Source organism: Paenibacillus helianthi, from assembly GCF_001909055.1.
Classification (GTDB): domain Bacteria; phylum Bacillota; class Bacilli; order Paenibacillales; family Paenibacillaceae; genus Paenibacillus_AQ; species Paenibacillus_AQ helianthi.
Map to the genome: position 1 here is coordinate 57,672 of NZ_LVWI01000033.1, position 55,906 is coordinate 113,577.

At 51.7% G+C, this 55,906-nt stretch carries 60 protein-coding genes, 1 pseudogene and 1 riboswitch (1 of these 62 running past the window's edge); of the genes and pseudogenes, 16 read left to right on the forward strand and 45 right to left on the reverse strand.

Annotation, left to right across the window (positions count from 1 at the left end; all coding sequences use genetic code 11):
* Nucleotides 1–39: 39 nt before the first annotated feature.
* From A3844_RS09345 to A3844_RS09355, 3 genes are read right to left on the reverse strand one after another with little or no spacing between them, the layout of a single operon-like run.
* Nucleotides 40–2,472, reverse strand: a complete 2,433-nt coding sequence (locus tag A3844_RS09345; RefSeq protein WP_074086806.1) for a glycogen/starch/alpha-glucan phosphorylase — start codon at nt 2,470–2,472, stop codon at nt 40–42.
* A 49-nt stretch (nt 2,473–2,521) separates the two neighbouring features.
* The gene (glgD, locus tag A3844_RS09350) at nt 2,522–3,625 is read right to left on the reverse strand and encodes a glucose-1-phosphate adenylyltransferase subunit GlgD (protein WP_074086805.1); all 1,104 of its coding nucleotides are present in this window, start codon (nt 3,623–3,625) and stop codon (nt 2,522–2,524) included.
* 24 nt (nt 3,626–3,649) lie between these two features.
* Nucleotides 3,650–4,813, reverse strand: a complete 1,164-nt coding sequence (locus A3844_RS09355; RefSeq protein WP_074086804.1) for a glucose-1-phosphate adenylyltransferase — start codon at nt 4,811–4,813, stop codon at nt 3,650–3,652.
* A gap of 470 nt (nt 4,814–5,283) precedes the next feature.
* Here A3844_RS09355 and A3844_RS09360 point away from each other — a divergent pair, with 470 nt between their 5' ends.
* From A3844_RS09360 to A3844_RS09370, 3 genes are all read left to right on the forward strand, one after another.
* The gene (locus A3844_RS09360; protein ID WP_074086803.1) at nt 5,284–5,970 is read left to right on the forward strand and encodes a response regulator transcription factor; all 687 of its coding nucleotides are present in this window, start codon (nt 5,284–5,286) and stop codon (nt 5,968–5,970) included.
* Nucleotides 5,967–7,598: a sensor histidine kinase gene (locus A3844_RS09365; protein WP_074107263.1), complete on the forward strand. Its 1,632-nt coding sequence runs from the start codon at nt 5,967–5,969 to the stop codon at nt 7,596–7,598. Before A3844_RS09360 ends, A3844_RS09365 begins: the two co-directional genes overlap by 4 nt.
* A 201-nt stretch (nt 7,599–7,799) precedes the next feature.
* Nucleotides 7,800–8,366, forward strand: a complete 567-nt coding sequence (locus A3844_RS09370; protein ID WP_074107264.1) for an FAD-dependent oxidoreductase — start codon at nt 7,800–7,802, stop codon at nt 8,364–8,366.
* A gap of 180 nt (nt 8,367–8,546) precedes the next feature.
* Here the strand turns inward: A3844_RS09370 and A3844_RS09375 are convergent, their stop codons facing one another.
* Nucleotides 8,547–9,530 carry a glycosyltransferase family 2 protein gene (locus tag A3844_RS09375; RefSeq protein ID WP_074107265.1) on the reverse strand — a complete coding sequence of 328 codons (984 nt, stop codon included), beginning with the start codon at nt 9,528–9,530 and terminating at the stop codon, nt 8,547–8,549.
* Between the two features lie 97 nt (nt 9,531–9,627).
* A complete protein-coding gene (locus A3844_RS09380; RefSeq protein WP_074107266.1) occupies nt 9,628–11,760 on the reverse strand; it encodes a glycosyltransferase family 39 protein in 2,133 nt (710 codons plus the stop codon).
* Nucleotides 11,761–12,286: 526 nt separating this feature from the next.
* On the opposite strand from A3844_RS09380, the gene A3844_RS09385 reads away from it, so the two are divergent.
* A complete protein-coding gene (locus tag A3844_RS09385; RefSeq protein ID WP_244169739.1) occupies nt 12,287–13,003 on the forward strand; it encodes an AAA family ATPase in 717 nt (238 codons plus the stop codon).
* Nucleotides 13,004–13,038: 35 nt separating this feature from the next.
* Here the strand turns inward: A3844_RS09385 and A3844_RS09390 are convergent, their stop codons facing one another.
* The 8 genes from A3844_RS09390 to A3844_RS09425 all read right to left on the reverse strand — a co-directional run bounded on the left by A3844_RS09390 (nt 13,039) and on the right by A3844_RS09425 (nt 19,555).
* Nucleotides 13,039–13,584, reverse strand: coding sequence for a DUF1697 domain-containing protein (locus A3844_RS09390; RefSeq protein ID WP_074107268.1), 546 nt, complete (start codon nt 13,582–13,584; stop codon nt 13,039–13,041).
* A 15-nt stretch (nt 13,585–13,599) separates the two neighbouring features.
* The gene (locus tag A3844_RS09395) at nt 13,600–14,421 is read right to left on the reverse strand and encodes a phosphotransferase family protein (RefSeq protein WP_074107269.1); all 822 of its coding nucleotides are present in this window, start codon (nt 14,419–14,421) and stop codon (nt 13,600–13,602) included.
* 15 nt (nt 14,422–14,436) lie between these two features.
* Nucleotides 14,437–14,733, reverse strand: coding sequence for an antibiotic biosynthesis monooxygenase family protein (locus tag A3844_RS09400; protein ID WP_074107270.1), 297 nt, complete (start codon nt 14,731–14,733; stop codon nt 14,437–14,439).
* A gap of 29 nt (nt 14,734–14,762) precedes the next feature.
* Nucleotides 14,763–15,389: a hypothetical protein gene (locus A3844_RS09405; protein ID WP_074086794.1), complete on the reverse strand. Its 627-nt coding sequence runs from the start codon at nt 15,387–15,389 to the stop codon at nt 14,763–14,765.
* Between the two features lie 120 nt (nt 15,390–15,509).
* The gene (locus tag A3844_RS09410) at nt 15,510–16,616 is read right to left on the reverse strand and encodes a GerAB/ArcD/ProY family transporter (protein ID WP_074107271.1); all 1,107 of its coding nucleotides are present in this window, start codon (nt 16,614–16,616) and stop codon (nt 15,510–15,512) included.
* Nucleotides 16,617–16,644: 28 nt separating this feature from the next.
* Nucleotides 16,645–16,848 carry a hypothetical protein gene (locus tag A3844_RS32755; protein ID WP_074086792.1) on the reverse strand — a complete coding sequence of 68 codons (204 nt, stop codon included), beginning with the start codon at nt 16,846–16,848 and terminating at the stop codon, nt 16,645–16,647.
* A gap of 5 nt (nt 16,849–16,853) precedes the next feature.
* Nucleotides 16,854–18,008 (reverse strand): Ger(x)C family spore germination protein, encoded by a 1,155-nt coding sequence (locus A3844_RS09420; RefSeq protein WP_074107272.1) that lies wholly within the window; start codon nt 18,006–18,008, stop codon nt 16,854–16,856.
* Entirely contained in the window at nt 18,005–19,555 is a 1,551-nt protein-coding gene (locus A3844_RS09425; RefSeq protein ID WP_074107273.1) for a spore germination protein, read from the reverse strand. The genes A3844_RS09420 and A3844_RS09425 overlap by 4 nt, the downstream gene beginning before the upstream one ends.
* 200 nt (nt 19,556–19,755) lie before the next feature.
* On the opposite strand from A3844_RS09425, the gene A3844_RS09430 reads away from it, so the two are divergent.
* On the forward strand, nt 19,756–20,088 hold the full coding sequence (locus tag A3844_RS09430) for an MGMT family protein (protein ID WP_074107274.1): 333 nt from the start codon (nt 19,756–19,758) through the stop codon (nt 20,086–20,088).
* On the opposite strand, the gene A3844_RS09435 is transcribed toward A3844_RS09430, so the two are convergent.
* The 8 genes from A3844_RS09435 to A3844_RS09470 form a co-directional block, all read right to left on the reverse strand.
* Nucleotides 20,076–20,765, reverse strand: a complete 690-nt coding sequence (locus A3844_RS09435) for a DUF1361 domain-containing protein (protein ID WP_074086789.1) — start codon at nt 20,763–20,765, stop codon at nt 20,076–20,078. The two genes, A3844_RS09430 and A3844_RS09435, sit on opposite strands and share 13 nt — an antisense overlap.
* A gap of 354 nt (nt 20,766–21,119) precedes the next feature.
* Entirely contained in the window at nt 21,120–22,895 is a 1,776-nt protein-coding gene (locus tag A3844_RS09440; protein ID WP_074102736.1) for a SulP family inorganic anion transporter, read from the reverse strand.
* Between the two features lie 106 nt (nt 22,896–23,001).
* Complete coding sequence (locus tag A3844_RS09445; protein WP_062522366.1) at nt 23,002–23,328, reverse strand: ArsR/SmtB family transcription factor; 327 nt, start codon at nt 23,326–23,328, stop codon at nt 23,002–23,004.
* A gap of 105 nt (nt 23,329–23,433) precedes the next feature.
* Nucleotides 23,434–23,811, reverse strand: coding sequence for a hypothetical protein (locus tag A3844_RS09450; protein WP_074107275.1), 378 nt, complete (start codon nt 23,809–23,811; stop codon nt 23,434–23,436).
* A 63-nt stretch (nt 23,812–23,874) separates the two neighbouring features.
* Complete coding sequence (locus tag A3844_RS09455; RefSeq protein ID WP_074107276.1) at nt 23,875–25,491, reverse strand: phospholipase D-like domain-containing protein; 1,617 nt, start codon at nt 25,489–25,491, stop codon at nt 23,875–23,877.
* A gap of 358 nt (nt 25,492–25,849) precedes the next feature.
* Complete coding sequence (locus A3844_RS09460; protein ID WP_074086785.1) at nt 25,850–26,155, reverse strand: putative quinol monooxygenase; 306 nt, start codon at nt 26,153–26,155, stop codon at nt 25,850–25,852.
* A 100-nt stretch (nt 26,156–26,255) separates the two neighbouring features.
* Nucleotides 26,256–26,891 (reverse strand): nitroreductase family protein, encoded by a 636-nt coding sequence (locus tag A3844_RS09465; RefSeq protein ID WP_074107277.1) that lies wholly within the window; start codon nt 26,889–26,891, stop codon nt 26,256–26,258.
* A gap of 40 nt (nt 26,892–26,931) precedes the next feature.
* On the reverse strand, nt 26,932–27,360 hold the full coding sequence (locus A3844_RS09470) for a MarR family winged helix-turn-helix transcriptional regulator (protein WP_074086783.1): 429 nt from the start codon (nt 27,358–27,360) through the stop codon (nt 26,932–26,934).
* 173 nt (nt 27,361–27,533) lie between these two features.
* On the opposite strand from A3844_RS09470, the gene A3844_RS09475 reads away from it, so the two are divergent.
* On the forward strand, nt 27,534–28,313 hold the full coding sequence (locus tag A3844_RS09475; RefSeq protein WP_074107278.1) for a carbon-nitrogen family hydrolase: 780 nt from the start codon (nt 27,534–27,536) through the stop codon (nt 28,311–28,313).
* 166 nt (nt 28,314–28,479) lie between these two features.
* Here A3844_RS09475 and A3844_RS09480 read toward each other — a convergent pair whose 3' ends face one another.
* Nucleotides 28,480–29,550, reverse strand: a complete 1,071-nt coding sequence (locus A3844_RS09480) for a lipoate--protein ligase family protein (protein ID WP_083606778.1) — start codon at nt 29,548–29,550, stop codon at nt 28,480–28,482.
* A 281-nt stretch (nt 29,551–29,831) separates the two neighbouring features.
* Between A3844_RS09480 and A3844_RS09485 the strand changes: the two genes are divergently transcribed.
* Nucleotides 29,832–30,725, forward strand: a complete 894-nt coding sequence (locus A3844_RS09485; protein WP_074107279.1) for a CHAD domain-containing protein — start codon at nt 29,832–29,834, stop codon at nt 30,723–30,725.
* A gap of 182 nt (nt 30,726–30,907) precedes the next feature.
* Here A3844_RS09485 and A3844_RS09490 read toward each other — a convergent pair whose 3' ends face one another.
* The 4 genes from A3844_RS09490 to A3844_RS09505 form a co-directional block, all read right to left on the reverse strand.
* Nucleotides 30,908–31,243, reverse strand: a complete 336-nt coding sequence (locus tag A3844_RS09490) for a thioredoxin family protein (protein WP_074086780.1) — start codon at nt 31,241–31,243, stop codon at nt 30,908–30,910.
* 38 nt (nt 31,244–31,281) lie between these two features.
* Nucleotides 31,282–31,644 carry a MerR family transcriptional regulator gene (locus A3844_RS09495; RefSeq protein ID WP_074086779.1) on the reverse strand — a complete coding sequence of 121 codons (363 nt, stop codon included), beginning with the start codon at nt 31,642–31,644 and terminating at the stop codon, nt 31,282–31,284.
* A 183-nt stretch (nt 31,645–31,827) separates the two neighbouring features.
* Nucleotides 31,828–32,463, reverse strand: a complete 636-nt coding sequence (locus A3844_RS09500; RefSeq protein ID WP_074107280.1) for a ThuA domain-containing protein — start codon at nt 32,461–32,463, stop codon at nt 31,828–31,830.
* A gap of 36 nt (nt 32,464–32,499) precedes the next feature.
* Nucleotides 32,500–33,222 carry an SDR family NAD(P)-dependent oxidoreductase gene (locus A3844_RS09505; RefSeq protein ID WP_074107281.1) on the reverse strand — a complete coding sequence of 241 codons (723 nt, stop codon included), beginning with the start codon at nt 33,220–33,222 and terminating at the stop codon, nt 32,500–32,502.
* A gap of 229 nt (nt 33,223–33,451) precedes the next feature.
* Between A3844_RS09505 and ytxJ the strand changes: the two genes are divergently transcribed.
* From ytxJ to A3844_RS09520, 3 genes are all read left to right on the forward strand, one after another.
* Entirely contained in the window at nt 33,452–33,778 is a 327-nt protein-coding gene (gene ytxJ / locus A3844_RS09510; RefSeq protein WP_074107282.1) for a bacillithiol system redox-active protein YtxJ, read from the forward strand.
* Nucleotides 33,775–34,014, forward strand: a complete 240-nt coding sequence (locus tag A3844_RS09515) for a glutaredoxin family protein (protein WP_074086774.1) — start codon at nt 33,775–33,777, stop codon at nt 34,012–34,014. The genes ytxJ and A3844_RS09515 overlap by 4 nt, the downstream gene beginning before the upstream one ends.
* Nucleotides 34,015–34,331: 317 nt before the next feature.
* Nucleotides 34,332–34,502: riboswitch (cyclic di-AMP (ydaO/yuaA leader) on the forward strand.
* A 171-nt stretch (nt 34,503–34,673) separates the two neighbouring features.
* The gene (locus A3844_RS09520) at nt 34,674–35,117 is read left to right on the forward strand and encodes a hypothetical protein (RefSeq protein WP_074107283.1); all 444 of its coding nucleotides are present in this window, start codon (nt 34,674–34,676) and stop codon (nt 35,115–35,117) included.
* A 688-nt stretch (nt 35,118–35,805) separates the two neighbouring features.
* Here the strand turns inward: A3844_RS09520 and A3844_RS09525 are convergent.
* The gene (locus A3844_RS09525; RefSeq protein WP_074086772.1) at nt 35,806–36,018 is read right to left on the reverse strand and encodes a hypothetical protein; all 213 of its coding nucleotides are present in this window, start codon (nt 36,016–36,018) and stop codon (nt 35,806–35,808) included.
* Nucleotides 36,019–36,468: 450 nt separating this feature from the next.
* Here A3844_RS09525 and A3844_RS33995 point away from each other — a divergent pair.
* Nucleotides 36,469–36,612, forward strand: a pseudogene (locus tag A3844_RS33995) (hypothetical protein); the annotation flags it as partial.
* Between the two features lie 185 nt (nt 36,613–36,797).
* Here the strand turns inward: A3844_RS33995 and A3844_RS09535 are convergent.
* Nucleotides 36,798–37,151, reverse strand: coding sequence for a hypothetical protein (locus tag A3844_RS09535; protein WP_074107284.1), 354 nt, complete (start codon nt 37,149–37,151; stop codon nt 36,798–36,800).
* On the opposite strand from A3844_RS09535, the gene A3844_RS32760 reads away from it, so the two are divergent.
* Nucleotides 37,138–37,296 carry a hypothetical protein gene (locus A3844_RS32760; protein WP_167374660.1) on the forward strand — a complete coding sequence of 53 codons (159 nt, stop codon included), beginning with the start codon at nt 37,138–37,140 and terminating at the stop codon, nt 37,294–37,296. The two genes, A3844_RS09535 and A3844_RS32760, sit on opposite strands and share 14 nt — an antisense overlap.
* A gap of 84 nt (nt 37,297–37,380) precedes the next feature.
* On the opposite strand, the gene A3844_RS09540 is transcribed toward A3844_RS32760, so the two are convergent.
* The 12 genes from A3844_RS09540 to A3844_RS09595 form a co-directional block, all read right to left on the reverse strand.
* Nucleotides 37,381–38,685 carry an ABC transporter permease gene (locus A3844_RS09540; protein WP_074107285.1) on the reverse strand — a complete coding sequence of 435 codons (1,305 nt, stop codon included), beginning with the start codon at nt 38,683–38,685 and terminating at the stop codon, nt 37,381–37,383.
* Complete coding sequence (locus A3844_RS09545) at nt 38,678–39,580, reverse strand: ABC transporter ATP-binding protein (protein ID WP_074107286.1); 903 nt, start codon at nt 39,578–39,580, stop codon at nt 38,678–38,680. The genes A3844_RS09540 and A3844_RS09545 overlap by 8 nt, the downstream gene beginning before the upstream one ends.
* A 4-nt stretch (nt 39,581–39,584) precedes the next feature.
* Nucleotides 39,585–40,517 (reverse strand): ABC transporter ATP-binding protein, encoded by a 933-nt coding sequence (locus A3844_RS09550; RefSeq protein WP_074102750.1) that lies wholly within the window; start codon nt 40,515–40,517, stop codon nt 39,585–39,587.
* Nucleotides 40,518–40,533: 16 nt separating this feature from the next.
* A complete protein-coding gene (locus A3844_RS09555; protein ID WP_074102751.1) occupies nt 40,534–40,929 on the reverse strand; it encodes a GntR family transcriptional regulator in 396 nt (131 codons plus the stop codon).
* 60 nt (nt 40,930–40,989) lie between these two features.
* A complete protein-coding gene (locus A3844_RS09560) occupies nt 40,990–41,718 on the reverse strand; it encodes a hypothetical protein (RefSeq protein ID WP_143192055.1) in 729 nt (242 codons plus the stop codon).
* Nucleotides 41,719–41,990: 272 nt separating this feature from the next.
* On the reverse strand, nt 41,991–42,458 hold the full coding sequence (locus A3844_RS09565; protein WP_074086762.1) for a DUF420 domain-containing protein: 468 nt from the start codon (nt 42,456–42,458) through the stop codon (nt 41,991–41,993).
* Nucleotides 42,459–42,484: 26 nt separating this feature from the next.
* Nucleotides 42,485–43,411: a cytochrome c oxidase assembly factor CtaG gene (gene ctaG / locus A3844_RS09570; RefSeq protein ID WP_074107288.1), complete on the reverse strand. Its 927-nt coding sequence runs from the start codon at nt 43,409–43,411 to the stop codon at nt 42,485–42,487.
* Nucleotides 43,412–44,155: 744 nt separating this feature from the next.
* The gene (locus A3844_RS09575; RefSeq protein WP_074086760.1) at nt 44,156–44,482 is read right to left on the reverse strand and encodes a cytochrome C oxidase subunit IV family protein; all 327 of its coding nucleotides are present in this window, start codon (nt 44,480–44,482) and stop codon (nt 44,156–44,158) included.
* 2 nt (nt 44,483–44,484) lie between these two features.
* Nucleotides 44,485–45,108 carry a cytochrome (ubi)quinol oxidase subunit III gene (locus A3844_RS09580; RefSeq protein ID WP_074107289.1) on the reverse strand — a complete coding sequence of 208 codons (624 nt, stop codon included), beginning with the start codon at nt 45,106–45,108 and terminating at the stop codon, nt 44,485–44,487.
* 6 nt (nt 45,109–45,114) lie between these two features.
* Nucleotides 45,115–46,953 (reverse strand): cytochrome c oxidase subunit I, encoded by a 1,839-nt coding sequence (gene ctaD / locus A3844_RS09585; protein WP_074086890.1) that lies wholly within the window; start codon nt 46,951–46,953, stop codon nt 45,115–45,117.
* Nucleotides 46,954–47,081: 128 nt separating this feature from the next.
* Nucleotides 47,082–48,131 carry a cytochrome c oxidase subunit II gene (coxB, locus tag A3844_RS09590; protein ID WP_074107290.1) on the reverse strand — a complete coding sequence of 350 codons (1,050 nt, stop codon included), beginning with the start codon at nt 48,129–48,131 and terminating at the stop codon, nt 47,082–47,084.
* A 405-nt stretch (nt 48,132–48,536) separates the two neighbouring features.
* Nucleotides 48,537–48,725, reverse strand: coding sequence for a hypothetical protein (locus A3844_RS09595; RefSeq protein ID WP_019913840.1), 189 nt, complete (start codon nt 48,723–48,725; stop codon nt 48,537–48,539).
* A 656-nt stretch (nt 48,726–49,381) separates the two neighbouring features.
* Between A3844_RS09595 and A3844_RS09600 the strand changes: the two genes are divergently transcribed.
* Nucleotides 49,382–49,720: a DUF4870 domain-containing protein gene (locus A3844_RS09600; protein ID WP_074107291.1), complete on the forward strand. Its 339-nt coding sequence runs from the start codon at nt 49,382–49,384 to the stop codon at nt 49,718–49,720.
* Between the two features lie 130 nt (nt 49,721–49,850).
* Nucleotides 49,851–50,801, forward strand: a complete 951-nt coding sequence (locus A3844_RS09605) for a diacylglycerol/lipid kinase family protein (protein WP_074107292.1) — start codon at nt 49,851–49,853, stop codon at nt 50,799–50,801.
* Between the two features lie 257 nt (nt 50,802–51,058).
* On the opposite strand, the gene A3844_RS09610 is transcribed toward A3844_RS09605, so the two are convergent.
* The 4 genes from A3844_RS09610 to A3844_RS09625 are packed head-to-tail and all read right to left on the reverse strand — an operon-like array spanning nt 51,059 to nt 53,725.
* Nucleotides 51,059–51,652 carry a xanthine phosphoribosyltransferase gene (locus A3844_RS09610; protein WP_074086755.1) on the reverse strand — a complete coding sequence of 198 codons (594 nt, stop codon included), beginning with the start codon at nt 51,650–51,652 and terminating at the stop codon, nt 51,059–51,061.
* Between the two features lie 54 nt (nt 51,653–51,706).
* Nucleotides 51,707–52,012 carry a hypothetical protein gene (locus A3844_RS09615; protein WP_074086754.1) on the reverse strand — a complete coding sequence of 102 codons (306 nt, stop codon included), beginning with the start codon at nt 52,010–52,012 and terminating at the stop codon, nt 51,707–51,709.
* A 42-nt stretch (nt 52,013–52,054) separates the two neighbouring features.
* Nucleotides 52,055–52,915 (reverse strand): TrmB family transcriptional regulator, encoded by an 861-nt coding sequence (locus A3844_RS09620; protein WP_074102755.1) that lies wholly within the window; start codon nt 52,913–52,915, stop codon nt 52,055–52,057.
* A 33-nt stretch (nt 52,916–52,948) separates the two neighbouring features.
* Entirely contained in the window at nt 52,949–53,725 is a 777-nt protein-coding gene (locus A3844_RS09625) for a zinc ribbon domain-containing protein (RefSeq protein WP_074102769.1), read from the reverse strand.
* Between the two features lie 214 nt (nt 53,726–53,939).
* Between A3844_RS09625 and A3844_RS09630 the strand changes: the two genes are divergently transcribed.
* On the forward strand, nt 53,940–54,332 hold the full coding sequence (locus tag A3844_RS09630; RefSeq protein WP_244169735.1) for a hypothetical protein: 393 nt from the start codon (nt 53,940–53,942) through the stop codon (nt 54,330–54,332).
* A gap of 293 nt (nt 54,333–54,625) precedes the next feature.
* Complete coding sequence (locus tag A3844_RS09635; protein WP_244169740.1) at nt 54,626–55,267, forward strand: GTP pyrophosphokinase; 642 nt, start codon at nt 54,626–54,628, stop codon at nt 55,265–55,267.
* Nucleotides 55,268–55,368: 101 nt separating this feature from the next.
* On the opposite strand, the gene A3844_RS09640 is transcribed toward A3844_RS09635, so the two are convergent.
* On the reverse strand, nt 55,369–55,906 hold the 3' portion of the coding sequence (locus tag A3844_RS09640; RefSeq protein WP_074107293.1) for a hypothetical protein. The gene runs 248 nt beyond the window's last position; the window shows 538 of its 786 coding nt (coding positions 249–786); its start codon lies off the right edge, out of view — the gene reads right to left on this strand; the stop codon is at nt 55,369–55,371.

The window sequence follows — 55,906 nt, forward strand, 5'->3', positions numbered from 1 at the left end:
CTCTCTTCCCGCACTCCAGTTTATTCAGTCGGGCTCTGCCTACAGGCGCACCGGACTGATATTCCAGATCTCGGATGCATAGCGGGCAATGGTATTGTCGCTGGAGAATTTGCCGGAATGTCCAATATTGATAATGGATTTCTTCAGCCATTCCTTCTGGTTGCGGTACGCCAAGTCAATATTGACATGGGTCTCCACATAGGAAGCGAAATCCTTAAGCACAAAAAACTCATCGTTATTGTCCAGAAGCGACTGATACAGCGTATCGAATTCCTGGGTATTGCAGCAAATAGGCCCAGGGGTCACGAGCTGATCCAGCACTTCCTTCACCCGGCTGTCGCCGTTGTAAATATCACGTGCATGGTAACCGCCGTATTGGTAGTAATCCATAACCTGCTCCGCACGAAGACCAAACAGGAACATGTTGTTATCCCCGACCATTTCATGCATCTCCACGTTCGCCCCATCCATCGTTCCGACGGTTAGCGCACCGTTCATCATGAACTTCATGTTCCCGGTACCGGAGGCTTCCTTGCTGGCGGTAGAGATCTGTTCACTAACATCAGCAGCCGGAATAATCTTCTCCGCCAGGGACACCGAATAATTTTCGAGGAAGAAAATATGGATCTTGCCCTTGATCTGCGGGTCTTTATTGACGACATCGGCTACCGTGTTGATCAGCTTAATGATGCGCTTCGCCAGGTGATAGCTTGGCGCTGCTTTGGCACCGAAGATGAAGGTGCGCGGCACTATGTCCATGGAAGGGTTATCCTTGAGCTGATTGTACAAGTGCATGATATGAAGCACATTCAGCAATTGGCGCTTGTATGCATGCAGACGCTTTACCTGCACATCGAAGATCGAGTCCGGATCTACCTGAACGCCATGCTTGCTGAAAATATATTCAGAGAGGCGCTGCTTGTTGCGGCGCTTGATTCCGGCCACCTGCTCCTGGAAGGAAGCATCCTCACTGTATTTGATCAGGCCAATCATTTCCTGCGGATGATGAACCCAACGCGAACCGATCGATTCAGTAATCAGTCCGGCCAGCTCCGGGTTCGCATGAAGTAACCACCGCCGGTGGGTGATGCCGTTTGTCTTGTTATTGAAGCGGTGCGGATACATCTCATTGAACAGACGCATTTCGCGCTTCTGCAGTATCTCTGTATGCAGAGCCGCCACACCATTAACGCTATGGCTGGCTACGATCGCCAGATGGGCCATGCGCACCTGATCATCATGAATGATTGCCATTTGATTAATCCGGTTCTGATCCCCCGGATATTTACTCATCAGCTCACCGCAGAAGCGGGCGTTAATCTCCTCGATAATGAGGAAGATACGCGGCAGGAGCTCCCGTACCATGCTGATCGGCCATTTTTCCAGCGCTTCGCTTAGAATGGTATGGTTCGTATAGGAGACCATGCGGGTAGTGATACTCCAGGACTGCTCCCAGCCGAGTCCGTGCACATCCATCAGAATCCGCATCAGCTCCGGGATAACCAGTGTAGGATGCGTATCATTGATATGCAGGGCCACTTTGTCCGGCAGTGATTCAATGCCAAGCCCGTTCTTGCTGTAAGTCCGCAGAATACTCTGTAACCCCGCGCTGCACAGGAAGTACTGCTGCTTCAGCCGGAGCAGCTTGCCTTCATACTGCGAGTCATCCGGATACAGAAACTCGGAGATCGACTCTACCGAACGCTTGTATTCCAGATACTTGTGGTAATCACTTCCGGCCAGAGAACCGAACATCCGTGAAGGCTGGGCGATGGACTCTGCGCTCCAGTTGCGTAGTGTGTTCACATGCCTGCAGTCAGCACCGATGACTGGCACATCGTAAGGAACCGCGCGCACCGCTTCATAGTCCTTATGCTCGAAGGCCAGCTCACCGTTCTCCTCACGGGTCTCGATATGGCCCCAGAACCGTACCTCTACCTGCTTGTCTTCCCGCCGCACTTCCCATACATTATCATTCTGCAGCCAGTAATCGGGCAGTTCCACCTGATACCCGTCAACGATTTTTTGCTCGAACAGGCCGTATTTGTAACGTATGCCACAGCCATGCCCTGCATACTGCAGGGAGGCCAGTGAATCCAGGAAGCATGCCGCCAGACGGCCCAGACCGCCATTGCCGAGGCCCGCGTCCGCTTCCTCCTCTTCCACATCCCGAAGGCAGAACCCCAAATCCGTAAGTCCGTCACGTACAACCTCAAGCACGCCCATATTAAGGAGGTTATTGCCGAGAAGTCTGCCGATTAGAAACTCCATGGAAAAATAGTATACCTGCTTATCCTTATCGGCTTTGAACTTCTGGTTGGTGTCCGCCCAGTTCTTACCCGCATTTTCACGGATCATGTTGCCGAGAATGTTGTAGATGTCGGCGTTCGATGCTTCCTCCAGCGGCTTGCCCAATTTCCCGATGAGTGTCTCGCGGAACACTTGTTTAAAAGTCTCTTTATCGTTGAACAACAGCAGGTTCCTCCTGACAAATGCTTTTTTTAAAAGAATGGCCTCACGGTTAAATCTTACTGCTCTTAACAATCACAAATGGACGTCTGCTGTCCCCGACAAGTATCCGGTCCTTGCTTAGTTGCACGTCTTTATCCATAATGACATTCTCAATCACGGCATTCTCTTCGATGACACATTTCTGCATAATCACCGAATTAATAATGCGCGCACCCTTGCGGACCTGCACCCCCCGGAAAATCACGCTGTTCTCCACGGTCCCCGCAATAATGCAACCATTGGCCACCAGCGAATTGCTGACCTCCGCGCTGTCCAGATAGCGGGTAGGAGCTTCATATTTTATTTTCGTCTGAACCGGGTTCTCTTTGAAGAGTCCGAAATAATTATCCTGCTGCAGCAGCTCCAGACTGTTCTTGTAATAACTCTCCAGGGAGTTGATTACGGCATGATAGCCTGTATATTCATAAGCGGCAATCTTGAACTTGTGGCGGTTCTTCTGAATGGCGTCACGGAAAAAGTAACTCTCCCCATGCGCAATGCAATATTCCACCTGCTCCAGAAACAGCTTTTTTTCCATAATAAAAATATCCAGATAGACGTTATGATGATCCTTCTCCTGATGGATCTCCGTCACATTACTGTCCTCGTCTACATCAACCCGCAGACAGGGATCGTGCTCCGGCTTAAGGATGTCAATTTTCTTGTAAACCAGCGTGACATCGGCACCCTTCTCCATATGATATTGAAACACATCCTGGAAATCGACGGTGTTGATGTGCTGGCTGCCGGAGAACACAATATATTTGGCCGCAGCCCGTTTGAAGAAATCAAGATTGTTGTGATAATGCTGCAAATCCCCCAGGGAAGTATCTGTCGGATCATTCCAGTCAGGCGGCAGAATGAACAGGCCCCCGTGCTTGCGGTTCATATCCCACGATTTGCCGTCGCCGAGATGGTCCATCAGCGAACGGTATTTACGGCGGACAAACAGCCCCACGCTCTCCAGCTCCGCACGCATCATGTTGGAGAGAACAAAGTCGATCAGCCGGTAGCGGCTGGCAAAAGGCACCGCCGCGCCGCAGCGGAAATAGGTCAGCTCGTTTAATTGGTCCAGTTCATGGTCAAGATTAATGACACCCATGAGTTCTTTCATCGAAATCCCCCCGTCCTCTGCTGATTATATGGTTTTGGCTGCAACGGATTTGCGCTTTTTGCTTCGATTGTCGATCAGCAGAATTTCTTCCTCATCCTCCCGCTCAATCCCGATCTCCATGTAATCTTCAATGACCGTATTCTCACTGATAATGGCCTTGTGAATTCTTACATTCTTCCCGATCTTGACCTTTGGCATGATGACAGAGTCCGTAATCACACTGCCTTCACCCACTTCCACGCCGTAAAAGAGTACTGAATGCTTCACTTCTCCGTGGACAATGCAGCCTTCATTAATGATGCAGCCCGACACCTTCGCTCCCGGAGCTACATATTGTGCCGGCTGGTTCGGGTTGCGGGTGAAGATACGCCAGTTCGGATCGTTCAGATTCAGAGGCGGAGTATCGCTCAGCAGATCCATGTTCGCTTCCCACAGGCTGGTTATAGTACCTACATCTCTCCAGTACCCTTCAAAAGGATACGCAAAGAGGGATTGGCCATCAGCCAGCATGAGCGGAATAATATCCTTGCCAAAGTCATGGGACGAGCCGGCGTTCTCTCCGTCCTCCAGGAGATGCTTGCGGAGCACCTCCCATTTGAAAATATAGACACCCATAGAAGCCAGTGTACTTTTCGGCTTCGCCGGCTTCTCGTCAAATTCATAAATTTTAAGATCCTCATCCGTATTCAGTATGCCAAACCGGCTGGCTTCCTCCAGCGGAACATCGATAACCGATATGGTGCAGTCGGCATTTCTAGCCTTGTGGTACTGAAGCATCGCATAATAGTCCATCTTGTAGATATGGTCTCCCGACAGAATCAGCACATGCTCCGGATCGAATTGATCCACAAACTTCAGATTGCGGTAAATGGCATCTGCTGTGCCACGGTACCAGCTGCTCCCGTTCTCCCGTTCATGCGGCGGTAAGACAAATACCCCGCCGTCCTTGCGGTTCAAGTCCCAATCGCTGCCTACTCCGATGTATGAATGAAGCACAAGCGGTTCATACTGCGTCAGCACACCGACAGTATCAATTCCCGAATTGGAGCAGTTGCTCAAAGGGAAATCAATAATCCGGTAGGTCCCCCCAAAATAAACAGCGGGCTTTGCGAGCGACTTGGTCAATCCCTTTAACCTTTTCCCTTGGCCTCCCGCCAATAACATGGCTACCATTTCTTTTTTCTTCATGGAAGAGCCTCCCTTAACTTATGGGTAGTGAAGCATGTAATCAAAAAGGTTGGATGATGAATAGTACAGCGTAGATTTAACCCAGTGCAGAAATAGAAACTCCAGAAAGAAGTGTAGCGAAAGAGACGTGCTTCAAAGGAATAAGATAAGGTCAGAAACGGGGAAAACACATAGAATTGGGACTTATTTCCGGCCACGGAAAGACTCTTTAGGCCGGGTGGTATCCTTATTGTAAAGTGTTCTATAGCCGCCGTCAAAACCCTTTATCGTCCCGTTCAAAAACTATTTATATTCTGACTAAACTTCTTATTAATAGCATTAATATCTCCGTATAATTAGATTAACCATTATGATTAACCCTGAAAGACTATTTTCGAATCCTTTCCTAATTTAATGTTTCCATCTTCAGCAAACTTTCATTCTGATATGTCATAATGTAGCTAACTATTACCGATGTGGAGGAACAATGCATGAAGGCTGCCCAAGGTGTACGATTGCTGCTCGTGGATGATGAGCCTCATATTCTCCAGTTCCTGGAGCTGGGCCTGAACAATGAGGGCTTTGAAGTAAGAACCGCTCCGGACGGGGTTAGTGCCATTGCGGTTGCTGCGGAATTCAAGCCCCATGTGGCCATTCTGGATGTGATGATGCCGGGGATGGACGGGTTCGAGCTCTGCCGCTATCTCCGTTCGGAGGAATCAGAGCTTGCGGTAATCATGCTTACAGCCAAAGATGAAGTGGATGACCGTGTTAAGGGTCTGTCCATTGGGGCTGACGATTATATGGTCAAGCCGTTCAGCTTCGAAGAGCTGCTGGCCCGGATTCAGGCACGTCTGCGGAACCAGTTCCCGGGACTGCTCGGCGAAGTGCGCTGCGGACCATTCCGGATCGATGGCCGGCGCAAGGAAATCCGCCACAAGGACGAGGTACTGGAGCTGTCCCCTACCGAATACGAGCTGCTGCAATACCTGGTCATCAATCATGGTCTGGTGCTGAGCAAACCGATGATTCTCGATAAGGTATGGGGCTATGATTTCGGCGGTGAGGAGAATATCGTAGAGGTCTACATCCGTTCCCTCCGCGAGAAACTGGGCGACAAAGAACACCGGATCATACGCACGCTTCGCGGTGCGGGTTATCGGGTGGATCTGGTATGATTGCCCGTGCCAAGGGTCTATTCGGCAGGCTCCCCGCGCCGCGCTCCTTGCGCAAGCAGCTGCTGATCATTTCACTGCTGATTCTCTCCGGCCTGCTGCTCTTAATCGGTGTGCTTCAGTATGTACTTATGCGTGATTTCATCTACACCAACCGGGCAGAATCCATGGAAACCCAGATCCGTTCCGTGCCGCGTGAGATTTTTTTCAACTCGCTGGCTTTCAATAACAACGGTGAGAAGGGATCCGGGACAAGCAGCGGAGAACCAGGCAGCGGTATCAGTGGCAGCACTGGTACGCCAACTCCAGGACTGCCGCCTGTAAACGGCAGCTCGGGCGGTATTGGAGTCCCTGAAGGCAGCGGCACTTTCATCCCCGGCAATATGCGTAACGCTGCCAACCGGCGTCCGCTTCTGCTGGACGCCCATACGACCCTCGCGATTTACAGCACGGGCGGAGGGTTCAAGGATTTCCAGGAGGAGACCCTATCTGATTCCTCCGCTCCCAGATTATCCGATGCAGAGTACAATAATTTGCTGAAGCACACCACCGACAAGGCTACCGGCAGCTACCGGCTCATTACCGCACCGGACGGCAGTGAGCATCTGGCCGTATTCATGAATCTTGGCAAACCCCAGGAGTCCCGGATGCTGCTGCAGATGAGTGTGGGTACAGGCCCGCTGAAGGATGTGATCATGCAGCAGCTGCTGATTTTTGCAGCCTTATCGGTTGCAGCCCTGCTGGCTGGGCTTCTCCTGTACCTGCCAGCCCTGCGCAAAACGCTGGTCCCCTTATCCAACATGGGGGAAGCCGCACAGATTATCGATGCAGGCAATTTGAGCGAGCGGTTCCCCGTAAACCAGGGACAGACAGAGATCGACAAGCTGTCCCGCTCATTCAACGGAATGTTGGAGCGGCTGGAGATTTCTTTTCAAGGTGAGCGTGAAGCCAAAGAGCAAATGCGGCGTTTTGCCGCTGATGCCTCCCATGAGCTTAGGACCCCGCTAACGTCCATCCATGGATTTCTGGAGGTGCTGCTGCGTGGAGCTGCAGATAACAAGGAACAGCTCATGAATGCGCTAAGAAGCATGCACGGAGAATCGAAACGGATCAATAAGCTGGTAGAGGATCTGCTCCTCCTGGCCCGCATGGACGGAGCGCCGCAGCTTAACATCAAAAAAATGATGCTGGGAGATGTGATCACCGAGATGCAGCCGCAGCTCCTCATGCTTGCCGGAGACCGCAGGGTTACCTTCGGGATCCCTCGCGGCATCTGCGGCATGTATGATCCCGACAAGCTGAAGCAGGTGATTCTTAATCTATTCCACAATGCTGTACAACATACCGATGCTGAAGAGGGAATTATACATGTTGGCCTGGTTGCCCGGGGAACAGAAGCCGAGTTGACCGTGAGAGATAATGGCTCCGGGATCGCGGCAGAGCATATTCCCCATGTATTTGAAAGATTCTACCGAAGTGATTCTTCACGCACCCGTAAATACGGCGGCTCCGGACTCGGACTCTCCATAACCAAATCCATTGTGGATGCACATCACGGCGACATCCGTGTCGACAGCCGCCCCGGTGAAGGAACCTCCTTCAAGGTTACCCTTCCCTGCTTCACAGATTAGCTAATGAAGAATCATTAACGTTATAATAGTAAGTGAGACGCTCACAAAACTTAAGGCCTATGCTTCCGAAGTGAGTTTTGTACGGAGCGGTTCGGATGATGTGTAGGCTCACAAAACTTAAAGCCTATGCTTCCGAAGCGAGTTTTGTACGGAGCGGTTCGGATGATGTGTAGGCTCACAAAACTTTTAGGAGGTTATGTTATGTACGAAATCGCCATCATCGGGGCCGGCCCTGCCGGTGCAAGTGCAGCCCTGTTCGCCGCCAAGGCGGGCAAAAAAACGCTGTTAATCGACAACGATAAAGGCATGACGCGCAGAGGCTGGTATGAGAATTATTATGGGATTGCTGAAATTGGCGGGCCCGAGCTCGTGGAAACCGGTCATAAGCAGGCTGTGCAATTCGGTGCGGAATTAGTAGCAGACCAAGCGGTGAACCTCACTGCAGCCGGCGAGGGCTTTGTCATTGAGAGTGAGAGCGGCGCTACTTATGAAGCGAAGCACGTAATCCTGGCAACGGGTGTGCTGACGGATCTGGCCGCCAAAGCCGGTGTAGACACGAAGGACGGCACAGAACCAAGAATCAAGACCGTTGTAGCCGTGAATGCTGAAGGCAAAACCAATGTCGAAGGTATTTGGGCTGCCGGTACGGTAGCCGGAGTAAGCGTTCACGCCATTATTACTGCCGGAGACGGTGCGAAGGTTGCTATTAATATTATCAGTGAACTGAACGGTGCAAGATATGTAGACCATGATCTGCTGAAGGCTTAAACTTACTGTTCGGCACGAAAGAGCTTCAGGCCAGTTAAGGCCAGCCAGAGATACATCCGGCTGGCCTTTTTGGACGTCGGTGCTCTATCCACTGGATTCAGCCTTGCCGTCAGCGAACCCGGCCATTTGCCCCTGCACCGGGAACCTGCCGGACGGACAAGACCTTTGCACCATCGTCAATTATTTATGAAGCTGTGCCACCCTTTGCTCGACTGCACCTTGCTGCTGCTTGCCGCTGTAAAAGTCCTGGACAATATAGAGCGGGCGTCTCTTCGTTTCGTCATAGATCCGGCCCACATACTCACCCAGAATACCCAGCATAATCAGTACAAATCCGTTGAATGTCAAGGTAATGCCGATCATCGATGCCCAGCCCTTAACGGCTGCGTCCGTAAACAGTACCAGGTACAGCACATACATAAGGTACAGAAATCCGGCAGCCGACAGCAGCCCTCCCAGATAGCCCGCCAGCTTCAGCGGCTTGTAGGAAAAGGAGGTGATCCCATCCAGTGACAGCTTGATCATGCGCTTCAGCGGGTATTTCGTTTCACCTGCCAGCCGTTCATCACGCTCATATTCGATAGCCTTCTGCCGGAAGCCGACCCAGCTGACCAGTCCGCGAACGAAGCGGTTTTTCTCTGGCAGCCGTTTCAGTTCCTCGCATACCTTGCGGTCGATCAGCCGGAAATCGCCGGTGTCCACCGGGATAGAGATGTCCGTGGAATACCGCAGCACCCGGTAAAAGAGGCTCGCTGTCCACTTTTTAAACAGAGACTCCCCGTTGCGCTTCACCCGTTTGGCATATACAACCTCATAGCCGTTGTTCCATTCCCGGATCATATCCAGAATCAGCTCCGGCGGGTCCTGCAGATCAGCGTCGATGATGACTACCGCATCCCCCAGCGCATAATCCATACCCGCGGTAATGGCAATCTGATGACCAAAGTTGCGGGAGAAATCAATCAGCTTCACGCTCTCATCCCAATAACTGTATTCCTCAATCATCTGCGCACAATTATCCGTGCTTCCGTCATTGACGAACAGCAGCTCGTAAGCCTCTCCTGTCGTTTCCATTACCTTTTTTATCCGCCGGTAGGTTTCCTGAATAACCGCCTCTTCGTTGTACATCGGTATGATTATGGAATAGCGCACGTGCGTACTCATGAGCAGCTCCTCCTTAATTTCATTTCTAGTCATGAAGCGCGCTTTTGCCAAAAAATCAAGTAAAGCGCGCTTACTATACAGCCTGGTAAACCCCGTCCTACTGAACACTCACTTCGTACAAGGTTCCGCCGTTATTACCTGTCTCTGTTCCCTGCCATTCTGCTGTTGGAACTACCGTTCCATGCTCCGTAATCCAATTGGTAATTTCAGAGCTGCCCCCGCGACCGCCGCCCATGCCTCTGGTAGTGACAAGGAAATATTTCACTTTACCGCTCGCCACAAGCGCCTTCAGTGTATCAGTGGTATACGGCACATCCGAGTTGTTGAACCCGTTTAGAATAACGACCGATTCATTTTTATCGATAATATAAGGGCCTGCAGTTCCATAATCCATTGCCGCGAACAGATACTTCTCACCGGTATTATGCTCTTTCAAATAGGTCAGCAGACTGTCGTTGACTCCCGCTGTGCCATTTCTGCCACCCAATCCGCCTATTCCTCCTTTACCACCCATGCCGCCAAAACCGCTGCTGCTGTCCGGTCCAGCCGCCGGAGTCATGCTGTTTGCTCCGTAAGTGATAGGTGTCAGTGCCCAGTAGATAGGTCCGACCAGCAGCACCAGTAAACCCATCACCGCTGCAGCATGTACGAAAGGCTTCTTCTGCCCTTTCCATACCCGCAATGCGAGCAGCAGAACAGTGACAGCGATCCCCCCAGCCAGAACACCTATGGACCAGCCGCTTTCGATCTTATCGTCATAAGGATGCATAATGTACCACTGAAAGACAGCTGTAGCGAGCGTCGCCACTGGAAGCAGCCAGGACAGCCAGGTTGAACGTTCTTTGTAATAAGTCCACAGCTGCAGCCAGCCTGCTCCGGCCAGTGCCGCAATCGGCGGAGCCATCATAATCAGATAATATTGGTGAAAAAATCCGGCGATGCTGAAGAATCCCATAGCCGGCACCAGCCAGGCCAGCCAGAACAATGCTTCTGTATGCCGCCATGTGAAATTCCGTCTGCGCAGGCTGGCAAAGATTCCGATGCAGCCGAATAGCAGGAAAGGCAACAGCCAGCTGGCCTGGCCGGACAACGCCGATTGGAACAAGCGGAGCGGACCGGCAGTACCTGTGTTGAACATTCCTCCTGCCCCGCCATTCATCCCGCCACGGCCGCTTTGCCCGAAATCAAACTGGCCTCGGCCGTCCATTCTGCCTCCCGGCATCCCGCCGTCATCTGCAGCCTGGCCGCGGCCATTCAAGCCTCCGTCAGTCTGTTCGCCTCCTGTACCTCCAGGTGGCTGTCCCTGTGCCTGACCGTCTGTACCACTCATCATTCCTTGACTGCCTTGGGCGGCGGCTCCGTTCATGGGCGGCATCTCCCCGCCATTCCATGACGGCATTTCGCCGCCAGGAAAGCCGCCACCGCCGCCTCCGGTACTGCGGTCACCGGTCAAGCGCGACACCCCGTTATAGCCAAAAGCCAGATTCAGCACAGAGTTCGTCCCGCTGCTGCCCATGTAAGGCCGTTTGCTTGCCGGGATCGAATCCACGATAACCGCCCAGGATAGCGAAATCACCAGCAGCACTGCGGTACAGGCTGCGAGCACTCCGGTTTTCCTCTTCCAATTCACCTTCGCAGCCAGAACATAGAAGAGGTAGAATGCGGGAAGCACCATGTATGCCTGCAGCATCTTCTCGTTGAAGCCTACGCCGATCAAGGCAAACGCCGTGAGGAGACTGCCCCATTTATTGTGCTTAGTACCCTTGAAGAGAAACCATGCTGCAAGCAAAAGCGTGAATACCAGCATGGCATCAATATTATTCGTTCTGCTGACAGCAGCAGCTACGGGTGTAGTTGCCATTGCCAGTGCTGCGAGCCGCGCTGCCGTGCGGCCAAAGGTTGGTTTCACCAGCAAATATACCAGCAATACGGAGCCTATTCCGCTAAGCACCTGCGGAAGGATCACGCTCCAGCCGTGCAGGCCGAAGATCAGCGCGCTGAGTGTCTGAATCCAGAACGTCACAGGCGGCTTATCAACCGTTACCGAGCCTGCCGAGTCCAGCGAGGCAAAGAAAAAGTTGTGAAAGCTCTGAAGCATACTTCCTACTGCTGTGGTATAGTACGTGTTTGAGTATTGATCATTCCAGATTCCATAGCCATACAGAAAGGCTGCAAGCAGCAGAATACCCAGCAGCACGACATCGGAACCCAGCTTTTTTATCCATTTCATTTCTCTCCACTCCCATCGATCGATACACTATTCCGGCAGTGCTCTATCCCCCGGTACAGCTTTGCTTAGGTGTATTATGGCACCCCTACCTTAACTGATAATGAAATCAGGCTGAATGTTTGCTGAATACCGGAACGAGAAATACGGAATGAGAAATAGCCCCACAACGTGGGGCCAAGATTGTCGGGAAACCCAGGATTTTTACGACCTTGGGTTTCTTTTTACGTTCAGACTGTCAGGGGACAAGCATTGGTCTAGCGGGAAAAGGTGAAGGTTAATATTTCAAGTTATCATGGTAGAGTTAGCAGTACGCCGCAGGCGCTAACAGCTTCAGTATTGGGCCCAGGGAGGATATAATTACCACAATGGGCATCAAGCCTAGTATTGAATTTGGATAATGATGAAGCATGAAATTAGGTAAGGGAGTGCGGCAATGATTTATGTAAGAAGCTTTAAGCTTTCTGATTATACAGATCGGAATCCCAACATATACCCTGATTATGTATTTAAGCACGTGGCTGGAGAGGTGCTTTTGTTTGATCGGATTACGGTGCTATATGGCAATAACGGGAGCGGAAAATCCACTTTACTCAATGTAATCTCCAACAAGTTGGGCATTCCTGGGGCGGAAAGAATGACAAGCTATGGACATATTAACTATGCGCAACGTTTCCTTGATTTGAGCAGCTATCAGTTTGGGTATGATGAGCAAGAACGTGAAATCAGGCAACTTCCAAAAGGAAGCCGATATATGAAATCAGAGGATGTTCTATATGAGATCAAGAAGATCCAGCAATCTTCCGTGCTTCGTGAGGGAATCATAAATGAACAGAGGCACAAAGGGATGAGCGAGGCTCAGGCGGCAGAATATGAAGCTACGTATGCGTTTAGGAAGAAGCTGGAGGACATTCAATTTTCCCAGGAAAAATACTCCAACGGGGAGACGTCCATGCAGTTCTTCGAGGAATATCTGCTGCCTGGGCAATTGTATTTATTGGACGAGCCGGAAACATCACTTTCTCCTGCTAATCAAATACGGATGGCAGAACAAATAAATGAGCTGGCACGATATTTTGACAGTCAATTTATTATTGCCACTCATTCCCCTTTTGTTCTAGGCACGTTGCATGCAAAAATATATAATCTGGATGCGAGGCCTCTTCAAACAGCAGAATGGTTTGAGCTGGACAATGTGCGGTTTTTTTATCAATTTTTCAATAAGCATAAGCCATTGTTTGAATGAGAGAAGGTCCAGCACCGTCTTTCAATGCCAGCCTGCTATTCCCCCCGCCCGATTGCGGCCAGCTTATTCACCGTATTCCAATTCCGTGCGGTAATGGATGTGCCCAGCCATTTGTCGAGCGGAACCTTGAACAACGGAGACTGGCTTACACTTACCTCATACAGGGTGTACATCTCTTTGCCGGCAACGCGCAGCTTATCTGCGCCATCGGCGTAGGGGGTCAGCTTGTCCAGTGCCTCCTCCGAGGGAGCTTTACTAAGAAAAGAAACATACAACCTTTTATAATCCTCTTGTGACAGGTTCTGAAAAGGGTTGGCAGCAATAGCCGCCTCCAGTTCCGCAAGCGTACGGATCATCACAGAGACCTCGAAACCAAAGGTGTCCCGGATCGCCGCACCGATCGTTTCCTCAAGCTTAGCGCCTGCCGATTCCCCGCTTTCAAAAACCACATTTCCACTCTGGATATATGTGCGCACCTGTTCATATCCAAGCGACTCGAACATTGCCTTCAAAGCCTGCATTTTAATGATTTTGTTGCCGCCCACGTTAATGCCGCGCAGCAGGGCAATATATGTATTCATAGCGCACATTCCTCCCTAAATGTCCTTACCGGCGGGAGCTAATCTTAGCCGTCTGCGGATTTCACGGACCAGCTGCTCTTTCTCCGCCAGCGGAATGCCTTCCGTAAGCCGGGCTGCTGCTACCGGCAGCACCCAGGCGTTCACCTCGGCGTAAGTAAGACCCGATAACCTGAGGTATTCTCTGATATACCCTTTCGTGAGCCTCTTTCTTATAAAACCAGTAATAAACCTGGTGGCGAGTGATGCTCCCGGAGGCAAGGCCCCCATACTGAGCATAATGACAGACCTCGCAGCATCCCCGGCCGGATCGCCGGAAATCCCGGTCATCCAGTCGATAATCCATGCCTGCCCATCCAGCAGCACATTGTCCGGATGGAAATCCCCGTGCAAGAGCCGGTCTCCCTCCGGCAGCTGCTCTAATTGGGCCAATACGGCCGTCTTCTCCTCCATGGCGAGCATGGGTGCAGCGATAATACTGCTCTTCAGGTTCTCCTTCTGCTTCCCAAAAGCCTCTGCCCCCTGGAGCTTATGAAGATTATGGTGGAGCACAGCCATTTGTCTTGCATATTCGGCAAGCTTCCACGGCTTCTCCCCGATCAGCCTAAGCATGGAGCGTCCATGAATTTGTTGAAACACAATGCCCATACGCCCCTCAAGCGCAGCAAGCTCCATAGGCTGCGGGGTGAGAACGTTATGCTCATAGACATATTTACTGATCTCATATTCGTGCTCCACGTAGTGCGCAGGAATATCCTCACGATAGAGCTTCAGAATCTTCCCTGTTCCATATTCCCGGACCTCTGCGGTTCTTCCTTCCCCAATCCGCTTCCCCTGCATACCGTCTCCCCCAATTTATTCCAGATTAACAGACTTGAAATGCTCCACTACCGGGAAGGGGCTATAATAATGATGGAGCAGCGCTTTCCATTCCTGATATTGGCTTGATTCCCTGAATGAGATGGTGTGATCCTCAAGATTGCGCCACTTCACGAGCAGCAGATATTTATGATCATCCTCCAGACAGTGCTGCAGCTCATGGCCCAAATAACCTTCTATGGAAGAAATCAGTGCGGACGCCGCCTTGAAGCTCTGTTCGAACTGGCTGGTAAGCCCCGGCTTCACATGAAGCATAGCAGCTTCCAGAACCATCACAATCATCCCCTATTGCATATTTATTCTCAGCCTGTGAGCGCATCCCGGAAAAACTCGTGATAAAAGTTAATGATGACGAGCAGCACGGCCAGCGATTCATTGACACTGCCTACTTCGAGCGCATGATTGGCATCGTCAATCCGGTACACCCGGAGATTCTTCTGTCCGCTAAGCCCGGCGGCATGCTCCTCTGTGAATGTCGGGTCGCTGCCACCGTAGATGATGCTGCCCCGGCTTTGTCTCAGCAGCGGCATTGAATCGGCAACTGGTGTTATATATAAATGCGAGGTTTTCTGCTGAAGGTTCATCTCTGCCGCCACTCTTCCGGCAATGACGCTCCCCATGCTTTTGCTGATGAAGAGCAGCTGTTCGTAGTCTGGAAGTGAAGCTACGGCCGCTTTGCATTCCTCGGTTACAATATCGATTTCCTCACGTTTGAGCTCTGCACGTGCGCTCTGATAGCCATATTCGAGCAACAGGATATCGCAGCCATACTCTCTGGCCAGCTTGGAGGCATAATCCAGCAGTGAACGTTCAGCGGAGTAGTTCCTGCCCGGAAATACTACCGCGAGCACCTTCGATTCCTGTGTAATATATTTATGTCTGACTTCTCTGCCCCAATGCGAGGACATGACGATACTTGATACACTCACCTGTGCTTCCTCCTACGCCAGAAATTAGCTCTCTGCCTCCCATTATAGCTATCTTCCGTGAAGGATGGAAATATAAATGAACATGCTGTAAGCATGGAAGCACCAGGAACAACACTGCCCTTAATTCTGAGCAGTTTTCTGCTTACGGATTTTTTTCCGGGCCAGGATTTCAGCGGCAATCCACAGGATCACAGGAATCACCACCTGAAACGGCAATGCATAAATCTTGTAGATATGGTGGGCAAAATAATCCATCTGCATAATATCTTTATAGATAAAATCCGCGAAATAGACCATGATGAGGCCCATTTGAAGCACTACCGAACGGTAACTGCTCAGCTTAAACACCTTGGCTACACCATTACAGGCGGCATAGAGACAGAGACTCACTTTCACAAACAGCGTAGTGACAAAAACAATAGCTGACGAGCCTTCAATCCGGGTCAGGAAATCACCGATGTTGATTCTGCTGACCGCTACATACGAGGGGAAATATAGGCTGGATAAGAGATCCGGCCCCAATACGAGTAGGTTGCGAATCGTGACTAACAGAATAATAACTCCGGCAATCAACGTGCCGCTGATCAGAATCCTGACCGCCGAACCCTTTTGAGGCAACGCATGAAAAGCACCCAGGAACACCACAATTTCGGCAAACGGAAAGGTGAAGGAACCCATCATATCTGTAAACACAGGCTTCCACCCACTATCCAAAACCGGTAATAAATGATGAAATTGAAACTTGGGGATGGAGAGCAGCTGCACCACAACGATTACCCCGAAGGTAAACAGCAGCAGGAACTTGGAACTCCTCCCCAGTACTTCTATCCCCCCCTTCACTACCCACACGCATAGCAGGCCAATGATCAGCATGGGGGCCAGCATAGGTGTTGAAGTCAGAGGAACCGACTTGCCGAACTCCCCAAAATTCCGCAGTACCAGCGAGCCCAGATGAAGCGCATACCAGATATACAAGCAGGAGAGCACTCTTCCTGCTACTGCTCCAAATACAAGGATTAGCATGTCGAACAGATCCTTGCCCGGAAGTAGCACATGTAGCCGGGCATAAATTAACATAAGCGGAAGGGCCAGCAGCATGGCAAGAATGATAGCAATCCAGCTGCTGTTGCCGGACTGTCCTGAAGCCCCCATAAACAGAGAACTGCCGATAATAAAGAGGACCGCTATGCTTATAGACTGGCCTGCCGGGATATTTTCCTTACCCATCTTTCCTCCCCCCTTATAGAGTCTGGTCCTAGAACAACTTCTTAACCATATAAATGATCGTGGGAGACGGGCTGGGGATGTCCCAATGCATGGACAGGGCAAAGGCCAGAGAGAAGGACACAAGGCACAGTGCCGAGCACACATAGAAATCCCGCTTCTTCCCTTGTTTCAGCAGACCGTAAGGGTCAATCACCACGATGATAGCATAGATCAGCAGCAGGTAAATGACCATATCTGTTAATCTCCCAGCCTAATAGAGCGCGAGGTTTTGGCAGTGTTCTCTATAATCACCTTGGAGTCTACTGAAATATCCAGTTTTACGAATTCGTTATCCCAGTTGTCACGGAGCTTGGCCCAGACCTTTGGCTGATGTTCATGAATGATTTCCCCGTAACCAAAGATATCGGCATGGTATTCCTGCTGCAACTTCCGTATGACAGACTCGATGTCCTGCCGGAGGGCTTTGCTGGCGCGCTCCTCGATGCTACTGATGCCCTCATTGCCCGAGAAGTCTTTCGTAGTCATGACTTCATCGAGGCCGGTACGTGTGACTGTTCGGACCTGCAAGCTCAGCTTGCCGTTGACCAGCTTTGGCTTCACCTTGGTTCTGCTTGATAATATCTCCAAAGAATAGGTGGGAACCCCGTGTATGTCATTCACCGCCAATACGCCTCCCTTGATGCCGTCTTTGGCAAACAGCATGTTTTTGGTCTCTTTCCCATTCAGCTTGCCTATCATTTTATCCTTTGAGAAAATAGCACAGCCGTTCACACGTTCATTCTTCTTCCCGTTCTGCTCATGAACGTAGATCAGAGGTGCCACTGCATGATTACCCGAAGTCTCCAGCTTGTCGATGAAATCCCATATTTCCACGTTCGGCGCAGTGCTGGTAAACTTCTCGTCACTCATCATTTGTGCCAGTTCAAACGACAGAATTGCTTTTTTGGATGTGTTCAGGTTCAGAATTTCCCGCGCGGTTGGCTCACTGGACACAAAAATGAACACATCTGATCTGGTTTCAGTATCTCTGCTGTACCAATCCATTGTCTTGATCAGTCCTTCGCGGGCAACCGCCTCGCTGAAGATGATCGCCTTGGCATGGCTCCAGAACAGCTTTTTCCCGGTTAGGGATATCATATTACGGACAATTTCAAACATGGTTTTCCCCTTAAGACTGAGCATTTTGAAGCCGGCCTGATTCTGGTTAAGCCCTCCCTTGATGTCAACGATCTCTGCCGTCAACTGGATCTTGCCGTCAGCAGCATCCTTATCGATGGCCACCCCGGCTACAATGGACATATCATCAACCTCGGTATAGTTCCAGCAGCCGCAGAGACACAGTACCAGGGCCATGCAGAGCAGCAGCGTCAACAGTCTCAGAGCTCGTCTCACCGGCTACCCGCCTTCTTCCGGGACGCCTTCCGCTTCATATTGCGCGTACCGATCCTTGCCGGCCGAAGATACATATCCCACCAGGGCGCGCGGATCGCTGCATCCTTAATATCCTGCGGGCGGATAGAGCCCACTCCCAGCATATAGGAAACACCGAAGGAGCGGAGACTCATCAGATGAATCACCAGACCGAGCAGTCCAAAGAAGTATCCATAGATCCCAAGGAAAAACGCTGCAAACAAAAGAATCAAACGCACGATAATCATGGGTCCGGTAAGCCTTGGATTAAGCAAGGTCGTGATTCCGGTAAGACCTACCACTATGACCATTGGCGCACTCACGATGCGTGCATCTACAGCCGCCTGCCCCAGCACCAGCGCTCCCACAATGCTTACCGCCTGACCAATGGTGGTTGGAATTCGGGCACCCGCCTCACGCAAAATTTCGAATATCGTCAGCATAATTAATGCCTCGATAATGGTTGGGAATGGAACGGATAGCCTGGCAGCGGCAATGCTGAGCAACAGCTTGGTAGGGACCATCTCCTGAGAGTAGGTAACCAGAGCGACATATACTGCCGGAATACTAATGGACATGAAGGCTCCAATGACTCTTAAGAACCGGTTGAAGGAGGCAAAATAATAGTTGACGTAGTAATCTTCACTGGCCTGGAAATTCTCCACAAAAACATAAGGCAGCGTCAAGGCAAAGGGGCTGCCTTCAATCATCAAGGCAATGCGGCCCTCCATAATCTTGCTTACAGCCGTATCCGGTCGTTCCGTGCTGCCCATCATCTCGAATGGGGAGTAGGGCTCGTCACGGATCAGTTCTGCCAGATAACCGGTATCCAGGATATGGTCAATTTCTACCTGTGCAAGCCTTCCCTGCAGTTCTGCCAGAATATCGGGTGAAGCCAGGCTCTCCAAATAGCAGATGCAGGTCTGCGTCTTGGACCTTGTCCCAATGTCACTAAAGACAAACTTTAGATCGGAATTCTGGACTCTGCGGCGGATCAGGGTTAAATTAACGATCAGTGATTCCGTAAAACCTTCTCTTGGACCCCGGACTGCCTTTTCCGTCGTAGGCTCTTCTATTGCGCGAGTCTGCCAGCCTTGGGCATTAATATTCAGCGCCCCGGCATAACCGTCCAAGAGAAATACCGTCTTACCTCCTACAACAGCTCCTACTAGTTCATCCAGCTCCGTCGAAACCATAATGTCACTGATGTTTATGATCTCCATGCGGATCTTCTCCATCAGCTTCGCCGGATTCCCATGGTCTTCTTCCTTGAATGGATAAGTCATTACAGGCTTCGTAATACCATTCTGTATGAGATCCTGGTCAGTCATTCCATCCACATAGATCAGGCCGCAGCGCAACAGCGTTCCATAGTTATTCTCAATCACCCGCACCCGAAGCGTCCCGTCATTGCTGAATATCCGCCGGAACAGAGCCACATTGTCGTCCAGCGAGGGACTAAGCGGCTGGGAAGACGGTATTTTGGAGGCGTCCTGTCTGTTTCCCAGGGCAGCATCTGTGTTCTTCACAGCAGTCACTCCTGACACAATTGTTTTGATCTGATTATCCCCCGACTCTGGTTCTCCTATTCCACATAATTATACTGTGCAGGAAATAGTGTGCTCCAAAAGCAAAGCCCGCAGTACTCCTTGGGAGCATCACGGGCCTGGTTCTTCTGATATAATTCAAGTAAATCCACACTACTGTTTGTACAAAAGGAGTTCCAGCCATGACACCATTCACGCAAAAGGTTATCGCCGTCATCCGCTCGATTCCCGAAGGTTATGTCATGACCTATGGGGGCATTGCCAGGGCTGCCGGAAGCCCGAGAGGGGCCAGACAGGTCGTCCGCATCCTCCACTCCATGAGCCGCACATACAAGCTGCCCTGGCACAGAGTGGTCAATGTCAAAGGGGAAATTGCCCTTACGGACGATGAGTCCAGCTCTCTGCAGCGGCTATATCTGCTGGGAGAAGGCATCGTTTTTGACGCAAAGGGAGCGATCGATCTTCAGCGCTACCAGTATCATCCGAAGTTTGAGGATGAGCTTCAACTGGAATAAGGCCGGTTACTTCCTTTGCCCAGCACATTCAGCAGGCAGTACATCGTTGCATAAATAGCCAGCAGCACACACGCAATGAATACGCTGAAAAAGACCGACTGCCTGTTCAGGCTGTCGACAACGAGCTGGTACAGCTGATGCCGGTCGGTGAGCACATCCCAGCTGTTCAGCCGGTACACCCGTCCAAGCAGAACGCCATACCCCCCGAGCGCGCAGGCAAACACCACGAAAATCCAGGAGAGCAGCAGGTTGCTTTTCCGGTATATCACGGCCTGGAACTGGTACAGGGAGAAGAAACCGGTCAGCCAGCCGCTCCAGGTGAACAGCAGCAGTGTAATCAGATCATACCAGTAGCGGCTCTGGATCGTTCCACCGACAAAATACAAATTCTTGCGGATCGTTAAGTGCACCAAATCTGTCATAATATATGGCGCGTTCGGAAAAAACAGCAGCCAGGCGATGCCGAGCGGAAGCACCAGCAATCCGCCGATTTTTCTTTTGTCCAGTTCATGGGCGGCCATGGAGAACACGAATGGGAGCCAGGCCAGAAACAGATTCCAGATTAGAAACTCGTAGAACGTATCTGTCCGTTGAGACACTACACCGTAGACCGCCAGTGTGACAAGGGACAATCCTGCCAACAGCAGAAATACCTTGATATAATTCAATTCCTTCATGTCCGGGTACTCTCCTTATCCCAATGAATTTCATAAACCCTCTATTGGTAATTGTACAAATTTTTCTATGTCTTGTACAAATCGGAGTGGCCATAAGCCTGTTCCGGGTAGCGGATTCAAAGGCAGAAATACCTTTGTTTCGGCTCTTTCCACGCGGGTGGCGGATTCAAATGGTCACTACCTTTACTAGCCTATGACCAGTTAGAGCAAGCGGAAAATGAGCACTAACGCAAAGCAGCGCTTCTCCAGGTGAAGGGAGAAGCGCTGCTTTTGAAGGCTATAGAATGAAGCTAAGGCTTCTCTGCCACAGCCTGCCGCTGATGCCAAAAATTATCCGAGCATACTGCTCAGCGGCTACAATTCACCGCTCAGCTTACGTGCTACAGCTGGCACACGCCCTTTGAAGGCACTGCGGCCAGACGTTTCATCCAGTCCGGCAAAGGCTGCGCATTCCCTGAAGGCAGCATGACGGCAGCCCAGACACTTATTATAGTTAATGACCTTAAGCGCATCATTGATTGCCTCTCCGGTATGCTCATAGAACTGCGTTGCTCCGATCTTGTCATACAGCCCGGTCTTCTTAAGCAGCTCGAGCGGCTGAGATTGAATGCCTGAGATCATCAGGCGGCCGCCATCCTCATGCAGCTTCTTCACCAGCCCTGCCAGATTGGCTTCACCGGTGGTGTCGATAAACGGCACCTTGCCCATCCGCAGCAGAATAACCTTTGGCTTATCTGGGCCGAAGCCAGGCATCGTATTCTCGAACCGGTAGGCAGCTCCGAAGAACAGCGGCCCTTCCACATTATAAATACCGATCTGCGGACAGTCATGGCTGTCCGTGACCATATGTGCTTCAACCTTCACTGAGTCCGGATCAGGCAGCACCTTGGACACCAGATGCACCTCGCCCATCCGTTTAACGAACAAGACTACAGCGAGCACCAGTCCAACCTCCACCGCCACGGTTAAATCGGCAAAGACGGTCAACAGAAACGTAATGAACAGCACCAGCGAATCTCCGGTCTTCAGTTTAAGCAAATGAATGAATTCCTTGCGTTCGCTCATATTCCAGGCTACGACCATCAGGATCGGTGCCATCGCGGCTAGCGGAATACTCGATGCATAAGGTGCAAACAGCAGCAGAATAAGAAATACCACTACACCGTGGATCACACCAGACAAGGGGGAAGCGGCTCCGCTCTTGATATTGGTAGCGGTCCGGGCAATTGCACCGGTAGCCGGAATCCCGCCAAACAGAGGGGCAGCAATATTGGCAACCCCCTGTCCGATCAGCTCGCGGTTACTGTTATGACGGCTGCCTGACATGCCGTCTGCCACCACGGCGGACAACAGAGACTCTATCGCTCCGAGCATAGCGATGACAAAGGCAGGTCGCAGCAGCAGCCTAATCCGTTCCCAGGTAATGACCGGGAAGTGGAAGCTCGGCAGTGTATTCGGAATGTCCCCGTAGGCAGAACCAATCGTAGTCACCTTGCCGCTGAAAAACAGTGCAGCTATGAGGGTTGCACAGAGCAGTCCGACCAGTGCCCCTGGCACTTTGGGTGCAAAACGCATCCCCAGTATAAGCACAGCCAGACAAATGGCCGCCGTCAGAATACTGTACAGGTTAATCGTAGAGATATGCAGGCCAATCTCCTTCATGTTGTCCACGAAGCTCTCATGCCGCTTCATATCCTTCAGGCCCAGAAAGTTCGCGATCTGCCCCGTGAAGATAATAACGGCAATCCCTGCGGTGAATCCGATCGTTACAGGCTTGGGGATAAACTTAATCAGCACCCCCAGCCGGAGCAGACCCATGAGGACAAGAATGATCCCGGCCATCATTCCGGCAAGCAGCAGGTTTTCATAGCCATACTGCATGGCAATGGCGAATAAAATAGGAATAAACGCACCCGTAGGTCCGCCGATCTGAAACTTTGAACCGCCAAACAAAGAAATTATAATCCCTGCGACTATGGTTGTATAAATTCCGTACTCAGGCTTCACACCCGAAGCAATAGCAAATGCCATCCCCAGAGGAATGGCAATGACGCCTACGATAACCCCTGAAATGAGATCCTTACGCAGCGAAGCAATATTATAGCCTTTGAAACGGCCCCACCCTGTCATCCTTTAACCTTCTTTTCTCTAAATATCTGATTATTTGAATATAAGAGCAACATTACTCCTGCAAGCCTCGCTTGTCAACGGGTAATCCGCCCCGGGAGGCCCCGGGTTATTCGCTGCGGATCCCTTCCAAAAGGGAGATTGCGTTCACCAGATGATTATCGAATATCTGCTTAGCTACGGCCAGAAGGTCTTTGATCAGGGGATCCCGCAGGGAGTAAATCACCGTCGTGCCTTCTTTTACACTGGCTACTACATTCTTGGCGCGGAGCACGGCAAGCTGCTGGGACACGGCAGACCCTTCGGACCCGAGAATGGCCTGCAGCTCGTTCACATTCTTCTCGCCTTCGCTCAGCAGCTCCAGGATACGAATCCGCATCGGATGAGCCAGCGCCTTAAAAAATTCTGTCTTGAATTGCTGAATATCGCTGTTCATTGAACCTCTGCTCCTCATAGCTTACTTCTTGAATACTATTTATCTTAGCCTATTTAGCCAAGAGTGGCTATGCCAATGGGTTAATTTGATAGACGAATGCCTTATTCACAGAAAGATCGGATACAACCGGATCTCCCGGGTCCTGACTTCCACCAGGCTGCCCAGCGCCATCGGCTCACCAAGGCTTTCGAACATGATTAGCTCTCCGTCCAGCTGCAGACAGCCGGTTCCATCCTCCTCGATATTGTCCAGCACCCCGGTAAGCACCACAATATCGCCTTCCAAACGGATGCCGTGCTCTCCTCCGCCTGCCGGAATGATGTCCACCCAGCGCATAAGCAGTACCGGGATTTCGAATTCTACCTCAGCAAGGTCCCCCGGCTTCACCTGAGCTCCGCACCAGATTCCTCTACCCTCTCCGGCATCCGCTTTAAAAAACACCTCGTCCTTCTTCAGGCCTATCTTTTGTATTATGATATTCATCGCAATGGCTCCATTTGCTAGGATTTACTGCATATTATACATGACATCCGGCCCGCTGCGCGATCAGGTATAATTCCGGGTTGCTGTATTCACATAAGTGCTGGGGTGCATCCACGGGTGCTTGAAGAATTCCCTCTTATCAGTGATTTTGCGTGATACGCTGAGGTCAAAGTCTATCATAGCTTTTACTTTTGCTGCAAAGGCCTCTCCCTTCACCAGCAGCCCCAGCTCGAAATCGTGGCAGGCGCTTCTTTCGTTGATATTATATGAGCCGTGGAACACCGCGTGCGACCTGTGGTCATAGGTGATTTTCCAATGGGAAAAGCGTTCTGTGGCACTGTAGTCATAAAAAGACACCCCATTGCAAAAAGGGACATACATATTGCTGCGCACGGCTGCACGGTTGGTGGGATGGTCATTGACCTCCAGCGGATTGCAGATCGTAAGATGGCAGGAGCGCTCCGGTCCGAGCCCGCCCAGCCGGTCCCAGAAAGCATGGTCAATCAGATACGGGTTCACAATGACCGTCTCATCGGCAGCATACGTGATCAGATCCAGATAATACTGCTGAATCAGATTGACCGGGTTTCCGGGAAAACTCACAAACAGCGTACATTCCTCTGAGCCGAAATCTGTATTGCCTTCAGAACGATACAATGCATCCTCCGGATCATAGAAATCCCCTCCGAGCAGAAGCCATCTGGACTGGAACACGGCATTCAGCGGCAGCGCTGCTGCTCCCCGGATACGAAAACAGCCGTCATGCCACTCCTCCTCACGGACTGGAACGCCCATCGGGCGCCCATCCACCTGTACCGAGGCAGAGGCTTCAATCGGTGTGGCAAACGTATATTGATCTCCAATATTCAGACTGCCCACGATAGAGGTGATCCCGTCGATAATCATGAATTTGCGGTGGTCAATCACATTCAGCCCCGTCAGCTCAACGTCCTCCTGCACTTTATCCTGCAGGAACAGGATGCTCTCAGGTATACCCTGAGCCTTCAATTCAGCCCGTCTCCTACTCCACTCCATAGCAGAATAGTAGGAGTGGAAGGTATCCTGTAGCTTCGCTCCCGCCTGCTCCAGCCGGTCCGAGATTTCCGAGAATCTTCCGACCTCCAGGTTATGTCCATACCCCAGGGCAGTGACAGTGTAATTCACCATCAGCCGGACCTGAACCCCGCGATCCAATGCATGCAGCAGCGCTGCCGCAATCCGGTTGCCTGAATCATCATTAAAAAACAGCATGACGGACAGATGAATATAACGCCGGGCCTTGGCGATTTCCTCAAGAAGCATTTCCAGACACTGCGGGCCGTTCACATAGGCGTCGACCTGGTTATTACGGGTAGTCCGCGGAGCCAGTGCCCGGAGCTTACCCGAATCCAGCCGGCTGACCTCAGCGGCAAGCTGTTCAAGCAGCTCCGTACTGAAACCCGGTAATTCAGTGAGCTGCCTTAACTCTGTGATTACGCCGCCAATTTCCTGCCGGTATGCGCGGGCAGCGCCTCCTTCCAGAGCTGCGGCAATCAATGACGAAACCCGTTCTGACGGGTCAGCAACCGCCCTCAGGGATCCGCCCGAAATATAATAATTCACAAAATCGATAACATCCTGCTGAAGCTCTTGATCCCATTCTCCGAAGGAGATTCTGGCATTAATATGTATATTCTTCATTGGCAAGTCCTCCATCCGTCTTAAGGGGGATCCTATCAGTTCAGGGCCAGCGAACAAATGACAGGTCGAATCAGGCTAAGGTTAGATACCCCGGATCGCCCGTCAATAAACGTACCGTACGTGTTATTTCCTCACCACCCGATTCTATCGGTATAGAGCAAAACCTATAAATGCTTATATTTCGAAACAAACAGGGGAAGTTTCAACAGCCCGTCCGGCTCTTGAAACTTCCCCTTGCTTCAAAGAATGTATTACATTCATTTCAACCCTGTGATCCACTTCACTGAACAGCTCCAACAGGTTAACGGTAACCCGGTGGATGGCTCAAAATGATTCACTGCAGGATTTCATCTTCCGGTTACAGATTATTTGCCGGCCGGTTCTCCGTTATATATTCCTTAAGGTCCAGCGGAGCGGTCAGGAACTCAGGCGCTTTCGCTGCAAATCCGGTCAAATGAGCACTTGTATTATGGCTGGCTACAGCCTCCATATCGCGCCAGGTTTCGATCATGATATAGGTGTTTTCCTGTTCGAAATGATTGTACAGCTCATAAGAAAGGTTGCCTTCTTCTTTATGGGTTGCGGCTAACAGCTGTTTCGCCTCAGCCAGGAATTTTTCCTTATGCGCAGGATTTACTTGCATTACGGCATGAATAATAATCATTGATTAGTCCTCCTAAAAGTTTTGTAAGCATAAACTCAAGTTCTAGCATAGGCTAAGTTTATGTTAGAAACGTGGACTTACATATATGAGCTTACGCCTCTTATTTCCACTGTGCAATGGTGTTGATAGGAAGACGGACGGAGGCGTAACCTTCTTCAGCAGCTTTACCGATGGAGATCAGCATGACTGGAACATAGCGCTCTTTGTCCATACCGAAGACTTCGGCGATCTGGTCTTTCTCGAAGCCGCCAATGGCGTTGGTGTCATAGCCGTGGGCACGTGCAGCCAGCATCAGCTGCATGGAGACGAGGCCACCGTCAATCATGATCGTTTCTCTGTTGATATCTGCAGGCAGTTTCGCGAAATGTGCACCCAGCGCAGCAAGCTGTCTTTCTTTTACGTCCGCAGGCATCAGTCCGCGCTCTACAGCGGTGCCGTAGATTTCTTCGGCATAATCGAAATTGTTCAAATCTCCGAACACGGCAAGCATGGCCGCAGAGGTCTCTACCTGAAGCTGGTTGAACTTGGCGATAGGCGCGAGCTTGGCTTTGCCTTCCGCACTTTCGATCACAAGAAACCGCCAAGGCTGCATGTTCACCGAGGAAGGGGCCAGCGTGGCTTCGGTAAGGATTTCAGTCATTTCTTCTTTCGAAATTTTGACAGATGTGTCGTATTTACGGATGGAGCGGCGGCCTGTGATAATACTTGTGAAATCATTGGTTCTGGTTGCATTCATGAATAATAAACTCCTTTTATAGTTGGATTATAGTTAATGGCTACAGCAAGTTGATATTATGCTGCAGCCGGACAAGCATATCTGCGAGCAGAGCGCGCTCTGGTTCATCAAAACCGGCGAGCAGACTGCCGATGAAGCGGCTCTTCTCTTCCTTGTACGTACGGATTTTGTCTCTTCCCTGCGCAGTCAGCGAGACCAGGGTCACTCTGTTGTCATCGGGATTATTGCGTCGGGAGACCATGCCATTCTCCTCCAGCCCCTTTAAGTGACGGGTGATGGCCGCAGCATCGATGTCTACTTGCTTTTGCAGTGAAATCTGGCTGATCTCAGTAACCTGAAACAGCTCATGAAGCAGACGGAGACGGGTGGGGCTTATGCCCGCACAGCGCTCGAAGGTCGGTGTAATGGCTTTGTTCAGCGCCTGCAGCCGTTCAAAGATGCGGTCTTCCTCAGGCAGATGTTCAGTCAAGATTAACCCCCTAACACAAATAGATTGCACAAAACCTTTTTGACATTCATCACTTTACACCTTTATCCTTGACCCGTCAACTAATAATTTCAATTGGCCTTTCAACTTGCCCCGGCAGCCGCTTACCCGTAGAATCAAAGTGTAGTGCTCGACCCAAAAAGGAGGGCTGTTACATGAAAATCTCCCTGCTTCAGCTCGATATAGCATTTGGCAATCCCCAGGTAAATTATGCTGCCGCAGAACGTAAAATCCGTGAAGCTGCTGCTCAGGGGACGGATTGTGTGGTTCTTCCCGAGCTGTGGACAACCGGATATGATTTAACCCGGCTTGCGGACATTGCCGACCCTGAGGGGAAGGCCACGAAGGCTTTGATGTCAGGACTGGCCCGCGAGCTCGGCATCCATATTGTGGCCGGCTCCGTCGCCAGTAAGAAGGACAACGGCATAACCAACAGCATGTATGTGTTCAGCCGCACCGGAGCGATCGCCGGCGAATACAGCAAGCTGCATCTGTTCCGCCTGATGGATGAGCACTTGTATCTGCATCCTGGAGAAGCCAAGGGTCTGTTCACTCTGAACGGGACAAGCTGCGCCGGACTGATCTGCTACGATATCCGCTTCCCCGAATGGGTCCGCGCCCATACGGCGCTCGGTGCCGAAGTCCTGTTCATCAGTGCCGAATGGCCGCTGCCGCGTCTTGCCCACTGGCGGGCACTGCTGATCAGCCGGGCGATTGAGAATCAATGTTATGTCGTTGCGTGCAACCGTACTGGAAAAGATCCCGCGAACACCTTTGCCGGCCATTCGATGATCATTGATCCCTGGGGCGAGGTGGTCTGCGAAGCTTCGGAGAACGAGGAAATTCTGAGCGGAGAGATTGATGTACATAAGGTGCGGGAGGTTCGTGCGCAGATTCCGGTTTTCTCCGACCGGAGGCCGGAGCTGTATCTTTGATCCGCCAGCCGATTGTACGGGGCACATCCAATTGAACTTTAGACGCAAAAAAGTGCCGCACCTGCTGAATCTATCAGCAGATGCGGCACTTTCTGCTATGCCGGTGATGCTACATTACACCGGCTATAGAGCAAGGCCGGTTCGCTTCGACCGGCCATGACACAGCTTAGCGGGCGTAGCGTTCACGCAGCACCCGCGCCGCCTCCAGTACACGGATATCGGTGTACTGGAGCTTGTACCCTGCGGCCGCCAGCCCGGCCGCAGGCTGAAGCTTGACGCCGCGCCGGGCCAGGGCCTGGCGGAATCCTTCGGCGAATACATCCGCCGAAGCCGGTCCGCCAAGCTCGCCAAGCGCGGCTAGGGTCTGCGGCATGACGCGCGGATAGTCCAGCGCGTCATCGCCATCCGCGGCGGTATCATAGAAGCCGCGGATCAAATGCCCGCGCTCCAGCCCGGAGCCGGAGACGATCACGAACGCGTGCACGAAGTACGCGCTGCTCTGCCTCCGCTGGGCGATGCCGCAGAATTTGCGGCCGCCGATGGCCAGATCGAAGTCGCCCGGGCAATAGGACCCGGCGATCTCGCCTGCCCGAATCTGTGCCGCTGCCTGTGGATGGCTGACCGCAACGGCTTCTGTGATCAGCGAAGCCAGCAGCCGGAAATCATCATGAAAGTCCAGCTTGCCCGGACTTTTGCGGAGCAGCAGCGATACGTTGACGATGCCGGCATCCAGCGGCACAGCCGCGCCGCCGGAGTGCCGCACCGCTGTACGGTAGCTCTGCTCTTCCAGCGCGGCCATGGCTTCAGCTGCCCGCGGCAGCTTGCTGTCCCGCAGGCCCAATGCCACTCCGCCGGGATGGCTCCATAGATGTACAGACGGCGGAACAAGGCCCGCACCCACATCCCTGCAGAGCGTCTCCTCGAACGCGAACGGGAGCAGCATATCTCCGGCAACCGCTTCAACGGGCTCTTGCATCGCCGCGGCTTCTGCTGCATCCGCTATCCTTCCGGAGTCTGCGCTTTCCGGTGATGATTCCCCTGCCGCCAGGTGCTCAAAGAGCGCCATAACCGGCGGGAGCAACCCCGCAGACGGATGCACCTGCTCAGGCTCAGACTCCTGGAACAGGACCTGCCCCTGCTCCTGCACTCGCTCGTACAAATGTCTTTGCTCTACTGCTTGCTCCTGCGCTTGAACCCGCTCTTGCCCTTGCCCCTGCTTTTTGTATTCTCCGCTCATCCATAAACCCTCCCGGTGACCATCGCTTTCCTCTTTCGCGTAATCAAGACATCCACACTTACTGGCTTCCTGCAGACTGCCGTCGAATACTCCGTCTTCCTGTACTATTTTACAATACCGGCAATATTCCCATTGTAACCGATCCGGGGTGCAGCAGCGAAGCTCAGGGCAGCACCTTCATTTGAAAAAGCAGGATGATAGCGTTATCCTTAAGATATATGAAGAGCATTCGTCCCGCCCCAAAGCTCATGCTATACACAACCATTAAGGAGTGATGCCGTATGACTGACCTGCTAACCGTGAAGGAACGGCAAATCAGCAAAGCCAGACAATGGGAGCTGGCGCTGAACAAGCTCTATCTCAATTTCCGTGATTACAGCAAGGATGCGCTGAAGGAGTTCGGCGATGAAGATACCCATCAGGCCAGAGTGAACTGCCGTAAGCTGCTGACGCTATTGTCCATTCTAGATCCGGAGCATCTGGTGACAGCAGATCTGTATAGTACCTTCAAAGAGGCGCAAAAAAGACTCGGCAAGGTTAGAGACGCGGACGTGCTGATTGAATCCTTCAAGGATAGACGGGAGCAAGCGGAGGAAGCCGGAGAAGCCAAATCGGCCAAGCTGCTCAAGGCTGTTATCCAGTACGAGAGGAACGAGCGGAAGAAGTACCGCAAGAAACTGAGCACCAAACTGCCCAAGCTGTGCGGCAAAGCGCTGGATGCCAAATGGGAGGCATTCCTTAGCAGCGATCTCGAGGCACTGGCGGCCAAAAGAGATGCGAATGTTGTCATGCGTGAGCTTGAGGTCGCTTTCGAGCAGAAGAAAAAAGCCTGCAAGACCCTGTTTAAGGGTCCTGAGGCCGAATCCAAAGAAGCCTTCGATGCGCTGCATGAGCTGCGGATTGCCGCCAAGGAATTGCGTTATACCGCCGGTGCCGCTTCCTTTGCGCTCAACCAGAAATTTCACGCCCATGAGGAAATCTACAAAGACATCCAGGAGCAGCTCGGTACTATTAACGATAAACGGGGATGGCTGGAAGTGATCCAATCCATTGGCCGTGATGAGCTGGGGGTCAGCCTTAAGGTATGGACTGAATTCACGGACAAACTCCATGCTGAAGTGCTCGAAGCGCTGCACCATAATGAAGTGGTACCGTTCCCATTGAATGCGAAATAACCGCACTTCGTTCCATTTATAATTTTTCCCACAAGTGGAAACGGCTTCGCCGTCCTTTTAAGGATGGTATCCGTTTCAGCGAGAAATAGAAGGATAATTTATAGCGTGAAACATATAAATTCTTATATTTTAACAAAAAGGCAGGAAGCCAAGCATTATGCGGCTTCCTGCCTTTCCTGCGTTTACCGGCTATTCGCGGCAGCAAATTTGTCCAGCACGCCCTGATAAGCCGATTTCGGGCGCAGTCCTACCAGCTTTTCCATAGGCTGCCCCCCATTGTATACGATCACGGTAGGGAGGCCCATGACTCCCGCTTCTGCAGCCAGCTCCGGCAGCTCATCGCAATTCACTTTGAGGATCGTGATATTGCTGCCATACTCTTCATCCAGTTCCTCCAGAACCGGCAGAAGACCCCGGCAAGGCGCGCACCATGGCGCTCCGTAATCTACCAGCACAGTTCCGCCTTCCTGCAGCTGTCTCCGAACGGTATCGGCGTGCCCGGCATTTATAACAGTCATTGTTAACTCCTCCTTATCAGTCTAAGAATATATTCAGGTTATTCTGATTCCTGCTGCTCCTGCTGTATGGAAGCAATCCGTTCCTCCAAATTCTGCTTGATCTGGTTCAGCTGCAGGAGCTGACGCTCAATATCCTCCAGCTTGCTGCGGTACAGCGGCATCACTTCTGCACAGAAAGCCTCTTTTTTCTTCAGTACACAATTCAAGAAACCGGCGATTTCCTCGGTCGATAAGCCCAGATTCAAATACAGTTTGATCGTCTCCACCGTCTCCACGGACAAGAGCGAATACTCTCGGTATCCATTGGCCTGGCGGAGCGGAGTGATCAAGCCCTGACGTTCATAATATCGCAGAGAACGGATGCTGACACCCGTCCGTGCGGCAAGCTCACCTATTTTCATGGTCTGTTCTCCCCGGGGTTCATGAGAAATGGTCTGTTCTTAGTATAAACCCTAACACCAGTGTCAGGGTCAAGGCTTTTTATCGCCGGGAGCAGCCAAACAACCAAAAAACCAACAGCAGTCTAACGCTTCCGTTGGTTTTTACACTATCCATCCATATGATGTTGTTAAAATGATCAAGGACTACAGTAATCCGGCCGCCCACAGACCGCCCCTTGTAATCATCTGCCGGAACGGCTCTACGGAAAAGGAAGGAAGATGATGGCCCGGCATCAGATACACAACTCGCCCCATCCCGAACTCATGACACCAGGCTGCCGCATGATGGGCCCCCTCGTGGAAATACTCCGCCAGCACCGTCGTTTCAAAATAGGGCTGCATGTCAAAATAATACGGCTCGTCCTCGATGACAAAGTCGGTAATCCCCTGCATGATCGGATGGCCTGTTGCCGGAACTGTCATGTGAAGCTCAGTATAGGCCGGATGATGCGTGAAATGCGCTCCCAGCATCACACCCAGCTCCTGGTTACGCTGCAGTGAGATCCCATTGTGCACTACGAGCAGTCCGCCGCCGTTAGCTACATAGGAGAGCAGTGCCCCGCTCTGTTCAGGAGCTATTTTGTTGTCCGAAAATTCTGTATACGCTATCACAAGCTTGTAAGCCGATAGGCTGTCCGGACTGAGCAATGAGTAATCTTCCGTGGATTTCACGTCCAGCTTCCCGGTAAATAACTCCTCAAACACGTGGTCCACCCCGGAGAACGGATGATATTTAACCTCTGTATAGCTTCCCAGCGCCAGTGCCTTCCATTCTGTCATCTTTTATCTACGCCTTTCTCTTAGCGAGAGTTGTTCTTACCAGGGCCAAGGATTGCCGTCCAGATCAAGATAAGCCGGTTCCATGCCCATATGCGTCTTATGCTCCTGCACGATTCCCATAATTTTGCGGGCGGATTCTTCAGGGGGAATAGGGGCTGCCTCATTCTTGTCACCGTTCATGTAGGACTGGAGCCAACCCGGATGAAAAACCATCACCTGGCCGCCCATGACCCGCAGATGATTGTGCAGTAAAGAGGACTGCATATTAAGTGCCGCCTTGGACATACAATAACCGTACATGTTAATCCGCTGATTGCGGCTGATGCTGCCGGCTTCAGAGGAGATGTTCACAATTAGCTTTTGCTTGCCTTGCAGCAGGAGGCCCATCAGCGAATTGCTCACCCGCAGAGAGCCAAGCGTATTCACATTATAAATGCGTGCCATCGCGGTGTCATCCATATCTACCAGCATGGTGGCATCATCCGCACGGTCAATAATTCCAGCATTGTTGATGATCATATCCAGATGCCCTGTGCGTCCTGCAATAGTTCGTGCCGCGCACTTTACGCTGTCGCTGCTGCCGATGTCCATCGGAACCAGAACTAGCTGTTCTTTATATTTTGTATTGAGTATTTCCAACGCTTCCGATTCTTCCAGGTACTGCCCGGCAAAAACCTTATATTTATTCTCCAGAAGCCAACGCACAAGGAAAAACCCGAGTCCCCGGTCGGCACCGGTAACACAAGCAGCCTTTTTCATGGAATGGGTCACTCCCTCTTATCAGACATCAATATACATAAATCGCCATATCCCCTACACCTTAGCATGGGAATTGTCATTATTCAACGTCCTCTGCTGGACTATTCTGCTAATGCATTCCCTGCTGATTCTTCCTTTTGATTTAATTTTGAACTATGTTACAATCAGGAATATCATTGTTAACAACCGAATTGTTAGCAAAATAAACTACCAGGAGGGTGAACCCCTAATGTCCATACAACAAATCCGCAGTCTTGATGAATTGCATCAATACATTGCACAACCCGGTAAAAAACTGCTCTTCAAGCACAGTACCACCTGCCCGATCAGCGCCAAGGCGAATGAAGAATTCCAGGCTTATGTCCAGAGCTCCGGAACTCCCGCTGCTGTGGTTCATGTGATTGAAGACCGTCCGGTCTCCAACCAGATTGCCGAAGATTTCGGCATCAAGCATGAGTCCCCGCAAATCTTCCTGCTGGAAGATGGTGAAGTCCGGTGGAACACCTCCCACTGGAAAATCACCCGCGATGCCCTCAAGGAAGCTGTGAGCCAATGAGCCAACCTGTAATCATTTATTCTACAGCCAACTGCAGTGACTGCAATCAGGTGAAACAGCTGATGAAGGAGCAGGACATTCCTTTTGAGGTACGGGATGTAATGACCAGCACGGTTTATCAGGAAGAAGTTGAGAAGCTGGGCTTCATGGGCGTTCCTGTTACAGTAGCCGGGGCACATGTCGTCAAAGGGTTCAATCTGCCCGAGCTGAAGGAGCTTATCGCAGCTACGAAATAAATATGCCGGAACGCTGGCAGGAGAATGCCGCGTACGGATTCATTGGTTTAACTTGAACAAAAGGGTATCCGGGAGCTGTTTGCCCCTGAATACCCTTTTTGTCTTGCCTAAGGAATGACCCGTATTTTGAGGCAGAAATAAAAACAGGCGTGCGAATGAGATAATGGGCCGATATGCAGTAAGATATATGGTTTTATCTGTTTATTTCCTTCGAATTATCCGATTTCAACGTGAAATTGGCGCAGCAACTCCCTTTTCCTTTTTTACAAAGACCTCCCCGAAGCAGTATGATTCGTTTTGAAAGTAATTCATGAAAAATTACATGAACGCTGAATTCCCGGCACACGGGAAACGGGGGAACCACCGGGCCACAAGGCCTTATTGGGGTGAATCCTAAGGAGACTGCAGAAGTGCGGTCTCACAAGGTAGGGCGACTCTCACCGTCCGAATCCGACAGCTAACCTCGTAAGCGTATAGAGAGAGATCTTAACCCGCCAAGCTTAAGCGCCAGGTTTATTTAAGCCTGTACCGAAGCCGCAGCAGAGGTTCTCCTCTGCTGCGGCTTTTTTGCGGAAATTAGTGAGGTAACGGGGTTTCGCCGGGAGAGCGGCCGGGGCTAGGTGAAAAGTAGTATATCTAATCCGGGGAGGAATACAGGAATGGAATCGCGCATGTCGGTTTCCGCATCCGAATTTGCGGAATATGTTGAGAAGTATAGCGGAAATATCTTTACGCTCTGCAGGTTGCTGCTGGGACAGGGTTCTGAAGCGGAGGAGGCTGCCGTGAAGAGCTTCACAGAGCTGTATATACCTTATCTCCGAAAGGGCTGCGACCCGCAGAGCTTCTCTCTTCTGGCCTACCGCGAATGCATCCGGCATTGCTTCCGGATTGCACAAGGCCGTAAGGCCAGCAGTACAGCTTGTCTCTCCTGGGAGGACCAGCTTGTGCATGCGCTCCGGTATGGCTTGCGGCTCCCCTTGGCGGAGATCAGTCCGATCCTCATGAAAAGCATGCCAGAGCTTAAGGCACAGCTCCGGCAAATGCGTGAACTACTGGCAGGACATGAAGCTGCACTGCCGAAATCCAGTTTATCTGCCGGCTAAAGTGAACAGCACTGTAGGCCAAAACGGATTTGCAGTCCTGTACAGAGAGCCTATGCTGCTGAAGCAGCGATACAGAGTATCGCTTAAGGTACCGTCCAGAATGAGAGGTATTTCTACCTCTCATTCTGCCCGCTAGCCCGGTTATGGCGCGACCAGAGGTATTTCTACCTCTCATTCCGCCCGCTAGCCTGTTTATGGCGCAACCAGAGGTATTTCTACCTCTCATTCCGCCCACTAGCCTGTTTATGGCGCGACCAGAGGTATTTCTACCTCTCATTCTGCCCGCTAGCCTGATTATGGCGCGACCAGAGGTATTTCTACCTCTCATTCCGCCCGCTAGCCCGTTTATGGCGCGACCAGAGGTATTTCTACCTCTCATTCCGCCCGCTAGCCCGTTTATGGCGCGACCAGAGGTATTTCTACCTCTCATTCCGCCGATTTCCCTGCCTACACTCAATTCAAAGGTACTTAAGTGGGTTAAACTTCAAATCACGGCCAACCCTATGAATCACGGTAATGACACCCACTTCTTATTGCTCCCTCTGGCTTTACCATCTATTGAATCACTTCGTTTCTTCCGTTTATCCCTCTCACTTTTCAATCGGAGTTTCCATAGTTTTAGACATAAATAATTTCTTAAGCCGCAAAAAAGCCGTGGCAACCAGCCACGGCTTCTATTCCGTTTTTATTATTTTTTGCCTTTTTTGCTATTCTTGTCTTTTGTGCCTTTGCCGCCCTTGGCGAATCTCAAGAATGCCATGCAGCACCCTAATAATCCGATACCCAGTAATAACGTCTGTAGCGCACCCAGCCAGGTTGAACCTTCTGAATCAATCAGGCTGCTGAGGATAATCAACAGGATCGAAGCCGCTACCATCAAGGGCGTTTGTCTTTTTTTCATCAACATTACCACTCCTTACTTACTAAGGTACACCATACGGCATGATTCCGCCAGATGAACAGATAACGAATGCCGGAGACTGGTGTTTTCTATACGGTATGTTTTTCAAAACTTTGTAAGTTTGTCAGCCACCGATTCATTGGGCATTGGGTCCGATCAATCAAGACCTTGAAGATTGCTCCCAAGGGTCTTGGTAAATTATAGAGGAATAAATACAAGCACTGAAAGGAATTGTGCGAACAGGGGTCTTGAGAAAATCTCATACGGGGATAGTGAGCATTTCTTCTTAGCCGCCCGATTCATTCGGCACTGGGTGGGATAAAAAGAAAGACCTTAAGGATTATGCCCCCAAGGTCTGATTCTATTATTGGAACTGTTTTAGAAAATCATGTACCCAGTCAATGTTGGAATTGTAATAGCCTTGGGTAGTCTCCCAATACTGGCGTTGCTGAAACGACAGCCACAGGTATCGTAGCTGAGGTATGTTCATTCACTCGATTTGGAAATGCGAAGACCTTTATGGGTTATACGGGTTTAGTTTGTCATAGGTATACTCCATATCCTGCAAATCATTTTAAGAAAGTGTGCTTTTAACCCGGTTTATTATCATAGCTGTATGATTCAACCACACTGTCTGTTGAAGTCTCTATACAATTTATTTCATCATAGGTAATCTCATTCCAGGCTGGTCGCTACGGAAAAAAAATCTTGCTGACCCTTGAAAGACTACCTTACGTATAACGGACGAGAAGTAGTTGAATCATAAGCACAATGTAACTTTAAAAGTTTATTATAGTTAAAACTGGGTCGAAGCGTTCTTTTTGGTTATTAATCCATAATTCTTCAACATCTGAGCCCCCAACATTTATACCCAAAAAAGAAGGATCAAAAAATATCTCTTGCTTATTCAGTAATACTAATTTTAGAGCATCACATACTATGCCCTCTGTGTTTTCCCTCATGTTAAATAACACGATCTCGAAGACTTTACAGATGATCGCATGGAGCAAGCAAAGTGAAGCGTCAACTGCATTGGCTACTGCTGACACCACAACTCTTTCACCGAAACTTACAGAAGCGCTGAATGAAGTTATTTCCGGCACAAAGGGGGAAGAAGTGTTGAGCAGATTCATTCGTCAATATTCCAGCAAGGACTTGGGGCATAACCGGCAATTAATTGCACTGCTGATTGGCAGCGAACAACCTGAACTGGCTTTCGAACTGGCGACACTGGTTTGGCAGAGCAATCCATTTTTTATTACATTTCGAATACCTTAACGCAAAAAAACCTCAAAAGGCCTAGGCCCTTCAAGGTTTTTAACAAATACTGCTACTTGTTCTCAATGACTGCGCTTATTCCGCTTAAATCTTGTAAGCCTTCATCGCTTTTCTGATCTCTTTGATGCTTGGGCGTTTGCCGTACATCAGCACACCGGTACGGTAGATCTTGGCGGCGAGCCAGCCCAGTCCAAATGTGGTTGCGAGCAAGATGATGAGTGATACAGCAATCTCCCAAAAGGCAACGTCCCCTATACCGATGCGCAGCAGCATGCTGAGCGGTGAAGTGATGGGCACAAAGCTTGCCACCTTGATAAGCATGGTATTAGGAGCTGAGATGCTGAACAACGGAATGTAGAAGGCCACAAAGGTACACATCATTACCGGCATCACAGCCTGGCCCAGATCCTCCGTGCGGCTCACAATGGAGCCTACAGCAGCATACATCAGAGCATACAGGAAGAAGCCCAGCACATAAAGGATTAGTCCGTATATGAGAATACCGTAATTTAATTGTCCAAGATCCAGGTCAAAATCAGACAATATGCTGGCGTTATGCGGAAGCATCAGATTGATGGCGATACTTGCCGAGATAACGGCAATCTGCATCAAGCCGACCAGGAAGATCCCGATCACCTTGCCGAACATTTGCGTTAGCGGTGAAGCACTGGTAATCAGAATCTCCATGATACGGGAGCTTTTCTCCGAGGTGACTTCTGCCGAAATCATATTCCCGGTCATGGTAATCGACATGAAGAAGAGGATCAGAAGCACATAGACGATAACATAATTGATAGCTGGCTTTGATTTATCTGCTGCTCCGCTGTCCGTTCCATCCGTACTGAGCTGCTGGGTTCCGATAGACACCGGCGCGAACATCGCCGCTACCTGTGCTTGAGTCAGCTTATCACCTACGATCAGCTTTGTATTGATCTGTTGCAGGGCAGTCTGAAGGTAAGTCTGCAAATCTCCATCCAGTTCTCCGTCCTTACTATGGTAGGTTACTGGAGGGACGCCTTCCGTGCCTTTGGCATCAAAGGTAAGGTAGCCTTCGATTTTCTCGTCGTCCAATCCCTGCTTCAGGGCAGCATCATCCGCCGAGGCAAAAGCCTTAAAAGACACAGTGTCCTTATCTTTATCTGCATCAGCTTTCGGAGTTGCAGGCGGCGCATACGCCAGCAGGAGCTCAGCGGCACGGTTCCCCTGTTCAGCCACTACACCGATCTGTGTATTCTTCGCTCCATTATCACCTTGAAACACTTTGATGAGGTATGGCACGTTCATCCCGATGCTCAGCAGCAGCACCAGAATTAATGTTGTAATCATGAAGGATTTGGTTCTCACTTTGTTTTTAAAGGTAAAGCTAATAATTGTCCCCATCTTATTCATGAGATTCACCCACCGCTCTGATAAAGATTTGGTTCAAGGTTGGTTCCTTGATTTCAAAATGCTCAATTTCATTGGCCGACATCGCATGCTGGAGAATACGCTGTGCTGCACCAATCTCGCTGATGGAGAGCACATAACCCCGCTCCTGCTTCTGCACCGCGCTAACTCCAGGAATCAGATCCAGGCCGCTTACTTCGCCCACCGTCCGCAGCACAACTTCTTCGCGCGGGTAACCCTTTTTGATCTCACGAATATCCCCTTGCACTACTGTATTGGAACGGTCGAGAATTGTGATATTGCGGCACAGCTCTTCCACATGCTCCATCCGGTGGGTGGAGAACAGAATGCTTGTACCTTGGTCACGCAACTCCCTTACAGTATCCTTAAGCAGTTCCACGTTGACCGGATCCAGGCCGCTGAAAGCCTCGTCGAGGACCAGAATTTGCGGTTTGTGGACAACTGCGGCGATGAAGCCCATTTTTTGCTGATTGCCCTTCGACAGCTCTTCAATCTTCTTATTGTAATAATCCGGAACGTCGAAGCGGTCCAGCCAGAAGCGGAGGCTCTTGTCCGCATCACTGGCCGACATACCGCGCAGCCGGGCCAGATAGATAATCTGATCACTAACCTTAACCTTCGGGTACAGCCCGCGTTCCTCCGGGAGGTATCCCATCAGATGCTGCAGTTCATCACTGAACGTTTTGCCATTATAGAGGATCTTTCCCTCATCGGGATAGATCAGTCCAAGCACCATGCGCATCGTCGTTGTTTTGCCGGCGCCGTTGGCTCCGAGCAGTCCATAAATCTCACCTTGCTCCACCTTCAGGCTGATTCCGTTTACTGCGGTCTTCTCTCCATACTGCTTCACTACCTGTTCCAGCTTCAAAGCTTCCATTCTTCTAATCCCCTCTCTCCTGGTCAATCAGAATCGGGCGATGCCCCTGTGTCCATAAGCTTAAGATCTCATCCAGCTCGAGCATCCGGCTCTTAATAACCTTTACGCCTAAATTCTGCATGCGTTTCTCATTTTGCTGAGCTTGCGGGGTAATGAGTGAAGCCACACCCGGTGTCTGCATATCAAAATGCAATGCTCCCGGCAACTCCCCTGCAAGCTCCCTCAGCTCCTCTTCATTCTCCACCTGGACCCAAAGCTCGCTCCAGGAGCCGAACAGACTATCCTTTTCGGCCATTCCGAGCAGGCTCCCTTGATGCATCAGCACGATATAATCTGCGAGCCGCCGCACTTCTTCAATAATGTGGGTGGAGATCACCACGGTAGCACCGGTAGCATCCATATATTTGCGCAGCGTCTCAACCATAGCCTTCCAGGCGAAAGGGTCCAGCCCCGAGGAGGGTTCATCCAGCAGGAGCAGCTGTGGGCGGGGTGCCAGAGCGGCAGCAATCTCGAACTTACGGCGCTCTCCCTTGGACATCTTCCCCAGCTTCGCACCTTGCGGCACTTCAAATTTCGCCAGCAGTTCCTCGAAATATTCCTGGTCCCAATCCGGATACCAGTGTCGGCGGAATTCAGCAGCCTCTCCGGCACTCCAGAACTTCTCTTCCACTTCTGAGGTTTCTGGCACGTAGGCTATACGCTGGCGAAGCGACAGCGGCAACCCGTCCGGATAAAGCTGCCCTAGCCAGCGGATCTCTCCCTCGTCGGGAAATGTCAGCTGCAGAAGCATGTGCAGCAGTGTGCTTTTTCCGGACCCATTCTGTCCCACCAGTGCGGTAATATAGCCTTGCGGGAGCTTCAGATCAAGCGGTCCTATCGTCTTGCCCCGCCGTCGCTTCTTGCTCACATTACGCAGCTCTATGGCCTGCTGTACCATTGAAAGTCCCCACCTTTCATTCCTGTGATCCATATTTGTGCTTTACAATTTCCCGAAACAGTTCCATCAGCTCCGCTTCAGAGCATTGTACGGACAAGCCGACATCCACTGCACTCTCCAGTGCTTTGCGGATGGCTTCCTTCTTGTATCCCTCCATCGCTCCTTCACCCACATGGGAGACAAAGGTACCTGTACCCTGTCTGGTACGCAGCAGACCCTCGGCCTCCAGATCCTGATAGACACGGCGCACAGTGATTACGCTGCATTTCAGGTCACCGGCAAATTCCCGGATCGACGGCAGAAGTGTACCCTCGGTGATGGTTCCGCTGATAATCAGCGATTTGAGCTGGGTTTCGATCTGGTGGTACAGCGGCTCAGCGCTATTCTCGTTAATTTGTATCGGTATCCACATGATTCACACCCGCTTTCCACGCTCCGGCCACCCGGAGATCCTCCCTATCCTTCAGTCCCCTCATACGAGATCACGGCTCTTCAGCCGATAGATGGTCCATTTGGAAAACAGCTGCACGGATACGGTTCCCAGCAACAGCGTTGACCACATCAACGGGGAGGCTAAGCCCCATTCCTTCGCATTTTGTAAGCTGTAGAGGAACAGATTCCCTCCGAACTCCCAGACCAGCAGGGCCGCACCCATGCACAGCAACACGATGAGCAGGAGAAGACAGAAATATATTTTACCGCTAACCAGCAATTCAATGAAAGTGTACAGCCCCGACATCACAAGTGCGAACCCTGTCCAAATTAATGCAAAGGAGAGATAAGCAGGGATAGTCAACTCGCTTCGAATCTGTCCGCTCATGGCATAAATAAGGCCGAAGAGGAGCACCCCGTTCAGAGAAAGGGAGAAGAGGGTATGCAGCTTTCTCTTACACAGAATCACAGCCACCGGAACCGGGAGACTGCGCATATAAGCGAGCATCCGGGTATACGAGTCCTCACTTAAATACTTCATCGTACGCCTGGAGAAAGTGACGCCAAGCATTGGCGTCATTGACAGCAGCAGGATATCTGCCAGCACCTTCCCGTCCCCCGACTCCAGTACATCATCCAGAATCATTCCGCTAAATATGGAAATATAGCCCATAAAAACAATGGCAAAGGCCAGTGCCCACAACAGCTTCAGTTTATCGGCCCGAAAGTCCCCCCGGACAATAATCAAGGCATCTCTTATCGTTGTCATCAACTTTAACCTCACTTTATGTTCAGTAACATGGTGTGCATCAATTATCATCTGAGTGTGCTTCCTGTGTGCTTCCTGTGTGCTTACTGTGTATATCTATATACACAGTATATGTCCTTCATTTTCCAGTGTCAACCCAAAGTTATAAACTGTCTGCTTCCGAATTTGAACAAGATTTGCTACCTTCCGTTCATAAAGGCGGTAAACCACATCAAAAAGGCCTGTACCCTGCATTCCTACGAAGGATGCAGCGGTACAGGCCGATTCTTACTTCAATTAAAACCCCAAATGGCATCCCATACAGGCTTCGTATGTCCGCCAGGATAAAATATGTACAGCAGCACATATACCGCTACTCCTGTAATGGCTGTAATGAACCAGATCACTGCGGTCACTCTGCCCCATTTCCGGTGCTTGGCATACTGAGCCTTGAAGCCGAGAGTAAGCGTGGTAATTCCAAATACGGCTGCCACCGTTGCCAGCACAATATGAAAAATCAGAAAAATGTGGTACAACAGCGACAGACTATTCGGACCACCCCACGAAGTATTGCCTACAAACACCGTTCTTGACATATATACGATGAAAAACAGTACAGCAGCGACAGCGGCGGCAATCATCGTCTTCTTGTGCGCTTCGCGTTTACCTTTAATAATTTGTCTCCAGCCAATAGCTACCAGCACCGCACTGATCACGATGAAAGATGTGCTGATCGTCGGAAACACTGTAAAAATATCCATGATTATCCTCCTCGGTGCTCTACCTGCTATACCCGGGTCAAAACATGCTCTTCCAGCTCGGAAGAGGGCGCGGAGACTTCCGCATCGTCTTGCCCGTTCTCTTTTTTATACCAATGATAGAACACATAAGCAAGCATCGAGGCAAAAATAAATTCCTGAATGAACTTCATGGCGATCCCGCCCACCTGCTGATCCACCTTAGGCGACAGCCAGCCGAAGAAGGCCGGACCGCCAAAAGCCTGCAGCAGTGCTGCTGGACTCCCGGACACACAGTACCCCATCGCCCGCGCCCAGGTCTGCGGATCACTATAAGTGGCATATAACGGCGCTCCCGCAAATATGATCAGTCCGCAAGCCGGGGTCAGCAGTACCATGTTCAGAAAGATAAACCCGATCTGGCCCAGTCCGCTTAAGCTCCGCAGCTCCGGCAGCGGATTGATCAGATTCCACCACATGAGTGCGGAGGTCAGGAAGAGTACCGCATAGTAAATCCGGTGCACCGTAAAATGCAGCATGACATAATCATGAATCACGGGGATATGATAGAGCGAAAATAGTCCGTTGAACAGCAGCGCGGCCAACACGGGCTGAGCCAGAAAGGATAACCGCCGCAGCGGAAGAGGAACTGCCTTCAGCAGAGCTCTCCAGGCCCAATCCGGAATGCCCAGCATGATCAACGGTACCGCCACCAGATAAGAGAAAGCCATGCTCACCATGTGAAAAGAGAACAAAATATGCCCCAGCAGGCTGAGCGGTCCACCCTGGGCCAGATACAGCGCCAGCATACCAAAGATGAACGAGAGCCGCCGCCATAGCGGAACTGTAGATGAACCCGGAAAGCGCCCGGCAAGCGGACCTATCCCTACAAAGTAGCCGGCTGACAAAAGCAGCATGACCGCAAGAAACAGCGGACTCCACAGCTCGGTAAAGCTGAAAAAGGATAATCCCGGCATGTTTCAGGCCTCCTCGTACAGGATATTTGATGGGACAAAGGTTGGAAAGCGTAGTTGAAGCGCTGACCGGATGGAAGGCCTGAGACTCACTGAGCCTGATTCGGTCACTACCTTAGAGGGCGGAACCTGAGGCGGTACGTTACCCGGTGTGGTGAGGACCGAGGCGGTACGCTACCCGGTATGGTGAGGACCGAGGCGGTACGCTACCCGGTATGGTGAGGACCGAGGCGGTACGCTACCCGGTATGGTGAGGACCGAGGCGGTACGCTACCCGGGAGGGCGGAACCTATGGAGGTACGCTACCCGGTGTGGTGAGGACCGAGGCGGTACGCCTACCTTCCCCACGTCTGCGTTTGCAAAGTGGAATGTGTACAACTAATCCGAATGCAAACCCGTTGTTGACACTGCTAAGTGGAATTTGTACAACTAATTCGGTTAAAACCATACTCCTTCGCAGTTTTCAGCCAAATTAAGTTTACTTTTTCCCACTAATAGTCGGTTTCACCCCTAAACGGGAGAATTAACTCTACTTTTTCCAACTAAACCCAATTCCAGCCCTAGTAACGAGAATTATGTTTATTTCATCTCGCTCCCGCTAACTCCTTTTACCACCAGCAAATTAGTTAGTGAAGTAACCCGCGCCGCTCTAACCTCCTCACTGAGCCTCCATACTCACCCTTATTTCTCATTCAGCAGCGTCCGCTCTTCTTATAGCAAAAAAGGCGGCATCGCCGCCCTGTCTCATTAATCCCACCATACCCAGTACAGCGCCATCACGATGCAGGTTCCGGCAATAAAAAAGCCGCCCAGCATGAATATAATCGGCAGCAAGTGCCCTTTATCCTTGAGATGCATCCAAAAGCCCATCTGCAGGATGACCTGAAACACGGCCATCACCAGCAACAGGATCACGGCAAATGTAGCGTTGACGCCTCCGGCGGCAACAGCCGCAAAGGCAATCAGCGTCAGGACAACAGAGAGGACAAACACCACGATATGCCGCTGCGGCCCTTCCTGCCGGTGACGGTGCTTCACTGCACCATCCGAAGGGGAATGCTGTTCTGTCGCCATGGTTACCCCACCTTTCCGAGCAGGTATACGACGGTAAAGATAAAGACCCACACCACATCTATGAAATGCCAGTACATGGCGGACACATAAACTTTGGGTGCGGTTATGACTGTAAGCCCTTTGCGCGCCAGTTGTCCGATCAATACGGAAATCCAGAGAATGCCAAAAGCCACGTGGGCACCATGGAAACCAACCAGAGTATAAAATGCGGAGCTGAAGGCGCTTGTCGTCATGCCGAACTTTTCATGCCTTATATATTCGCTGAATTCGTAGATTTCCAGGCCTAGGAAGCCAAGTCCCAGAAAGACTGTAATCAGCAGCCAATTGCGCAGCAGCGCCGGCTTATTGCGGTGCATGGCCTGGATGGCAAACACACTGGTCAGACTGCTCACCAGCAGAAGGAAGGTTGCAGCCGCCACCAGCGGCAGGTGGAACAGTTCATTCGCCGACGGACCCTCATTAGTCTGATTGCGCAGAGCCAGGAATGTGGCAAACAATGTGCCGAACAGCACCGACTCTCCGCCTAGGAACAGCCAGAAGGCCAGCACCTTATTCCTTCCTTCCAGGGTTGCCTTTTCCGGTTCGTGCGGAAGAGTGCCTGCCGCCTCAGCATGTGCTGTTGTCATGTCCGCTCACCTTCCTTCCAGCTCTTCAGGCTCGATATGCCAGCCGTGATCATCATAGAGCGACCGTACCAGCATCGATCCAAAGGTGATCAGCAGCCCTATGGCCGTAACCAGATAGTTATTGAACATAAAGCTCATGAACGCATTCCCGAAGTCATCCCGGCTGAACATAAAGCCAAATCCGGCAATAAAGATGCCGACCGACATCAGGAACGGCAGGATCGTCGCCGATGGCATATGAATTGGACCGACCGGCTCAGCAGGCGTCATAGCGGTATGACCGGAGGTTTTTTCCTTCCAGAAGGCATCCAGGCCCCGCACCAGCGGCGTCTGTTTGAAATTGTATTCGGGCGGCGGCGAGGAAATCGTCCACTCCAGCGTGCGGCCGTCTCCCCAGGGATCGTCTGCCGCGTCTGCCGGTTTTCTGGAAGTGAGGAAGATATTCGTGAGGAAAATAAGCATTCCCACACCCATCAGCCCCGCGCCTATCGTACTGACCAGATTAAGCAGGTCAAACTGCTGATTCGGCAAATACGTGAATACCCGGCGCTGCATCCCCATAAGTCCCAGGAAATGCTGCACGAAGAAGGTGAGATGGAAGCCGATAATGAAGGTCCAGAAAGTCCATTTGCCTAAGCGTTCGCTTAGCATCCGGCCGAACATCTTCGGCCACCAATAGTGCAGTCCTGCGAACAGTCCGGATACCAGACCGCCGACAATGACGTAATGGAAATGTGCAACAACAAAGTACGTATCATGGAACTGGAAATCCGCAGGCGCAGAGGCCAGCATGACCCCGGTTACGCCGCCCATCGTGAAGGTGGGAATGAAACCGACTGCGAACAGATTAGGACTCGTAAAACGAACCTGCCCGCCCCACATCGTAAACAGCCAGTTGAAGATCTTGATCCCGGTCGGCACGGCAATCAGCATCGTCGATACCGAGAACAGCGCGTTCGCTACCGGACCAAGGCCTGTCGTGAACATGTGATGCGCCCAGACCATGAAGCCCAGAAAGGCGATCAGAATCGTGGCAAAAACCATGGAGCTGTAGCCGAACAGCCGCTTCCGGGCAAAAGTCGGGATAACCTCCGAAATGATGCCGAATGCAGGAAGAATCAGAATATACACTTCGGGATGACCGAAGATCCAGAAGATATGCTGCCAGAGCACCGGGTTGCCGCCTGACGAGGTTTCGAAGAAATTGGCTCCGAGAATCCGGTCGAACGTAAGCAGCACTAGCCCTACTGTAATAGCCGGGAAAGCAAACAGGATAATCGCGGACGTGATGAAGCTGGCCCAGACGAACATCGGCATCCGCATGAAGGACATCCCCGGCGCGCGCATCGTAATGATGGTAGCCAGAAAGTTAATGCCGCCGATCAGGGTCCCGAGACCGGCAATCTGCAGCCCGATGGTATAGAAATCAACCCCATGCGTTCCACTGTACTGGATAGTGGATAATGGGGTGTACGCGGTCCATCCCGCATCAGGCGCACCGCCCATGATCCAGCTGAGATTGAGCAGGATGCCGCCAAACAGGAAGGTCCAGAAGCCCAACGAATTCAGAAAAGGAAAGGCCACATCGCGGGCTCCGATCTGCAGCGGAATCACCGCGTTCATCAGCGCAAAAATCACTGGCATGACGCCCAGGAAAATCATGGTTGTACCATGCATCGTGATCAGTTCATTGAACGTCTGGGCATCCAGAAATGTATTCATCGGCTTGATGAGCTGGATACGGATCAGAATGGCCTCAAGCCCGCCGATGCCAAAAAACAAGCCTCCAGCCCACAGGTAAAGAATCGCTATCTTTTTATGATCGACGGTAGTAATCCAGTCCATCAGTCCGGTATGACGCTTTACGCTGTGGCCATGCCTCAAAGGTGGTGATGGATTCAGGGACTGCGCTGCTTGAGCCAAGGTTCGTACCCCCTTTTCAGATATGCTGCTTCCATTGCAGGTTGTAAGCTCTAGTCCAGCGTATAGCCGGCCAAATACTCCGCAATTCCGTCGATCTCTTCATCACTCAGTCCCATATCCTTCTTAGGGTCAGGCATCTTGTTGCCAGGCTTAACGCCCTTGGTATCATGCAGCCAGGTCTTAAGATTCTCCAGCACCGGAGCGCCATCCGCCCCTGTATCATCATTCAGCAAGATTCCGGCCACCGACTCCCGGGAGCCAATCCCGGTCAGGTTCGGGGCACTCGACATGTCAGGCATCTCCCCTACCGCATGGCAGGTCAGACACTGGGACTTGAACGTTTTGGCAAGCGCCGGGTCCTCCGGCAGCACCGCTGGAGCTTTCATGGAATTCACCCATTTTTCAAACGCCGCTTCGCTGACTGATTTCACCTTAAACTCCATGAAGCCATGGGAAGGACCGCACAGCTCTGCACATTTGCCCCGGTAAACGCCTTCATTTGGTGCACTGAAGCTGAAACGGTTTGTTGATCCTTCGGGGTTGGTGTCCATTTTGCCAGAGAGGGAGGGTACCCAGAAGGAATGTAATACATCCTTCGTGCTAAGCTCAAAAGCGATATCTTTCCCGGCGGGAATCACCAGATCCTGTGCTGTGGTTATTCCGTAATCGGTATACTCGAATTCCCACCAGTACTGGTGCCCTGTCACTTTAACCTTTATCGCATCTTTGTCGTTTGCATGATCATTCCCGGCGGCAAACACCGCTTTCACCGTAGGGACGGCCAGCACAACTACGAGAATCAATGGAATGACCGTCCAGAGCACTTCGAGCTTGAAGTTGCCCTCGACCTGCTCAGGCATTTCGCTCTGATCCGGTTTGCGGCGGAAACGGATCAGCACATAGGCTGCTATAGAGAAGACGATCAGCAGTACTGCGATCATGATGGTGATCGACAGCTTCATCAGATCGAACGAGCTTTCCGCCGCCGGTCCCTGCGGTCGAAGCACCGACAGGTCCTCCCGCCCACATCCGGCAAGAATGAGTCCAAGCGCTGCGGTCATGGGAAGAAGCCGCTTTCCAGCCTGCCACGTTTTCATCATTGATCTACCCCGCTTTTCCCGATTTCGTAGATTAGAGTATTATCCTGTCAATTATAACAATCACTATTAATATAAGTTTGAAGGGGTGTTTTGTCAATCGTTCACAACAAATTCACATGTTGCATTGTCCAGCAGGAAGTCTTGTCCCAATTGACTTTAATAGCGCTTTCAAAAGTACCTTCATATCTGCTATAATGAATAAAGCGCATACATAACTAATTATGTCTATTAATTCATTTGACTATTTTAAAAGATTTGTTATGCGCAATTTAAATGGGCATACAAAAAAAACCGTTTCCTGCGGCAGCAAGCGGCCCGGGCACGGTTTATGAGAATCCTCATGGATGTAATGACTCAGATTGATGTCTTTCAAGAAGCAGCATGCTTAGTACAACTGTCTGTTGTTCAAGAGACGGATGAGTTCATTCTCACCAGCTCATGCTCCACGACCATGGTCAGCTCTTCTTCATAGCCTCCCGTAATCCGATACTTACGGACGTACTCCTTCACAAATTTCTTGGGATCTTTGGGCCGGAAAATTCGTGTCATTTCCCGCAGACTTTCCTTGACTTCGTTATGACCTTTACTTGCCATGATCAGTTCCCTCCCAAAACATTGAAAATGAATGCTCCGATAGTAGAGAATGCATGATGAAAAGTTCGCCGTAACCTTGAATGCAAGTTCAGAAACCATACACATACGTGGCTTGCATTATCCGCCAATACCATCCTTCCAATAAAGGAATTCCGTCTCGCCGGTGAAGCAGGTTCGTCGTGATTTGGGCTGAGAATAAGGACATCCCGATAAATCGGACCCCTTAGACACTTTAGTTACCCGAAGAGCCACTTGCTGAATCACTCCTTTCGGGCCTTATCGTTATATTGTATCATATTCCAGTCCAAGTTCCACCTTTCCATGTAAAATGTGCGAAAGGATTTTTTTATGAATTTTACCTTCCGATGCAGGTTAGGGTTGTGAACACTCCGTGAACAGAAAGGACTCTCAGTGAGGGCTGCACAGGTGCTGATGTTGATATAATGCCCAGTCCTGGCAAAAATATCAGCCGTATGTATGCGCTTTGTTCACTGCCCATTACCAGAGTGCTTACTAATTACATCGGTTTTTAGGGGCAATCGGATTAACTTTGCGGCGTTGGCAGCCACATACTTTATACGAACCTCTCATAGGCTTGTAAGGAAGCAGGAATAGGCAATCTGCCTTCTTCCACCACACCCAAGGAGAGTGAGCCCTTGTCCCCTACCAAATCCTCCACCGGATTACCGGACCATATCGCTGCTGCCCTCTGTTACTTTTTCCCGTTCATTGGCGGGATTGTATTTCTCGCTCTTGAAAAACGCAGCCGCTTCGTGCTGTTCCATGCACTTCAGTCGCTGATCGCCTTCGGCGTGCTGATGATTATCCATGTGCTGTGCGGATTCATTCCGCTGCTGGGTCCATTCTTCGCCGCCCTCATCTCACTGTGCTCGTTCGCCGTGTGGCTGCTGATGATCTACCACGCACTGGGTGGAAGGTGGTATAGGCTGCCCTGGGTAGGGGATATCGCAGAAAATCAGCTCCGCAAGCTATAACGGCACCCCGGTTCCTTACCGGGGTGCCAGCGGGTCTTTGCTGATCCTTGCTAAAAAGATTCCCTTTTGCTCCGCTCCTCCGTACAATGGAATCAGGACATACAGGAATCTGCAGGCTGGAGGAACATTCATGTATTTATTGATCATAAATCCCCGCTCCGGGGGAGGGGCAGGTGAGCGGACCTGGCATGCCGTGGAAGCCATGCTTCAGGCTCGCGGAACCGCTTACGAAGCACTGTTCACGCAAAGCGCGGACAGCGCCGAGTCCCAGGTTCTGCATGCGCTCGCGCACCGCGAGGACTGGCGCGCCGCCATCGTGATCGGCGGCGACGGCACGATCCACAGCGTGCTGGGCGCGCTGCGGCGCAGAGGCGTGGCGCTGGCGGTAATCCCCGCCGGCTCCGGCAACGATACGGCCCGCGGCTTCGGCATCCCGCTGGCCACGGAGGCCGCGCTGGACGCCGCGCTGCAGGACCGCTGCCTGACAGCGGACGTGCTGTCAGGCGAGGACGGCCTGACGCTGACCGCCGTGGCCAGCGGCTTTGACGCCCAGGTGGCCGTCAATGTGAACAACAGCCGCTACAAGCGGCTATGCAACGCCATCAGGGCTGGACAACTGGCCTACCTCATCGGCATTCTGCATACGCTGATGACCTTCAAGCCCTGCCGTGTGAGCGTGACCTGCGACGGGAAAGAGGAGGCCTTCGAGACAGCTTGGCTTGTCTCGATCTGCAACCTGCCCAGCTACGGCGGCGGGCTCCTGATCTGCCCGCAGGCGAAGGCCGATGACGGCCTGCTCGACGTCTGCGTCGTGCACGGGGTCAGCCGCGGGCAACTGCTGCGGCTGTTCCCGACGGTCGTGAAGGGCAAGCATACCACGCTGCCCTTCGTGACCATGCTGCGCGGACGCAGCGTAGCCGTCCGCTTCGCTGAGCCGCGCCAGGCCATCGGCGACGGCGAGAGCCTGGGCACAGCGCCGCTGGCGGTGCGCTGTGAGCCGGGCGCGCTGCGCGTGCTCTCGCCGCTAGCCGCTGCGCTGAGCGCTGACGGAGTAGCCCGCTCCTGCACCGCGAGCGGCTAGGCGGGTACGTTGTACGGCGAGATCCCGGCCGAGCCTGCCAAGCGGCCTGCCAAGCGGCCTGCCAAGCGGCATGCACAGCGGATGCTTCGCAACAATCGCCGCTTCCCTCTCTTAACAAAGAAACGAACCCTTCTCCACTGCAAAGTGGCGATAGGGTTCGTTTTGATTTTATGGCTATGCATACAGTATTCCACGGGTCCGAAGCCCCCGCACAGGGACATCCTGATCTGCCGATGGACGGTTTATCCGCCGGAACCTCAGTCAGAGAGCTCCGCGTCCTCCTCCACAAAGGTGATGATGCCATCATCCAGCGAAGCAATGCGCACGAGCGATTCCACGCGGTAGCCGGCTTCCTTAAGCAGCCTGTTCCCGGGCTGAAACGCTTTTTCGATCACAATGCCGATTCCCGCCACCGTCCCGCCTGCCTGCTCAACGATCCGTGCCAGCCCGAAGGCTGCCTCGCCGTTGGCCAGGAAATCATCTACGATCAGTACCCGCTCGCCGGGAGCAATGAACTTTTTGGAAACCGTAATTTCATTGCTTTCTTTTTTCGTGAACGAATATACTTTTTCTACGAATATATCTTCCGTCAGGGTCAGGGACTTCTGCTTGCGGGCAAAAATCAGCGGAACCTCAAGCTCCAGCGCGGTCATGATGCCTGGCGCAATCCCGGAGGATTCGATGGTCAGCACCTTCGTCACTTCTTCCCCCGCGAAACGGCGGGTAAACTCACGCCCAACCTCACGCATCAGAAACGGGTCCATCTGGTGATTCAGAAAAGAATCCACCTTGAGCACGCCCTGTCCGAGAACAATTCCTTCACTTATAACCTTTTGTCTCAACAACTTCATCTGTGCCCCTCCTTCTCCCATCCCATGGACCCATGTTCCTTACTCGCACCTTACTTACAGCCCGTTGGGCTTCTGCGGCAGCAGGTTGCCGACGATCGACTTCAGATTATGATCCTCTTTGCCGTCTGTCTTTCCATTATCAAAGCTAGTGATGCGAATCTCCGAGTAGGTTTCCCCGGGATTTACAGGCTTAAAGATCAGCTTCTCACGGTCATCCAGCCGTACATCAAACTTCATATCCTTGAACATATCAACCAGCTCTTTCTCTCCAGGAATCTGTCCCTCGTCCAGAAACAGCAGACCGCGCAGCGGCTTCACGCCTTCGGTATGATTCACCTCAAAATGGACGATACACTCCATGCTTTTCACCTCCCTAAGCTAATATCGGCTCCGCAGCGCTCACTAATCGGGAGAATCTTCGGACCGCATCTCCCCTGCAACCTGCTCTCCGGTTCTCTCCGCTTCTTCCCCAGACGGGTCATGCAGCACATATTTACCGAAAATCCGGCTGTAGCGCTCACCGTAACGCCTGGTCAGTTCAGTTCCCATGTCTTCTTCCAGTTCAAAAAGCACCATTTCCTGTGTAAAGTGATTCAGCAAGAGCTCCACCAGCACTGGATGCTCCGTGACCACCGCCTGTGCGGTTCCATCCTCATAACGCATGCCCAGCATACACCAGTTCCTATCGATGACAAAAGAAAACTTGCGCCCCCCGCTTCTAGCCAGCTTACCGCCAAGTGGCGGCCAGGCCGGATAGGGTGCGGGAACGGAATTGCCGCCGTCAAAAGCCCACAGCAGCTTCACTCCGCGCAGTTCCGCCTGCTCCAGCTCGCTGCGCAGCAGCGAAGCCTCCTCGCGCCATACATCAACCACGATCTCCTGCCGGGCGAGATTCAGCTGGCGGATCAGCGCCCCCATTACGTTGCGGTCACCCTCGACATTATAAAAGGACGGGCTTACCGGCCCGCCGCGGGGCATTTCACTCTCCATATAAGCCAGCGATGCCTGTACCCGGCCGGAAATCATTGTCGCCAGCTCCTCCGGGTCCAGCACGCTGTAACGCGCCGGTTCCCCTTCACCGCATCTTACATATCCTTGCTGAGTCAGGCGCTGCAGCGCCGCATATACGTTGGATCTGGATACTCCGAGCTGTTTGGCGACCTCGTAGCCCGAAGCCTGGCCTTTGGTGGCCAGCTCGATCATGATTTTGGACTCCATCTCCGTGAAGCCCAAATTGCGCAGATGCAGCAGCAACTGTTCCATCTATGTGTCCCCCTAAGCTGTCTCTGACTCTGTCTATAGTTGCTCTGAACCGCAGCGCGGGCACCACATGGAGCCCTTGGGCAGATCAGCCCGGCAGATCTGGCATTTCACGATGTCGCGCACACCGCTGCCCTCACTGACAGCCGCTTCCTCCGGTTCACTGGCCTTCCAGTCCCGGATCCGCCGGTCCAGCTCAAGCTGCCGCTCGCGTTCACGCTCCAGTTCATCGGCCTCGCGGCGGCTGCGCTCCTCATGCTGGGCATTTCCGGCATAATTCTCCAAAGGCAGTTCTTCCTCTTCAGGAAGCACCTCGGTGTACACGGCACGATTCTCATGTCTCATCGCGAGTTCTTTTTCGGCTTCGGTTAATTCGTCCTCGCCGTAGTATTCATCCTCTTCCTCTTCGTGTTCATGAACGGTATGTACGCTCACTGCCGCCGCTTCTTTTCTAGGGGAGATGCCCTCCAACTTGCGTCCGCAGTGCGGGCAGAAATTAGCATCCAGAGCGACCACATGCCCGCAGGCGCAGAGACGTTCATTCTTCAGCTCGGCAATACGTGCACGCAGCTCGTCAATCTGCTCCTGAAACTTGAAGCAGCCCCGTGAGAGTTCCACCATTTTGCCTTCCGCCACCGACATATCCCTTAAACGGAAGCCATCGTAGAAAAGCTTTCCCATTTTCATAAATTCCATTTCCATCTCACGCTCAATATCCGATATTTGACCATTCAGTTTGCCAATTTCCACCGAGCTTTGCGCTTTTTCGCTCACCCGGCTGGCACCGTCCTTGATCCGTTGCAAAAAATTCATTGTAAGTTCCTCCTTCTCCAGAGTGAGAACCGGGCTGATCGCAGCCTCGTATAGTGTAGTTAACCCTTTACGCTCCTTGCAGAAGCGGAATTGTGCTTCTATCATACCAAATGTCCCGGCCAGATTCATTATTTGTCATTCTGTGTATAATACTACGTGAAAACGGCTTCTCCGTCCTACTAAGGACAGTACCCGTTTTAGCGAGAAACATCGAATGATGGAGGGATTACACTTGCATGGCGATGACAAGAAACGCTATTTCGTGTCCGTAAGTCATGGCCTCATTCAGGATGTGCGTAATGACTCGGGTGAGTATGAGGTCCTGCTAACCGCTGAAGAGCTGACAGGGCTTCAGGATATCCTCAAGGATTTGGCCAGGGAGGACGAGTATGCCTTCCGGCGTGCGTTTGTGCCCTACAAGTCCGCAGACCACGATGAGGCCATTAACCAGTTCGACGATCAGACCCTCCGGGTATTTCAGTATGTCCACCGCCATGGCACCCCGGAGACCCGTCAGACAATCGAACAGCTGAATGTTCTGCCGAAGCTTGCCAACACCGGCTACGAGGACACAGGCTATGATGGGGGATCGCCTACCAACAAATAACTACGCGCCTGCCCGAAACTTTATGTGTGCTAATACGCGGCGGACGTCAAAATGTTTCTGCAAAACTGGCCGCGAGCTGCTTTTCTTCCATTTCAGGACCCGGACTCCCCGGCATTCATCCAGAGGAACCGGGTCTTATTTTTTTGCTTCCAGGGCTCTACATGGGTTAAAATATAATTATGAACCAGTCACAAATCATGAATACCGGGAGAGTCTCAGTGGAAGAAAACGATAGTACACAGGTTACGCTGAATCAGTTGCAGGTACATGTCAAGGATTTGCAGAAGTGGCAAATGAGCGAAGACTTCGCCAAGCAGATGGAAAGCTTCAAAGCGCTGCCGGCGCTCTACCGCCATGCACTGAATGAGCTTGAGAATAAGATTGATATCATCAAGACGGAATGGCAGGTGCGCGACGGTTTCAGTCCGATTGAGCATGTCAAGTGCCGGATCAAGGAGCCCAAGAGCATTCTGCAGAAGATGGAACGCAAAGGGCACGAATTCACACTGGACAATATGGAGCAGCACATTCATGATATCGCAGGCATGCGGATCGTCTGCGCCTTTGTAAAGGATATCTACCGTCTGGTCGACCATTTGTGTGCACGCGAAGACATGCGGGTGCTGGAGATCAAGGATTATATTGCCCACCCCAAACCCAATGGCTATCAAAGTCTGCATCTCATTGTAGCCATGCCGCTGGTGCTGCTGGAGGGAACCCGCTGGGTGAAGGCCGAAATTCAGCTGCGCACGCTTGCGATGGATTTCTGGGCCAGCATGGAGCATATTCTATATTATAAATTCGACAAGCAGCTCCCTCCCCATGTCGCCGAGGAATTGAAGGAAGCGGCACGCGCCGCCGATGAACTGGACCAGAAAATGCTCCGCCTCCGCCGGGAGATTCTGGAGCTGGCGGAAGGTCCCTCCACGAAATAAGACCCCTGAACAAAATTAGGACTTATATCATCTAAAAAGGCAGCATATGAACAGCGGGTAACCTGTTCATATGCTGCCTTTCGTATAATTCCGCTTCATGGTCACATCTTACTTAGCCCGGCAGCCCGGCGGGCAGCCGCCTCGGCTACTTCCCGCATGATCAGCGCCAGCCCTTCGGTCGCTCCGGGGGTCTGTGGAAGAAGGGACTTCCAATCCTCTGTTGGCACGGCTACCACTGGAGACACCGGAAACGGCCGGGCTGCGATCTCGTGAAACAGCGGCCCCGGCTGGTGAAGCGAGCCTTCGGCGGCAGCCTCTGCCATCCATTCTCCTGAGGCGACCGCAGGACCCTTGCGCTCCAGCCGGGCAAGCTCCGCAGCTAGTGCACCTGAAGCGTCCGGCACAGCTTCTCCTTCTTCTTCGGTGCCGGCTTCGGCCCACAGGCCAAATACGCCTGCCAGCAGCTCTTCCTTTCCCAGGCCGCGCAACGACAGAGCCAGCAGCGGCTCCTCCGTCAGCCGCTGCGTCAGCAGGGTCTGCAGCCGGGCCTTGTCTGCGGCGCCGAGCTCTTGCCCGAAGACCGCAGAGGCAAGCTCCTCCTCTGCAGGCAGCAGGCCAAGCCCGGCAAGCCTTACGCTC

Excerpts from the sequence above, each read along its gene's own strand:
- A3844_RS09445 (WP_062522366.1), bottom strand. The coding sequence starts at position 23,328 with ATGAACAGCGATATTCAGCAATTCAAGACAGAATTTTTTAAGGCGCTG.
- A3844_RS09495 (WP_074086779.1), bottom strand. The coding sequence starts at position 31,644 with ATGAAAATAGGTGAGCTTGCCGCACGGACGGGTGTCAGCATCCGTTCT.
- A3844_RS09545 (WP_074107286.1), bottom strand. The coding sequence starts at position 39,580 with ATGGAAGCTTTGAAGCTGGAACAGGTAGTGAAGCAGTATGGAGAGAAG.
- A3844_RS09525 (WP_074086772.1), bottom strand. The coding sequence starts at position 36,018 with ATGAAAAAAAGACAAACGCCCTTGATGGTAGCGGCTTCGATCCTGTTG.
- A3844_RS09480 (WP_083606778.1), bottom strand. The coding sequence starts at position 29,550 with ATGAGCGGAGAATACAAAAAGCAGGGGCAAGGGCAAGAGCGGGTTCAA.
- A3844_RS09475 (WP_074107278.1), top strand. The coding sequence starts at position 27,534 with ATGAAAATCTCCCTGCTTCAGCTCGATATAGCATTTGGCAATCCCCAG.
- A3844_RS09505 (WP_074107281.1), bottom strand. The coding sequence starts at position 33,222 with ATGAAAAAGGCTGCTTGTGTTACCGGTGCCGACCGGGGACTCGGGTTT.
- A3844_RS09435 (WP_074086789.1), bottom strand. The coding sequence starts at position 20,765 with ATGAAGGAATTGAATTATATCAAGGTATTTCTGCTGTTGGCAGGATTG.
- A3844_RS32755 (WP_074086792.1), bottom strand. The coding sequence starts at position 16,848 with ATGGTCATTTACCTGCTGCTGATCTATGCTATCATCGTGGTGATTGAC.
- A3844_RS09625 (WP_074102769.1), bottom strand. The coding sequence starts at position 53,725 with ATGAATTTTTTGCAACGGATCAAGGACGGTGCCAGCCGGGTGAGCGAA.
- A3844_RS09540 (WP_074107285.1), bottom strand. The coding sequence starts at position 38,685 with ATGAATAAGATGGGGACAATTATTAGCTTTACCTTTAAAAACAAAGTG.
- A3844_RS09595 (WP_019913840.1), bottom strand. The coding sequence starts at position 48,725 with ATGGCAAGTAAAGGTCATAACGAAGTCAAGGAAAGTCTGCGGGAAATG.
- A3844_RS09395 (WP_074107269.1), bottom strand. The coding sequence starts at position 14,421 with ATGCAGGGGAAGCGGATTGGGGAAGGAAGAACCGCAGAGGTCCGGGAA.
- A3844_RS09440 (WP_074102736.1), bottom strand. The coding sequence starts at position 22,895 with ATGACAGGGTGGGGCCGTTTCAAAGGCTATAATATTGCTTCGCTGCGT.
- A3844_RS09410 (WP_074107271.1), bottom strand. The coding sequence starts at position 16,616 with ATGGGTAAGGAAAATATCCCGGCAGGCCAGTCTATAAGCATAGCGGTC.
- A3844_RS09555 (WP_074102751.1), bottom strand. The coding sequence starts at position 40,929 with ATGTGGATACCGATACAAATTAACGAGAATAGCGCTGAGCCGCTGTAC.
- glgD (WP_074086805.1), bottom strand. The coding sequence starts at position 3,625 with ATGAAAGAACTCATGGGTGTCATTAATCTTGACCATGAACTGGACCAA.
- A3844_RS09605 (WP_074107292.1), top strand. The coding sequence starts at position 49,851 with ATGTATTTATTGATCATAAATCCCCGCTCCGGGGGAGGGGCAGGTGAG.
- A3844_RS09500 (WP_074107280.1), bottom strand. The coding sequence starts at position 32,463 with ATGACAGAATGGAAGGCACTGGCGCTGGGAAGCTATACAGAGGTTAAA.
- A3844_RS09565 (WP_074086762.1), bottom strand. The coding sequence starts at position 42,458 with ATGGATATTTTTACAGTGTTTCCGACGATCAGCACATCTTTCATCGTG.
- A3844_RS09485 (WP_074107279.1), top strand. The coding sequence starts at position 29,832 with ATGACTGACCTGCTAACCGTGAAGGAACGGCAAATCAGCAAAGCCAGA.
- A3844_RS09380 (WP_074107266.1), bottom strand. The coding sequence starts at position 11,760 with ATGAAATGGATAAAAAAGCTGGGTTCCGATGTCGTGCTGCTGGGTATT.
- ytxJ (WP_074107282.1), top strand. The coding sequence starts at position 33,452 with ATGTCCATACAACAAATCCGCAGTCTTGATGAATTGCATCAATACATT.
- A3844_RS09550 (WP_074102750.1), bottom strand. The coding sequence starts at position 40,517 with ATGGTACAGCAGGCCATAGAGCTGCGTAATGTGAGCAAGAAGCGACGG.
- A3844_RS09355 (WP_074086804.1), bottom strand. The coding sequence starts at position 4,813 with ATGAAGAAAAAAGAAATGGTAGCCATGTTATTGGCGGGAGGCCAAGGG.
- A3844_RS09610 (WP_074086755.1), bottom strand. The coding sequence starts at position 51,652 with ATGAAGTTGTTGAGACAAAAGGTTATAAGTGAAGGAATTGTTCTCGGA.
- A3844_RS09580 (WP_074107289.1), bottom strand. The coding sequence starts at position 45,108 with ATGACAACAGCACATGCTGAGGCGGCAGGCACTCTTCCGCACGAACCG.
- A3844_RS09375 (WP_074107265.1), bottom strand. The coding sequence starts at position 9,530 with ATGAGTACGCACGTGCGCTATTCCATAATCATACCGATGTACAACGAA.
- A3844_RS09455 (WP_074107276.1), bottom strand. The coding sequence starts at position 25,491 with ATGAAGAATATACATATTAATGCCAGAATCTCCTTCGGAGAATGGGAT.
- A3844_RS09620 (WP_074102755.1), bottom strand. The coding sequence starts at position 52,915 with ATGGAACAGTTGCTGCTGCATCTGCGCAATTTGGGCTTCACGGAGATG.
- A3844_RS09515 (WP_074086774.1), top strand. The coding sequence starts at position 33,775 with ATGAGCCAACCTGTAATCATTTATTCTACAGCCAACTGCAGTGACTGC.
- A3844_RS09535 (WP_074107284.1), bottom strand. The coding sequence starts at position 37,151 with ATGAATCTGCTCAACACTTCTTCCCCCTTTGTGCCGGAAATAACTTCA.
- A3844_RS09370 (WP_074107264.1), top strand. The coding sequence starts at position 7,800 with ATGTACGAAATCGCCATCATCGGGGCCGGCCCTGCCGGTGCAAGTGCA.
- A3844_RS09360 (WP_074086803.1), top strand. The coding sequence starts at position 5,284 with ATGAAGGCTGCCCAAGGTGTACGATTGCTGCTCGTGGATGATGAGCCT.
- A3844_RS09635 (WP_244169740.1), top strand. The coding sequence starts at position 54,626 with ATGAGCGAAGACTTCGCCAAGCAGATGGAAAGCTTCAAAGCGCTGCCG.
- A3844_RS09560 (WP_143192055.1), bottom strand. The coding sequence starts at position 41,718 with ATGACAACGATAAGAGATGCCTTGATTATTGTCCGGGGGGACTTTCGG.
- coxB (WP_074107290.1), bottom strand. The coding sequence starts at position 48,131 with ATGATGAAAACGTGGCAGGCTGGAAAGCGGCTTCTTCCCATGACCGCA.
- A3844_RS09615 (WP_074086754.1), bottom strand. The coding sequence starts at position 52,012 with ATGGAGTGTATCGTCCATTTTGAGGTGAATCATACCGAAGGCGTGAAG.
- A3844_RS09460 (WP_074086785.1), bottom strand. The coding sequence starts at position 26,155 with ATGATTATTATTCATGCCGTAATGCAAGTAAATCCTGCGCATAAGGAA.
- A3844_RS09390 (WP_074107268.1), bottom strand. The coding sequence starts at position 13,584 with ATGAATACATATATTGCCCTGCTGCGCGGCATTAACGTGGGCGGCAAC.
- ctaD (WP_074086890.1), bottom strand. The coding sequence starts at position 46,953 with ATGGACTGGATTACTACCGTCGATCATAAAAAGATAGCGATTCTTTAC.
- A3844_RS09630 (WP_244169735.1), top strand. The coding sequence starts at position 53,940 with ATGATGGAGGGATTACACTTGCATGGCGATGACAAGAAACGCTATTTC.
- A3844_RS09430 (WP_074107274.1), top strand. The coding sequence starts at position 19,756 with ATGACACCATTCACGCAAAAGGTTATCGCCGTCATCCGCTCGATTCCC.
- A3844_RS09520 (WP_074107283.1), top strand. The coding sequence starts at position 34,674 with ATGGAATCGCGCATGTCGGTTTCCGCATCCGAATTTGCGGAATATGTT.
- A3844_RS09465 (WP_074107277.1), bottom strand. The coding sequence starts at position 26,891 with ATGAATGCAACCAGAACCAATGATTTCACAAGTATTATCACAGGCCGC.
- A3844_RS09365 (WP_074107263.1), top strand. The coding sequence starts at position 5,967 with ATGATTGCCCGTGCCAAGGGTCTATTCGGCAGGCTCCCCGCGCCGCGC.
- ctaG (WP_074107288.1), bottom strand. The coding sequence starts at position 43,411 with ATGCCGGGATTATCCTTTTTCAGCTTTACCGAGCTGTGGAGTCCGCTG.
- A3844_RS09575 (WP_074086760.1), bottom strand. The coding sequence starts at position 44,482 with ATGGCGACAGAACAGCATTCCCCTTCGGATGGTGCAGTGAAGCACCGT.
- A3844_RS09400 (WP_074107270.1), bottom strand. The coding sequence starts at position 14,733 with ATGGTTCTGGAAGCTGCTATGCTTCATGTGAAGCCGGGGCTTACCAGC.
- A3844_RS09450 (WP_074107275.1), bottom strand. The coding sequence starts at position 23,811 with ATGAATATCATAATACAAAAGATAGGCCTGAAGAAGGACGAGGTGTTT.
- A3844_RS09490 (WP_074086780.1), bottom strand. The coding sequence starts at position 31,243 with ATGACTGTTATAAATGCCGGGCACGCCGATACCGTTCGGAGACAGCTG.